This window comes from Bradyrhizobium sp. (genome assembly GCF_019244115.1).
Taxonomy (GTDB): Bacteria; Pseudomonadota; Alphaproteobacteria; order Rhizobiales; family Xanthobacteraceae; genus Bradyrhizobium.
In genome coordinates this window covers 1-57,671 of sequence record NZ_JAFATE010000399.1, presented here as the reverse complement: position 1 = coordinate 57,671, position 57,671 = coordinate 1, and the positions used below count along the sequence as shown (strand labels likewise).

Annotated in this window: 46 protein-coding genes, 1 tRNA gene and 2 pseudogenes (1 of these 49 running past the window's edge); 21 read left to right on the top strand and 28 right to left on the bottom strand. The window is 59.8% G+C overall.

Annotated features, from left to right (window positions below; genetic code table 11):
• The 7 genes and pseudogenes from JOZ76_RS17715 to tnpC all read left to right on the top strand — a co-directional run.
• On the top strand, window positions 1-1,207 hold the 3' portion of the coding sequence (locus JOZ76_RS17715; protein ID WP_291700219.1) for a recombinase family protein. It extends 185 nt beyond the left edge of the window; 1,207 of the gene's 1,392 nt are visible here — the last part of the coding sequence; its start codon lies beyond the left edge, outside the window; the stop codon is at window positions 1,205-1,207.
• The gene (locus JOZ76_RS17710) at window positions 1,200-1,886 is read left to right on the top strand and encodes a recombinase (RefSeq protein ID WP_291700217.1); all 687 of its coding nucleotides are present in this window, start codon (window positions 1,200-1,202) and stop codon (window positions 1,884-1,886) included. The genes JOZ76_RS17715 and JOZ76_RS17710 overlap by 8 nt, the downstream gene beginning before the upstream one ends.
• A 24-nt stretch (window positions 1,887-1,910) precedes the next feature.
• Window positions 1,911-2,816 (top strand): hypothetical protein, encoded by a 906-nt coding sequence (locus JOZ76_RS17705; protein ID WP_291700213.1) that lies wholly within the window; start codon window positions 1,911-1,913, stop codon window positions 2,814-2,816.
• Window positions 2,817-3,068: 252 nt separating this feature from the next.
• A complete protein-coding gene (locus JOZ76_RS17700) occupies window positions 3,069-3,812 on the top strand; it encodes a hypothetical protein (RefSeq protein ID WP_291700212.1) in 744 nt (247 codons plus the stop codon).
• A 585-nt stretch (window positions 3,813-4,397) separates the two neighbouring features.
• Window positions 4,398-4,790, top strand: coding sequence for an IS66-like element accessory protein TnpA (tnpA, locus tag JOZ76_RS38270; protein ID WP_366112880.1), 393 nt, complete (start codon window positions 4,398-4,400; stop codon window positions 4,788-4,790).
• Window positions 4,787-5,134 (top strand): IS66 family insertion sequence element accessory protein TnpB, encoded by a 348-nt coding sequence (tnpB, locus tag JOZ76_RS17695; RefSeq protein ID WP_291700210.1) that lies wholly within the window; start codon window positions 4,787-4,789, stop codon window positions 5,132-5,134. Before tnpA ends, tnpB begins: the two co-directional genes overlap by 4 nt.
• A gap of 69 nt (window positions 5,135-5,203) precedes the next feature.
• Window positions 5,204-6,634 (top strand): annotated as a pseudogene (tnpC, locus tag JOZ76_RS17690) (IS66 family transposase); the annotation flags it as partial.
• A 24-nt stretch (window positions 6,635-6,658) separates the two neighbouring features.
• On the opposite strand, the gene JOZ76_RS17685 reads toward tnpC, so the two are convergent.
• Together JOZ76_RS17685 and JOZ76_RS17680 are read right to left on the bottom strand one after the other, a co-directional pair.
• A complete protein-coding gene (locus JOZ76_RS17685) occupies window positions 6,659-8,731 on the bottom strand; it encodes a recombinase family protein (protein ID WP_291700208.1) in 2,073 nt (690 codons plus the stop codon).
• Complete coding sequence (locus tag JOZ76_RS17680) at window positions 8,718-8,897, bottom strand: hypothetical protein (RefSeq protein ID WP_291700206.1); 180 nt, start codon at window positions 8,895-8,897, stop codon at window positions 8,718-8,720. The genes JOZ76_RS17685 and JOZ76_RS17680 overlap by 14 nt, the downstream gene beginning before the upstream one ends.
• On the opposite strand from JOZ76_RS17680, the gene JOZ76_RS17675 reads away from it, so the two are divergent.
• The 4 genes and pseudogenes from JOZ76_RS17675 (at window position 8,896) to JOZ76_RS17660 (ending at window position 11,285) form a co-directional block, all read left to right on the top strand.
• Window positions 8,896-9,210, top strand: a complete 315-nt coding sequence (locus tag JOZ76_RS17675) for a hypothetical protein (RefSeq protein WP_291700204.1) — start codon at window positions 8,896-8,898, stop codon at window positions 9,208-9,210. The two genes, JOZ76_RS17680 and JOZ76_RS17675, sit on opposite strands and share 2 nt — an antisense overlap.
• Window positions 9,204-9,437 (top strand): annotated as a pseudogene (locus JOZ76_RS17670) (transposase domain-containing protein); the annotation flags it as partial. The gene JOZ76_RS17675 and the pseudogene JOZ76_RS17670, both read left to right, overlap by 7 nt.
• A gap of 2 nt (window positions 9,438-9,439) precedes the next feature.
• Window positions 9,440-9,685, top strand: a complete 246-nt coding sequence (locus JOZ76_RS17665) for a hypothetical protein (RefSeq protein WP_291700202.1) — start codon at window positions 9,440-9,442, stop codon at window positions 9,683-9,685.
• A 1,525-nt stretch (window positions 9,686-11,210) separates the two neighbouring features.
• Window positions 11,211-11,285, top strand: a tRNA-Arg gene (locus tag JOZ76_RS17660).
• Window positions 11,286-11,438: 153 nt separating this feature from the next.
• Here the strand turns inward: JOZ76_RS17660 and JOZ76_RS17655 are convergent.
• The 12 genes from JOZ76_RS17655 to JOZ76_RS17600 form a co-directional block, all read right to left on the bottom strand.
• Entirely contained in the window at window positions 11,439-12,053 is a 615-nt protein-coding gene (locus tag JOZ76_RS17655) for a hypothetical protein (protein WP_291700200.1), read from the bottom strand.
• 3 nt (window positions 12,054-12,056) lie between these two features.
• Window positions 12,057-13,109: a hypothetical protein gene (locus tag JOZ76_RS17650; RefSeq protein ID WP_291700197.1), complete on the bottom strand. Its 1,053-nt coding sequence runs from the start codon at window positions 13,107-13,109 to the stop codon at window positions 12,057-12,059.
• A gap of 720 nt (window positions 13,110-13,829) precedes the next feature.
• A complete protein-coding gene (locus JOZ76_RS17645; RefSeq protein WP_291700195.1) occupies window positions 13,830-14,144 on the bottom strand; it encodes a hypothetical protein in 315 nt (104 codons plus the stop codon).
• A 219-nt stretch (window positions 14,145-14,363) separates the two neighbouring features.
• Entirely contained in the window at window positions 14,364-15,968 is a 1,605-nt protein-coding gene (locus tag JOZ76_RS17640; protein WP_291700193.1) for a hypothetical protein, read from the bottom strand.
• Window positions 15,969-15,983: 15 nt separating this feature from the next.
• Window positions 15,984-16,991 (bottom strand): hypothetical protein, encoded by a 1,008-nt coding sequence (locus tag JOZ76_RS17635; RefSeq protein ID WP_291700191.1) that lies wholly within the window; start codon window positions 16,989-16,991, stop codon window positions 15,984-15,986.
• 217 nt (window positions 16,992-17,208) lie between these two features.
• Window positions 17,209-18,183 (bottom strand): alpha/beta hydrolase, encoded by a 975-nt coding sequence (locus JOZ76_RS17630; RefSeq protein WP_291700189.1) that lies wholly within the window; start codon window positions 18,181-18,183, stop codon window positions 17,209-17,211.
• Between the two features lie 234 nt (window positions 18,184-18,417).
• Window positions 18,418-19,374, bottom strand: a complete 957-nt coding sequence (locus JOZ76_RS17625; RefSeq protein WP_291700187.1) for a hypothetical protein — start codon at window positions 19,372-19,374, stop codon at window positions 18,418-18,420.
• A 24-nt stretch (window positions 19,375-19,398) separates the two neighbouring features.
• Window positions 19,399-20,397 carry a hypothetical protein gene (locus tag JOZ76_RS17620; RefSeq protein WP_291700185.1) on the bottom strand — a complete coding sequence of 333 codons (999 nt, stop codon included), beginning with the start codon at window positions 20,395-20,397 and terminating at the stop codon, window positions 19,399-19,401.
• A gap of 49 nt (window positions 20,398-20,446) precedes the next feature.
• The gene (locus tag JOZ76_RS17615) at window positions 20,447-22,354 is read right to left on the bottom strand and encodes a right-handed parallel beta-helix repeat-containing protein (protein ID WP_291700183.1); all 1,908 of its coding nucleotides are present in this window, start codon (window positions 22,352-22,354) and stop codon (window positions 20,447-20,449) included.
• A gap of 454 nt (window positions 22,355-22,808) precedes the next feature.
• Entirely contained in the window at window positions 22,809-24,596 is a 1,788-nt protein-coding gene (locus JOZ76_RS17610) for a winged helix-turn-helix domain-containing protein (RefSeq protein WP_291700181.1), read from the bottom strand.
• Between the two features lie 398 nt (window positions 24,597-24,994).
• Window positions 24,995-26,257, bottom strand: coding sequence for a recombinase family protein (locus tag JOZ76_RS17605; RefSeq protein WP_291700179.1), 1,263 nt, complete (start codon window positions 26,255-26,257; stop codon window positions 24,995-24,997).
• Window positions 26,257-26,670 carry a recombinase family protein gene (locus JOZ76_RS17600; RefSeq protein WP_291700177.1) on the bottom strand — a complete coding sequence of 138 codons (414 nt, stop codon included), beginning with the start codon at window positions 26,668-26,670 and terminating at the stop codon, window positions 26,257-26,259. Before JOZ76_RS17600 ends, JOZ76_RS17605 begins: the two co-directional genes overlap by 1 nt.
• Before the next feature lie 49 nt (window positions 26,671-26,719).
• Between JOZ76_RS17600 and JOZ76_RS17595 the strand changes: the two genes are divergently transcribed.
• Window positions 26,720-27,175, top strand: a complete 456-nt coding sequence (locus JOZ76_RS17595; protein ID WP_291700175.1) for a type II toxin-antitoxin system HigB family toxin — start codon at window positions 26,720-26,722, stop codon at window positions 27,173-27,175.
• A complete protein-coding gene (locus tag JOZ76_RS17590) occupies window positions 27,175-27,549 on the top strand; it encodes a helix-turn-helix domain-containing protein (protein ID WP_291700173.1) in 375 nt (124 codons plus the stop codon). The genes JOZ76_RS17595 and JOZ76_RS17590 overlap by 1 nt, the downstream gene beginning before the upstream one ends.
• A gap of 74 nt (window positions 27,550-27,623) precedes the next feature.
• Here the strand turns inward: JOZ76_RS17590 and JOZ76_RS17585 are convergent, their stop codons facing one another.
• Window positions 27,624-27,881, bottom strand: a complete 258-nt coding sequence (locus tag JOZ76_RS17585) for a hypothetical protein (protein ID WP_291700171.1) — start codon at window positions 27,879-27,881, stop codon at window positions 27,624-27,626.
• A complete protein-coding gene (gene mobF, locus JOZ76_RS17580; RefSeq protein ID WP_291700169.1) occupies window positions 27,871-30,618 on the bottom strand; it encodes a MobF family relaxase in 2,748 nt (915 codons plus the stop codon). Before mobF ends, JOZ76_RS17585 begins: the two co-directional genes overlap by 11 nt.
• Window positions 30,619-31,117: 499 nt before the next feature.
• On the opposite strand from mobF, the gene JOZ76_RS17575 reads away from it, so the two are divergent.
• Window positions 31,118-31,960, top strand: coding sequence for a DUF932 domain-containing protein (locus JOZ76_RS17575; protein ID WP_291700167.1), 843 nt, complete (start codon window positions 31,118-31,120; stop codon window positions 31,958-31,960).
• 244 nt (window positions 31,961-32,204) lie between these two features.
• On the opposite strand, the gene JOZ76_RS17570 is transcribed toward JOZ76_RS17575, so the two are convergent.
• On the bottom strand, window positions 32,205-32,438 hold the full coding sequence (locus tag JOZ76_RS17570) for a hypothetical protein (RefSeq protein ID WP_291700165.1): 234 nt from the start codon (window positions 32,436-32,438) through the stop codon (window positions 32,205-32,207).
• 216 nt (window positions 32,439-32,654) lie between these two features.
• Here JOZ76_RS17570 and JOZ76_RS17565 point away from each other — a divergent pair, with 216 nt between their 5' ends.
• Complete coding sequence (locus tag JOZ76_RS17565; protein WP_291700163.1) at window positions 32,655-32,954, top strand: DUF736 domain-containing protein; 300 nt, start codon at window positions 32,655-32,657, stop codon at window positions 32,952-32,954.
• A 36-nt stretch (window positions 32,955-32,990) separates the two neighbouring features.
• On the opposite strand, the gene JOZ76_RS17560 is transcribed toward JOZ76_RS17565, so the two are convergent.
• The 8 genes from JOZ76_RS17560 to JOZ76_RS17525 form a co-directional block, all read right to left on the bottom strand.
• Entirely contained in the window at window positions 32,991-35,471 is a 2,481-nt protein-coding gene (locus JOZ76_RS17560; RefSeq protein ID WP_291700161.1) for a TOTE conflict system archaeo-eukaryotic primase domain-containing protein, read from the bottom strand.
• 140 nt (window positions 35,472-35,611) lie between these two features.
• A complete protein-coding gene (locus tag JOZ76_RS17555; protein ID WP_291700159.1) occupies window positions 35,612-37,357 on the bottom strand; it encodes a type IV secretion system DNA-binding domain-containing protein in 1,746 nt (581 codons plus the stop codon).
• Window positions 37,358-37,364: 7 nt separating this feature from the next.
• Window positions 37,365-37,751, bottom strand: coding sequence for a hypothetical protein (locus JOZ76_RS17550; RefSeq protein ID WP_291700157.1), 387 nt, complete (start codon window positions 37,749-37,751; stop codon window positions 37,365-37,367).
• Window positions 37,741-38,556 (bottom strand): nucleotide-binding protein, encoded by an 816-nt coding sequence (locus tag JOZ76_RS17545; RefSeq protein ID WP_291700155.1) that lies wholly within the window; start codon window positions 38,554-38,556, stop codon window positions 37,741-37,743. The genes JOZ76_RS17550 and JOZ76_RS17545 overlap by 11 nt, the downstream gene beginning before the upstream one ends.
• Before the next feature lie 96 nt (window positions 38,557-38,652).
• The gene (locus JOZ76_RS17540) at window positions 38,653-40,275 is read right to left on the bottom strand and encodes a hypothetical protein (RefSeq protein WP_291700154.1); all 1,623 of its coding nucleotides are present in this window, start codon (window positions 40,273-40,275) and stop codon (window positions 38,653-38,655) included.
• A gap of 702 nt (window positions 40,276-40,977) precedes the next feature.
• A complete protein-coding gene (locus tag JOZ76_RS17535) occupies window positions 40,978-41,448 on the bottom strand; it encodes a hypothetical protein (RefSeq protein WP_291700152.1) in 471 nt (156 codons plus the stop codon).
• Between the two features lie 1,732 nt (window positions 41,449-43,180).
• Window positions 43,181-43,750 carry a YqaA family protein gene (locus JOZ76_RS17530; RefSeq protein ID WP_291700151.1) on the bottom strand — a complete coding sequence of 190 codons (570 nt, stop codon included), beginning with the start codon at window positions 43,748-43,750 and terminating at the stop codon, window positions 43,181-43,183.
• A 313-nt stretch (window positions 43,751-44,063) separates the two neighbouring features.
• Window positions 44,064-45,623 (bottom strand): efflux transporter outer membrane subunit, encoded by a 1,560-nt coding sequence (locus JOZ76_RS17525; RefSeq protein WP_291700149.1) that lies wholly within the window; start codon window positions 45,621-45,623, stop codon window positions 44,064-44,066.
• Between the two features lie 193 nt (window positions 45,624-45,816).
• On the opposite strand from JOZ76_RS17525, the gene JOZ76_RS17520 reads away from it, so the two are divergent.
• The 3 genes from JOZ76_RS17520 (at window position 45,817) to JOZ76_RS17510 (ending at window position 51,116) form a co-directional block, all read left to right on the top strand.
• Window positions 45,817-47,049 (top strand): efflux RND transporter periplasmic adaptor subunit, encoded by a 1,233-nt coding sequence (locus JOZ76_RS17520; protein ID WP_291700147.1) that lies wholly within the window; start codon window positions 45,817-45,819, stop codon window positions 47,047-47,049.
• A gap of 40 nt (window positions 47,050-47,089) precedes the next feature.
• Window positions 47,090-50,329 carry an efflux RND transporter permease subunit gene (locus JOZ76_RS17515; RefSeq protein ID WP_291700145.1) on the top strand — a complete coding sequence of 1,080 codons (3,240 nt, stop codon included), beginning with the start codon at window positions 47,090-47,092 and terminating at the stop codon, window positions 50,327-50,329.
• Between the two features lie 346 nt (window positions 50,330-50,675).
• Window positions 50,676-51,116, top strand: coding sequence for a hypothetical protein (locus JOZ76_RS17510; RefSeq protein WP_291700143.1), 441 nt, complete (start codon window positions 50,676-50,678; stop codon window positions 51,114-51,116).
• A gap of 25 nt (window positions 51,117-51,141) precedes the next feature.
• Here the strand turns inward: JOZ76_RS17510 and JOZ76_RS17505 are convergent, their stop codons facing one another.
• A complete protein-coding gene (locus tag JOZ76_RS17505) occupies window positions 51,142-51,747 on the bottom strand; it encodes a response regulator transcription factor (protein ID WP_291700141.1) in 606 nt (201 codons plus the stop codon).
• A 140-nt stretch (window positions 51,748-51,887) separates the two neighbouring features.
• Between JOZ76_RS17505 and JOZ76_RS17500 the strand changes: the two genes are divergently transcribed.
• Window positions 51,888-53,552: a sensor histidine kinase gene (locus tag JOZ76_RS17500; protein WP_291700139.1), complete on the top strand. Its 1,665-nt coding sequence runs from the start codon at window positions 51,888-51,890 to the stop codon at window positions 53,550-53,552.
• Between the two features lie 26 nt (window positions 53,553-53,578).
• Here JOZ76_RS17500 and JOZ76_RS17495 read toward each other — a convergent pair whose 3' ends face one another.
• Window positions 53,579-53,707 (bottom strand): hypothetical protein, encoded by a 129-nt coding sequence (locus JOZ76_RS17495; RefSeq protein WP_291700138.1) that lies wholly within the window; start codon window positions 53,705-53,707, stop codon window positions 53,579-53,581.
• A 1,098-nt stretch (window positions 53,708-54,805) separates the two neighbouring features.
• The gene (locus JOZ76_RS17490) at window positions 54,806-54,988 is read right to left on the bottom strand and encodes a hypothetical protein (RefSeq protein WP_291700136.1); all 183 of its coding nucleotides are present in this window, start codon (window positions 54,986-54,988) and stop codon (window positions 54,806-54,808) included.
• 413 nt (window positions 54,989-55,401) lie between these two features.
• On the opposite strand from JOZ76_RS17490, the gene JOZ76_RS17485 reads away from it, so the two are divergent.
• Both JOZ76_RS17485 and JOZ76_RS17480 read left to right on the top strand, forming a co-directional pair.
• A complete protein-coding gene (locus tag JOZ76_RS17485; protein WP_291700134.1) occupies window positions 55,402-56,652 on the top strand; it encodes an efflux RND transporter periplasmic adaptor subunit in 1,251 nt (416 codons plus the stop codon).
• Window positions 56,653-56,699: 47 nt separating this feature from the next.
• The coding region (locus JOZ76_RS17480; RefSeq protein WP_291700132.1) for an efflux RND transporter permease subunit at window positions 56,700-57,671 on the top strand (972 nt) is incomplete at its 3' end.

Sequence of the window (57,671 nt, the reverse complement as noted above, 5' to 3'; positions counted from 1 at the left end):
GGCCGCCGGCGGGGTCCAACGCGCCGGCTTCGAGCGGATGGTGGCGGAGGTTTGCCTTGGTAAGGTTGGTGCGGTTTGCGCCCGCGAGGTGTCGCGCTTCGCTCGCAACAGCCGGGATTGGCAACAACTCATCGAGATGTGCCGTGTGGTCGATACCGTTCTGGTTGATCAGGAGACCATCTATGCGCCGAGGCACGGTAACGATCGCCTGTTGCTCGGGCTTAAGGGCAGCCTCAACGAGTATGAACTGGATCTCTTGCGCCAGCGCTCGCTCTCGGCCCGCTACGAGAAAGCGCGCCGCGGCGAGTTAGTTGTTGCGGCGCCAGTCGGCTTCGTGAAGGCCGGCGACCGTTATGAGAAAGATCCGGATCGGCGTGTCCAGGCAGCGATCAAGCTGGTGTTCGACAAGGTTGAGGAGCTGGGTAGTGCGCGACAGGCGCTCTGCTGGCTCCACGAACACAATCTCGATCTGCCGGTGAAGCAGATCAACGGCGATACGGCCTGGCGGCGACCGAGCTACTCCGCCATCCACCGGATCATTGAGAACCCGGTCTACGGCGGCGCCTATGCCTATGGTAAGACGGCTGTTGCGGCGGGATACAGCGCCGATGGCATGAGCGTGAAGATCCGCCGCAAGGCACGGAAAGAATGGTTGGCGCTGAAGCCTGATACCCACGAAGGGTATGTTAGCTGGGAGAGGTTCGAGACGATCCGCACCATGGTCAGCAGCAACGTTCCCACCGGTCGGCATCACGGCGCGCCCAAGCATGGTGCCGCACTGCTGGCCGGTCTGATCCGGTGCAAGCGCTGCGGCCGCAAGCTCACACTCCGGTACTCCGGCGTGAAGCGCCATATCCCGCGCTACAGCTGCAGTCGCGCCTGGATGGACAATGGCGGTCCCCACTGCATCGCCTTCGGCGGACTGCGCGTCGATGATGCAATCGAGGAGGCATTGCTTGGTGTCGTCGGTCCGGGCGCTATCGCCGCGGCAAACGCTGCCGCTAAGGAAGCCGGGGAACGGCGGGATCAGGTGCGCGAGGCTCTCAGTCGCGACCTCGAGGCTGCGCGCTATGCCGCCGACCGGGCCTTCCGGCAGTACGATGCTGCTGACCCCGCGAATCGGCTAGTGGCGGGCGAGCTTGAAGCGCGCTGGAACAAGGGCGCTCGCTCACGCAGCGGAGGTCGAGAGCAAGATCGCCATGCATGATACGGCGAGGCCCGCCCCCATTGCTGAACCAGCTTCGCTCGGCGTTCTGGCCTCGAACCTCAGAACGGTCTGGGATGCGCCGACGACGGATGCGCGCCTCAAGAAGCGCATTGTGCGCACCGTCATCCATGAGGTCGTGGCCGATATCGACGATGCGGCCTCCGAGATCGTCCTCATCGTCCACTGGGTCGGCGGCGTTCACAGCGAGATACGCCTGCCCAAGCGCCGGCGCGGGCAGCGTAACAGCACCTCCGCCAACATCATCGAAGCTGTGCGCCAACTGGTGCTGATCGCCAGCGACGATCTGATCGCCGGCCTCCTGAACCGTAACGGCCTCAAGACAGGTAATGGTCATCGCTGGACGCGCGAGCGTGTCACCTCGATGCGCTCGAACTATCGCATCCCGGTGTTCAAGCCCGCTGCAGACGGGATCGAGCCCTGGCTAAACCTGAGCAACGCGGCAAAGCTCCTAAAAATTGCGCCCAAGACGCTCCGGCTCGCCGCTGAAGCCGGCGAGATCGCAGCCATCCATCCGCTATCGGACGGCCCGTGGATCTTCGCCCGCGACGAGCTGATAACAACAGCTGCTCAATCTATCGCCGAACGGGCGCGACAGAACCCGAGATACCCCACGGGATCGCATCCAAATCAGCAAAACCTCTTCTCTTCAACAACATAGACAGATGGGTGTTCTGATGCGCAGTTGTACTACGCCTATTGCCTGCGCAATGGCGGACAATCCTGGAATGGCGGCTACACGTTTCTTGCCCGCGCTCCGGCAGCGCAGCCGGGGCCGGGAAACTGGAAGAAATTTTACAACGGTGCCTTTGACCAACCGGGTGTCGGTGGCTTGTCGAGTCCGGTCGGCGAATTGGCCGTCGGCTATTGGCTAACGACCGACAAGACGGTCAGCATCAAATGGGTGCGGGGCGGATTGGGCATCGCGCTGTCGGAGGATCGCATCCATTTCACCGACGCCCTCGCCGAGCCGCTCATGCTGACCGAGCCGGGCAACTGGTCGCGCCACAACGGCTACGAGCTGACGGCGTATCACGATCTGATCGATGCCAAAACCGGATTGAACCTGCTCGGCGATCACTGGCTGATGGCCTACATGTACATCAAGCCGAAGGAGAGGTTCGACAAGCGCTATCTGGTGTTCCGGCCTGTCGATGTCTGGCCTTCGCGGAAAGCCGACGAGCCAGCCTCAGGTGTCATGCTGGCGCACGGGTATGATGCCGCCCATCACGATCCCCTCTCGACCATCGCGCCGCTGCCGGGAAACTGGAGCACCTATCGCCTGGTCGAGCAGTCCGGCTGTCTGATGACGGCGCCCGATGCGACGCGCAAGACAGTCGCGCTCGAAGAGTGCGTCAGCAAATCGCCTGGGCATCCCGATCACATTCTGACCGAGAAGGGCGTATGCGAGACCCAGGACTTCGAGCGCGTGCGCGCCGCCGGATTTGCGTTCGCCACTCAAGAGCCCGACACACAGCCGCTCTACCGCTGCTTCTCCGAAGCAGAAAAGTCGCACTTCGCCTCCAACAGGGAGGATTGTCAGCAGATGGGCCGGCGCGAAGCGTTGCTCGGCTTCATGCTGAAGGATTGACTTCTGGTCGGGCTGATCTAGATCGGGATATTCAGATGCCCTTCAGGAAGGGCAGACGATACTCGGTCCGAGCCCCCCGGATGCCTGACTGCTGGAATCATGCTGATGCCAGTTTCGGTTTTCATGAGTTCTTTCCGAAATGTCTCCGTACGGCCAATCCCGGATTCCGTGCCGATTCCCGTCGATTCGCTCCGAACTGAACCGTAACGCGATGTCGATCGCAACTAGACATGGCGCCAGAGAGTGATCCCCATGCAGCTGATCCACCTTCCGACGCTGGGCCCCCGGTACTGGACCGCGCTCTGCCTCGCCAGCATTTTTGGCGCGAACATGGGTGATTTTTTCGCCCACAACCTGGGGCTGGGCCATGTTGATGGACTGCCGTTCCTTGCTCTTGCATTCGTCATCGTGCTGGTGGGCGAGCGGTTCGATCGGGCCGTTCATCAGGCTTACTATTGGACGGCGATCATTATCGTCCGAACGGCGGCCACCAATTCTGCGGATTTTTTGTGCGGCGATATGAAACTGCCGAGGCTTTGGGTGATGGCCGGGCTCGCGGTGTCGCTCGCCATCGCCGTCGCATCGAGTTGGCAATGGCTGTGGAGCCGGAAGCCCGACCAAGGCGATGCCGCCGTGCTGCGTGCCGACTCCGGCTATTGGATCAGCATGTTCATTGCCGGCACTTTGGGCACGGTGATCGGCGACTATTGCTCGCACAATCTGCATCTCGGCGACGCCGCTGCCTCGATCTTGCTGAGTCCGATCTTGGGATTGCTGTTCGTGGTGGCTCGCGGCGGCCTGTTGCGGTCGCTTTGGTTCTATTGGCTGACGGTCGCCATGGTCAGGGCAGCGGGAACCGCGGTCGGAGATTTGATCGCAAGCCGGGGCATGTTGGGTCTTCCGCTGAGCACGCTGGTAACCGGCATGATCTTTGTCGGACTCCTGATCGCGTGGAAGGAGCCAGCGCGCCCGAATCTGGTCGAGGCAGGTACCTGATCAGCCTCTACAGCAGACAGTCATTATCCTCTGAGACTTTATCGGCCGATGATGTCGCCTCTCAAAGGCTGCGACGCTAGTCTATAGATTAGCTCTCCACAGGGGTTCCAGCCCGCTCGGGCTGGATGGTTATTCTTTCGGATCAAGAGTAGCCAATACGCTCGGTGGTGACATTGGGAGGCCATAAAAGCGCTCTGGCGGCGCATTGTCGACCGCATTGGCGACGGCCGCCATGACCGGCACAAGTGGCACATCGCGCCACCGTTACACCGTGCGGATGCTTCGGGTCGGCACTTCGACCATCATCGTGTCGATCATCGGTAGGTCCGAGCATAGCGGCATGCGCTAGTTAGTGGACGACGCTTGAGTTATCGACCTGGCTATCCCCAATTGTAGATATACTTCCTTTTTCAGAGCCCAGCTGATCCCGTGCGCGACGAGCAGCCGTTGCGTGCGCTTGGCGAACACGGCGATATCATCAAGCGGCTACACAAGAGTCGTATCGCTCCGGCGGCGGCCGCCTTGTGTGATTTGGCAAGCCGTCTGAGGTTGTGACCTTAAATCTAGGCTTAAGGTCATGAGCGCATGCAGGTGAAGGTGTTGGGCGCTGAACGTCGGCGCCGGTGGAGTTACGACGAGAAGGTTCGTCTGATCGAGGAGACTTTGCGAGCTGGCGAGACTGTCTGCGGTGTAGCCCGCCGGCATGGATTAGCTCAAAGTCTGCTGTTCACGTGGCGTCGGCAGGCGCGGCAGGGCCGCTTGGGCAGCGAGGCCGTTGCGGCTCTCGTTCCTGTCGAGATTACGTCTACGCCAACTCCGGTACCGGCGTGCGCACCGCAACCGCCGTCTTCGCCACCTACGCAGCGCACCAAGGCTGGAATCATCGAGATCGAGCTTGGCGGCTGCCGTGTGCGCGTTGACCGTGACGTGGACGCCGAGGCGCTGCAGCGGGTCCTTGAGCTTCTGAGACGGCGATGATCCCGATCCCGAGCGGCGTCAGGGTCTGGATCGCCACCGGCCACACGGACATGCGCCGAGGCATGCAAAGCCTGGCTCTCACGGTTCAGGAGAGCTTGAAGCGCAATCCTCATGCCGGCGATCTCTACATCTTCCGAGGCCGGCGTGGCGATCTGGTCAAGATCCTGTGGCATGACGGCATCGGCCTCTCGCTCTATGCCAAACGCTTGGACCGCGGAAAGTTCATCTGGCCTTCGGCGTCGGACGGCGCAGTATCGATCTCAGCGGCGCAGATGGCCTATATGCTTGAAGGGATCGACTGGAGAAATCCACAGCTGACCTGGCGACCGCAGAGCGCAGGCTGAACGAAGAATCTGCGGTTGCGGGCATTTTGGGGAGTCCCAACGCATCCAATCTGTGATTCACTACTTCGCATGGATGCTGAGCGCGAAGCGATTCCGGATGACATTGCGGCCCTGAAAGAGGCGTTAGCCATCGAGCGCGCGAGAGCGTTGGAGATCGCGGCAGAACTCGCGGTCGCGCGCGCAAAAGCCTCGAACGATAGCGCGCTGATCGCCCAGCAGAAACTACGGATCGCCAAACTCGAGCGTCAGATCTACGGACAGCGGTCGGAGCGTTCGTCTCGCCTGATCGAGCAGTTGGCGCTGACGTTCGAAGAGCTGGAGGCCGACGCTACTGAAGATGAGCTGGCAGCCGAAAGGGCTGTGGCCAGGACGACGACAGTGCGCGGATTTACGCGCAAGCGCGCCGAGCGCCAGACGTTCCCCGAGCATCTGCCACGCGAGCGAGTGGTGATCGATCCGCCGACGGCTTGTGAGTGCTGCGGCGGCAACCGCCTGCGCAAACTCGGCGAAGACGTGACCCGGACGCTGGAATCGGTGCCGCGTCAGTGGAAAGTAATTGAGACGGTGCGGGAGAAGTTCTCTTGCCGTGACTGTGAGAAGATCAGTCAGTCGCCGGCGCCATTCCATGCCATCGCACGGGGATGGGCCGGTCCGAGTCTCTTGGCCATGATCATGTTCGAGAAGTTCGGTCAGCATCAGCCCTTGAACCGCCAGGCCGAGCGCTACGCCCTCGAAGGTGTGCCGATCGCGCTGTCGACGATGGCAGACGCCGTGGGATCGGTCTGCACGGTGCTTGATCCTCTGCTTCGCCTGGTCGAAGCCTATGTCATGGCGGCCGAGCGGCTTCATGGCGACGATACGACCGTGCCGGTGCTGGCCAAGGGCAAGACCGACACGGGGCGATGCTGGATTTATGTCCGGGACGACTGGCCATTTGGTGGCGCTGGCCCGCCTGCTGCGATGTTCTATTACTCGCGCGACCGCAAGGGCGAACATCCGCAGGCGCATTTGGCGCGGTACGCCGGCATCCTGCAGGCCGATGCCTATGACGGGTATAACCAGCTCTATCTAACGGGGCGTACTCCCGGACCGATCCGGGAAGCAGCGTGCTGGGCGCATGCGCGGCGCCCGTTCTTTGCCATGGCCGACATTGAAGAAAATGCGCGGCGCAAGGCCGCTGGCAAAAAGGAAATCGCCCTGTCTCCAATCGCGATCGAGATGGTGCGTCGGATCGATGCGCTGTTTGAGATCGAGCGATCGATCAATGGCAAGAGTGCGCAGGAGCGTCTTGAGGTGCGGCAGACGCTAAGCCGCCCGCTGGTCGAGGAGCTTCAGGTCTATATGCGCGAACAACTCGCCAAGCTCTCCCGGGGACACGACCTGGCCAAGGCGTTCAATTACATCCTGAAGCGATGGGCGGGCTTCACGCTGTTCCTCGAGGACGGACGTGTGTGTTTATCCAACAATGCCGCCGAAAGAGGTCTGAGAGGCATAGCGATGCCTGAGGCATTGTGCATTCCTTCTTTAAGTGTCTGTAAACATTGGAATCGTGTCCGTGTCGTCGACGCGACACGGGCGACCCTTTCGGGCTATCGCAGATTTCACCGCTTCCGACGCCAAGTCTTCGGCGTGAATCTGGTGCGGCGCGCCGGGCACAACCTGCACCGCCGGCAGTACGCCGGATTTGATCAGACGGCGTACCGTGTGACTTGTGACGCGCAACGCTGCGGCCGCTTCGGTCAAGGTCAGCCATTCGCCATCTTTTTCCGCAGATCGGTAGGCATGGATACCGCGTACGCGGCGAACTGAAGAGACGCGATGCGCCGTCCAGGTCTTGCCCTGACCGGTTGGCAGCCCCATCCGATTAAGCGACGCGGCGATATGCTCGTCTGACCAGCGACCGGCCATGCTGCGCATGACCGCCAGCGCATCCTCGGTCGTCGCGCAACCATGTTCTCCGGTTCGCGGCTTACGCACGCGCAGCTCGGAGTGTTGGCCGCCGCGCCAGTGAATCGTAAGCACGACGTCACGTGCTTCTTCGTCGACATCGACGATGATGTCGACGATCAAAGCCCGCAGCAATTGTTGGCGTGCACGCATCGTGACGCCCGGCGCATTCCAAGCCTCAGAGAGGTTCTCTGCCAAATTGGCAAAAGCATTCGGATCGACTCCGATCTCCGCTTGCTTTGCGGCCGGCCGACGTTCCTCCAAATCGCGGACGCGGCGGAGCGCGTTCTCCCAATTCTTCTCCAGCTGTGCCGCGATGAGACGATTGTCAGGATCGCAAGCGGCATACCGACGCTCGGCCAAGTTTGCCTCGTAGCGCGCCTGCTGCAGTTCCAGATCCAGGATTCTCTGTTGGTCTTCCTCTTGTTCTCGATACATCCGTTTCGCCCTGAACGCGGCTTCGATCGCCATTGGTTCTACAGCCCGGAGCAGTTCGCTCGCGATCGCGGAATCGACCCGCGTACCTCCGAAAGTCATGCACCGAGGCAAGCCCATCATAAGGTTTGGCTTGTAACAGCGATAGACCGGTCGACTTTGCAGATTGCCAGTATAGGCGACGCTAAGCCGTCGTCCGCATCGTCCGCAGGTCATGATACCTGAGAGAAGCGCTCTTCCGCCTCGCCCTGTTTTGACGCCTCCGGCACGGCCGTAATTGTTGAGGGCGAGCTGCTTCTGGTTGCGCTCGAACTCGTCCCAGGTGATGTAGCCTTCGTGATGGTCCTTGATCATCACTTCCCACGTCCCAAAGGGTTTGCTGTGCCCGTAGCTTCGTCGTGCCCTCCCATCGACGATGGTGGTGCGCTTCTCGCTTTTTCCGTAAACATAGACTCCTGCGTAGAACGGATTCTTGAGAACCGCGATGACGTTGCGATAACGAATCGGCATCCATTCGAAGCTGGTCATGCAGCCTTCGTCGGAGGGCCTGGGGAAATGGATCTGACCGGCCTTCATCGAAAGCAATACCTGGCGCGCGCTGCCAAGCTGGCGGAAGCGCGTGAAGATGAGTCGGATCACTTCCTGGAGGCGCAGGTCAGGATCAAAACCAAGTCCCACTTCGCGATGCCACACATAGCCAAACGGAACTGACAGTCGCAGCTCACCCCGGCTCGCCTTCGAGCGGGCGGCGTCTAGCATTCGCGCGCGGAGCACGCCCAGTTCGAACTCGCTGATGCTGCCCTTCATGCCCAGGAGCAAGCGATCATTGGGCCGGCAGGGATTGTAAACGCCGTCGAGATCGATGACGCGGGCGTCGACAAGCCCGCACAATTCGAGGAGGTGATGCCAATCCCGACCATTGCGGGCGAGCCGCGACGCATCGAAGCACAAGACCGCACCGACCTTGCCGGCGCATAGCCATGCGACCAGGCGATCGAACCCAGGGCGCGCCACCGTCCCGCTTGCTGATCGGCCGAGATCGTCATCGATGATTTCCACGTCGACAAATCCGCGCTGGCGGGCAATGTCGACCAAATCATATTGGCGACGCTGGCTCTCGAGATTGGTCATGACCTGGGATTGCGTCGACTGGCGCACATATACGACCGCCTTGCGTTCAAGAACGGCCGCAGGAATCAGCTCAGAGCTTGTCATCTTCAAGCTCCTCGACGTTGAGGCCGGCCGCCTGCATCAGTATCTGCGCCAGTATCAATACGACTTTGTTCCGCTCCGCGGGACTTATCCCTTCCGATCTCCTGGCGTCGAACAGCAGGTTCATCTGCCGACTCGCTATTGTCGACGGCAGCTTGGGATACGTCATGGTGATTCTCCTGAACGATTCTGGCATCGCCGCAGGAGTGTGTCGTGTTGGCGGCGCCTATCAACAGCCGCTTCAGTTCAACAAGTGCCGCGAGGTCCACGCGCGGCGTGCCCATGCACATCCCGGCGCAAATGACCGGATCGAGCATCCAGTCCGCAATGGTAACGACCACGCCCGCCGGACCCATAACGCTCAGGAATCGACCGGTTGCTCGCTGCGCTATGCGCCGGATGCCGACCTTGCAGCCAAAATAAGGATGCCAGCGATATTGCACCTCCAACTCCTGCCCGACATGGGCAGAATGAACGGATGATGGCTCTTGGACGGAAGTCCTGGCTCTTCTGCGGCTCTGATCGTGGTGGGCGGCGCGCGGCGGCCATGTACAGCCTGGTCGTCACGGCAAAAATGAACGGTGTCGATCCGCAGGCCTGGCTAGCCGATGTACTTGCCCGCATCGCCTCCCATCCGGCTCATCGGCTGGACGAGCTGCTGCCCTGGAATTGGACGCCAGCGTCAGCGATCTCCGCCAGAGCGGCATAACCATGCACGTCAACAAGGTTCATCACGTCACCACCATTACTCAGGTCGCGAAGGACCTCGGCGAAGACGAGGACTGGCTGCGGGACGTCGCCAACGAAATGGAGATCGAGGACGGCGTCATCTGGGTCTATGGCGTCGGAGAAGATGGTATCCAGGCGTTCACCGACTTCGGAATCGAAAATCTGACCGAACTCGTCCGCATGTACAAAGAAAGTCCGGGGTTGCTCAAGCGCTGGCCGCCCGAATAAGCTCATCGGCTGGGCCTACGCCGCATGCTTACCAAGAGTCTCGCAAAGACTGATGTATCTTGTGCGCCATCCTCCTGGGCGATCGAGAGCGGACGCCCACGGTGAACCGATGATCGGCCGCGTCACGAAGTGCTGGAGGAGCTTCAAGCCACCGGATATTCAAATGTTAATTGGGGGCTAGCCCTCAGCTAGGTGAAGCGGGATATGGCAAATTCGGAAAGACTAAGGCCTATGAGCTGATCGCCCACGAGAGGATCAGGGCCTACAAAATGGGAGGCAAGATCATGATCAACCTCGACGGCGTGGATGAATATCACACTTCGCTGCCGAGGGTCGAAACGAGAGCAAGCTAAGCCGCCGATCTGCGGAGCGGGACGGCGGGTGCACCGTCGTGCAGGCTGTCGAGGCGATCGACCAGTGCTGCATTAAACGCACGCGTTCGGGCCAATAGGCCGCACGGTTAAAGATGCCGTGGATCTTGTTCTTGTCGCGCTTGCCAAGTTGGCGCCGCACCACCTCATCGCGCTGTCGACGCTTTTTTCTCCGTCTCGTGGGCGAGTTGGACTCCACTACGTCGCCGTCGAACCGTCGAACGCGCCCTCCTCGTTGAGCAAGGTCGACGCGATCGAGCGGAAGCCGCGCGCAGTGGTCGCCGCCTGTGCCAGAGCCCACGATCTGCAGCGCCTCTTTAAATTGTGTTGTCGGAGATTGGCATGCCATCGTCACTGGGCGTCCATCGGATCGCGAATTAGCTTCGCGCGATCAGCGCTTTTGGCGTCGGTCTCGCGCCAGCGCAACAGAGTTGCCCCCCGTCCCCGCCCGCCGGGATTTCGAATCAGAGTCGGCTTTCGATTCCGGTCGGAACGTTGTGGAGACCGAAACGGCATGGACCGCGCCCTGCCGCCAGGGAGCCTGCTGTATTATTTTTTTCAGCTAATACGGCAGGTCAGCTTGTTGGTACTTCTGTTGGTATCGGCAGCAATCGACGATGAAAGCTACTTCAAATTCAGATAGTTATGGGATTAGGCGGTTATCGGCCAAGGACACCACGCCTAAAATATTGATAATATCAATAGTTTATGCAATAACTTGGATTTCTGCTTTTCAGGACAATTCTCACGACGCATTGAAAACACAAGTAAAAATTCACCCCAGCCGTCCGTCTTGTTGGCATTTTTGTTGGTATCGCGAAGCCAAACGTTCGCGACGAATTTCGATATTCCGATATTCCGAACGAGGGAATTGGAGCAGATGGCCCGCAAGAACGATGGCGCGAGTGCTAACTCGAACACGTCGACTGCCACGCCGCCCAGCCTTTCCAGCAATGGACCAACGAGTGGCTCGCGAAGAAGGCGGAGAACCTCAAACGCGGCAGCCTGACCGCTGCCCTCCGAAGGCAGATGTCAAGCTGTTTTGCGGGGAAGAAAAATGAAAAAGACAACGTAGTTTGAAAGACTTAGAAGATCGACTCGGACTTGCTTCACGGTCGTCGAGAATCCGCGTAAGCACTGCGTAAGCAGCGCTGGCACCCGTAGCTCAGCTGGATAGAGCGCTACCCTCCGAAGGTAGAGGCCACGTTCGAATCGTGTCGGGTGCGCCATTGCTCCTAATGGCAATGTGCCTCCAAGATCTTCGTTTGAGCGGATCCCGTAGTTCGCGAGCCCGAACTGAGTCGTGAGTCTCATCCTACTACGCCGCGCGCGGATCGCGGCGGCACAGCAAGGGCGAATGTCGCTGCGAGTGCCCCCCGGATCTATTGAATCCGAGTCACTTGCCAGGAGCTGAAATCGCGGCTAACGCGGACCACCAGCGTTGGCACCTTGCTCTCAGTCAGGTCCAGGTTGGTAACGCCGTACACATATTCGCCATCCTCGACCCCTTGTAGGCCGACGACCCACACCGTCGCAAAGAGCAACGGATCGGGCAGCTGCTTGGCCACCTGGTTCGGATACCAAACGCCTGCGCCGGCTTCGAGAACCACGATCAGGGTCTTGCCTTCCGCGTAAGCCACTCCACCTTTCTTACGCTTCAGGTTGATCGCGTTCAGGATCAGAGTCTCGGCGTCGCCAGCTTCGCCGGGGCGAAGCCTCGGCACAATGACATGCTCCGTTGGCCAAGTCTCGCCGGTTTTGACATCGCGGATGATCCCGTCGCCGCCGATGGGATCGCTGCAAAACGTCAGTTCGCCTTCGGTCGCCGCGTTCGTCGCGACGCAGACGAGCCAGTTCGCCAGAATCTCGCGCGAGCGCATGCCACCGAACTTGTCGAACGGCTTGCCGGTCTGGAGGTGCTCACCATTGCGCACGAACGGTTCGAGCTCCTTCAGCGCCAGCGCGAGGCTCTTGAATTGCGTGACCTGATGCTTCATGCGTCAGGGTGTGCCCGATTTTGCGCGGCCGATCAACTCATCGTCGACGGCGTCGAGGTAATGGTTCCGCTCGTCGCTCAACTGATGCCAGAGCTTGTAGGCGGCGTCCGTGCCGCCGACGTCGATGATCGGCGTGTCGAGCCTTTCGAACGGATTAAATTGCGCGACCGGCATCAGGCTGTGCGAACGGCCGCCCGCAAACAGCAGCCAGGCCGATATCGCTTCGGTCACGCGCGCTAGCGCCTTGATCGCACCGGTGATCTTGTTCCCGGTGACGACGAGATCGGCGATGCGCTTCCGCGCCTCCGGCCCGCCCGCATGCGCGAGATAGCCGTGACTCCATAGTGCCAACTCGTCGGCGCCGCTGTCGTCGAGCCACCGCTCGATGGTCGTCAGAAGAGACAGAGGTAGTCGATCCTCGCGGCTTCGTTTCGCCGGATCGACGCCTGCCAGCCGGTCGAATTGCTCATGCGCCATGCGCGACGGTACATGGGCGCCCGGGCCGGACCGTTGCCCCCAGAATGCCCCCTTTCCAGCCTGCGCCAGCATTTCCCGATACTGCACTGCTTCGTAGTCATACGGCAAACCGTCGAAACAGACGCAATTCTCGCGTGTGAACAGATTGAAGTTGCGCCGCAAGTCCTTGACCAGACGTCGAAGCGAGATGATGTCGCTGTTGCCGTTATCCATCAACCGGCGGATAGCCAGAACCTGGGTCGCGATCTGGCCGTCGATCAGCGCCTGGCCGAGTAGCGTGTTGTTGAGAGCGTTATTTTCGTCGTCGATCGCAAACTGCGTCAGCATCTTGAAGGCGACGTCGGTCCAGACCATGGACGACAGCACGTCCCAGATCGCGTGATGTTCATCGCTGTCGATCCATGACAGCGAGAGGCGGCGCTTATCGCGGTACGCCTGAAGCGCGCCGCGCCTTTCGGCGGGCACGTCGCATTGCGTGACCGGATACGAGTAGTCGTTGGACGCGCGGTTCTGACTCGTCTGCATCAACCGGACATTAACCGATTGGCCCGGTAAAACCCAAGCTGGCCCTTCCGACAAGTGCTTGAGGCGTTCGGGGTTCGAGTCGGTGGCCCGCTACATCGCCACTACCGTAGAGGCGCTTTTTTCCTTACGGGAGGTCAGCTTAGCTCGCCCGTAACGACTTCATAGTCTGCCCAAAGCCGCCATTCATTCGCGATCCACGCACGCGAGTGCGTCGAAGCTAACTGCGAAGCTGTCTAGTCACCAATCCGGCGGCAAAATCAAAAACAACAAGGAGGCCATGGCGGGGAGGGAGACAATCATACTGACCTTCCCATCACATTGATATCATAAATGTAATTTTGAGACCATGGAGTAAATACCCGGCATTGTACCCTGCTGCGGTTCGACCCTCATCAAAATTGGCCAAGGAGGAAACCTACGAATGCCGGCTAGAGAACGACCGCAAAATCGCAAGCAACCCCCTCCCTAGTCTCCGGGTCCGAGCCGGGAATTTTCGGAAACCCACAGAGGGGCACATCCGTATTTTTTCGGTACCACCGGGCTGGGCAACCGTAAGGGGACCAACGCCAATGATCAGATCCGAGCGCTTGATCGGCAGCATTGCCATCGTCAGCATCATCGCAAGCTTCGGGTACATCGTCTTGACGATCATCGGCTGATTGCGGCGAGGACCTTCATTCTGTTCACAAATAGTCCCGCGGGCCCGCATTTGGCGCGTCATGCATACGCATTTCTCCGCCTGGTGGTGAGGGCCAGTGCGGAAGCCGAGGCCGCTCATGCGCCGCGCTGTCCGAAGAACAAGGGCTCGTCGATGACGACGTGGTTAAGTTCTCCGCCGAGCTTCTTCAGGCGGTTCACAAGTGTCCCGGGGGCAGTCGGGTCGAGATATCCCTCCATCTTTCCGCATTTAAGATCGCCATATAGCATTCCCATCTCGACGGCGAGGTCGATGTTACGTCGCTTCAGGTCTGCAATCATTCGCGATAGCATCGCCTCATCGCCATAGATGATGAAATCAGGATCGACCATGAACACTTTCACCTGACTGGCGGCCAGCTGCCATGGCGCATGCTCGTCGAACATATCCATGAAGTCGTTGGCCTGTGTGTGTGCTTTTGGCGGTGCCACACCACGGGGTCGACTCCCGAAAGCCAAATTTCCTGTGGCGTGGCGTTGCCGGAAGCAGCAGCCAAGGGAGCGGTCGCGAACAGGTTGGCTACTGCAGTGATAATGACTGTTATCAGAGGACCTTTGACATGGGGTCGCATGATGATCGCCTTGAATATGGAAAACGTCAGAGTTTGATTCTCACTGAACCACGGCCGCAGCGCCTCGATACCGATCGCTGCCCGAGAACTGCGCCTCAAACTCTTGCGGTCTTGCGGCTGCTATTGTTCGGTCAACATTGAAGCGAAACGCGCCATCAAGCCCCGTCACGGCCGTGCTCACCGGAAAACCTAACGACTCCAAGTACAGGAACCGTCGTCCGACCTCGTGTCCCTGATCGTCAACAAACAACACCGCAACGTAGGCCGCATGCTCGGTCCCAATGCGCGCCGAGTAGGGCACCTCGAGCGTGAATGTTGCGCCCGGCGTCACCGGAAATTCGCGTGAATTTTCGTACACCGAGCCGTGTGCATCGACGTCAATCCTGGCGCCCGGAATCTCCTGAACATTGCGGTTGTCTTCTTCGTAGTAGCGCGACTTGCCGATGATCGCCGTCGCGGCGCCCTGGCACCCGCCACATTGCAGCTCCTTGTTGGCGCGCACCACCATCATCGCTTCGGTCGCTTTAAGAAAGACCTTTCCGGTAAGCCGCTTGACTTCGGCCGGCTTATCGCTCACGGCGCCGACGGCAACGAGGGACACCGGGGCAGCGCCGATCGGTTTGCCATTCAGATCGGTCAACCTGCCCTGAAAGTTTGTGCCGTCGTGACGAAGTGTCAGGACGCTCCGCGGACGAAGATATTGAATGACAAGATTGGTGAGAGTGCCGAACTGAGATTCGGGGAGATTCCGCGTCGGAAAAGGCACCCAGGTATGAAAGATCGCCTGGTCGGGGATGAGTCCCAGGCCCGACTCGATGTAGTTGAAGTGCTCAATCGTTCCGCGCGCCCATGCCTCGTCGGTGTCGTCGTTGGCGTTCCCGTTGTAAATCACGCCAAACTTGACGCTTCGCGATCTCACGAATTCAGCCAGTGGCACCAGGTTCTTCATCGAAGCCAACGACCAGCCGACGTCCGTATGCAAGAATGCGAGATTGAACCCGACGGCTTCACGGTAAGCGTCGACCCACTCCTCGGTGGCGTGGAGAAAGTCCGTTGAAAGACCGGCGACTTCGACATCGCCTATCTCCACATTCGGAAAGAGGCTTTTCGCAAGCTTTACGTTGGGGGCTACATCCGCTGCGACCTGTCTAACGGTCAGACTGCATGCTCCGCCGCCTTTGAACTCGTGCCCGTAGTACAAAGGTTCATCCATGGCGATGTAGTTCAATTCGCCGCCCAGGCGCTTGACGCGGCCCAGCAGCCCCTCAACGAGGCCTGGCGCACCATACGCTTCCGTGCTCTGGTTACAGTGCTCCGATCGGGTTGCCATCCCGATTTCCAAAGCCAACTTGATGTTGCGCTTTTTGAGCTCGGAGAAGATCAGTCGCAAGTCCGCCTCGGTTCCTTGCTGCACGAAGCCGGGCCCGATCTTGAATACGTGAATGCTTCCTGCAACGGTCTTCCACCCGGAATCGGAGCGGAACAGGTCCATGTAATCGGCGCTCGCGTTCCACTTGCGAGCTGCTACCGTGACCGGATCGACCGGCCCAAGCCAGATTTCCGGCGTGGCGGCGCTGACGGAAACCGTTGCCATTGCTGCTGGGCCGGCCAGCAAAGTCCCCAGAAGCAAGCGGAGTTTTTTCACGCCACGTTTCTCGCTCTACTTGACCCCGTGCAACAGCAAATACTGCGTCACCAAATAATCCTCGCCAAGGCCGTTCGCATCGGTCATGGACCGTTTCGGAAAAAATGCCCAAGATTCAAAAAGCGCCTTGTCTGGGACAATTCCGAGCTTCGTCTCGATCTCCGTGAAATTCCGAGCCGCGCGGCCGATCCACTGCTGGTCCGATTTGGCTCCTTCGGGAAAGGCAGCGTTGTAAATGAAGCCGAACGGCAGATGCTGCGCCCGAGCAAAAGCTGCAGTCTGCTTCAGGCTTGGCTGCCAATTCCAGTTATCCTCCGGCCAATTGATGTCTATATTCAAGAATGCGATGGGCTTGCCGAGCTCTTCGTTGAAGGCCTGCATCCATTCCCGATATTCGTTCTGCCAGTTGGGCTGCTTGGTCAGCGCGGGAAATGGCTCTGTGTCTCCGATTTGGACATTCGGAAAGACCTTCTGATATTCCTTCATGACGGCCGCTGCCCGTTGGGCAACCATCTTGATCGAGTCATGGCAGGCGTTCGGGCCATTGTAGTAACGTCCGTTATAGAGCGGCTCGTCCATGGTCACATAAACCAGTTCGCCGCCCAGAGCTTTGATACGCCGCGCAATGTCGGCATTTCCCGGGGGATCGGTGAAGCTTTCAACCCCCTTGCCGCAAGGCTCATTGAATCCGACCCAGCTCAGGGCCAGCGACTCGATCGCAAAGCCGATGTGCTTTTCCTTGAGCTTCGCGAAAGCCTTGGCCAGAACGTCATCCGGCACCATCTTGAAGTTGCCGGCAAATGCGACGACGCGAACGTGATTCATAAGAGGGGGCCAGGGCGCGCCGCCCTGCAGGAAAAGCTTTTGCCATCCTTGCTGGCCGTCGACGTCGTGCGCCATCATCGCGTAAGGCCTCAAGAAGAACCAGATTTCCGGCGTGGTCGCGTTCGAGGAAGCGGCCGTCATTGCGGCTGGGCTGGCCAGCAGAAGGCTGGCGACTAAGATCGACAGAAGCTTTGTCACGGGGACACCCCTTTTGTGGCAAGCTCTATTTGCCCGCCCACGCTGAACCAGCGGCTGCGGTGCACCTGCCGCTGTTGCGGTCTCAAGCGTCATCAGAAAAAGCTAGGCTATAGCCCACGGAACAACACTTCTGTGCATTTTGATCTTTACCTTCTTCGGGGTTTTCAAATGCGCCCTTGGCGCAGTGCTCTTGGAAGCCTCAACCACGTCATAGGACCTAGCGCTGCGCGAACGGATAGCCTTGCCACACCCATTCCAGCGCCTCGGGTAGTGTCTGTCCGCGCACCTTGGGAGCACAATGACCTGTGTTCAGCGTGAAGACGTATTGATATTGATACCCCTTTTTCTCGAGCACCGCGGCCATACGGTGATTCGCGACGACCCAGTCGTGCATACCGTCGCGCATAACGTTTGGATTCAGGAGATCCCGATCGGCTACCTGCATCCAGACACGGATGGGCTTGGGTTTGGTGCTCGCAATCAGCCTCTCGTGATAGTTCCATGCGCCGTCCGGACTCGCCGGATTGTAAGGCCATTGTTGGTTCACGAAGGTTCCGGAATAACTGATGACGCGGTGATACCACTCGGGGTGAAACCATGCCATTGTGAAGGCGGCGGCCGCGCCGGAACTACATCCCATCGCAGCGCGTCCGTCCGGGTCGTGCGTGAGTTTGATGTGGTAGCGCGCTTCCACCTGGGGCAGCACTTCGTGCTCGACAAATTCCGCGAACTTACCCGACACCGTATCGTACTCGAGCCCGCGTTCGCTGCCCTGCATGTCGCCGCCACCATTCTGCAACATGATTGCGATCATGGCAGGCACGCGATGTTGGTTGATGAGGTTGTCCAGCACGTGCGCGAAATCCATGTCGGGGGACCCAAGCTTCGGACCATCGTGCACGACGAGTAATGGCGCCTCAGTACCGCTCTTGTATTGCGCTGGAATGTAGACTGTGACGGCGCGCTGCCAGGGCCGCGAGTGTGGCTTGAGAATCATCGTCTTGGGGTTTTTCGGGTCAACTCTGCCGGATGCGTCTGGGGCGATGCCGGGATAGTACTTGCTGTCGTTGGACTGCAGGGTGAATTGACTGACAGCCCCTTGGGGTGTGCCCGGTACGAATTTCCATTCCGGGGCCGGCAGGTACTCGGGACCGATGAGGAAGTCGCCGTTTTGGTTGACCGGTGCGTTCATTCCCGCTGCTCCACGCCGCTCGGCGGAGCCAGGGGGGGGCCCTACCACGGTCCAATTCGGCGCGCCGGGACCGTAGGGGGATCGGAATGGTGGCAAATCGTCATGCGCCTCGGCGACTTGAAGCACTGCGGCACACAGCACGAACAGAACAGCTGATCTCATGGGTGCATTTCATTCAAAATAGCGAGCATCAACATCCGGCAGCACATGGGCTTGTGCCAGCCGCGTTGCAGATCAATTCTTTTGGTATCGCTGGATGTATTGCAGGACGACGTTGGTGAAAGTGCCGGGCTGGCTTTCCGGCAGCATGCGGGTTGGATAGCGCACCCACGTCTCTATCACCGCATGATCCGGATGAACACCGAGTCCCGATTCGACCTCGGCGAAATGATTTGCGGTGTTGTGTGACCAGTTCTCGTCGCTGTTGTTGTTGAAACGGTCGGCGTCGTAAATGACGCCCAAGGGTACCCCACGCTGCTTCAAGACGGCGGCCAGCGGAACAAGATTGCGTACCGCCCCTTCGGACCAGTCGAGATCGGCATGGATGTAAGCGAGCGGCTCGCCGGTTACGGCCTTGTAGGTATCGGCCCATCCGGCCAATTCTTGAATCCAAGGCCCGGAAGCATCGATGACATCGTCGGAGCCAATTTTTGCGCCGGGAAAATACTTCCTGACGATTGCTCTGCTTTGAATGAGAGCTTGAGCGAGCATTTGAGCGGATTCGTGGCAAGCCGTGGGGCTTGAGTCCCTGTGGCCATAATAGAAAGGCTCATCCATGGTTACATATTTCACATCCGCACCGTTGCGGAGCAACTTGTCCAACATGTGCTCCAGCGCCGCCTGGCCCACGTAGGCCTCAGTCTTAGCCCGGCAACGATCCGAGCGGATCAACAGGCCGGTGCCGACTGCAAGCGCGATGTTGCGGCGCTTGAGATCCTTGATCGCCTGCTGCAAGTCGTCATCAGTCGCACGGTCAACATTGGTAGGGGCAAACTGTACGACGCTCACATGGCTGGCGACAGTTGCCCACGGCGCGTCCGGTTTCCACATATTCCCCGCGTCCGTCCGCAATCGTTCCCATCCGGGCGCTGGATGATCGACATGTGGACCGGCAAACATCCAGATTTCGGTGGCGTGGGCCTGACCGGCCAGCAGAAGGCCGACCGCCAATATCGAAAATAGCCTCTCCATCGGTCCACTCCTTTGCGACTAGCTCTATTTGACCCCGTGCAACTGCAAGTACTGCTTCACGAGGTAATCTTCCCCCACGCCATAGCTGTCTGTGAGCGCGTGGCCGGGATATTTTTCCCATGAGGAAAATGCCAGCCAATCGGGCGAAACGCGGAGGGTTCGCTCGATATGGGTAAAATTGCGCACAGCGTCGTCCAGCCAATCCTGATTGCTCATCGCCGCTCTCGGTGGAGCGTCGTTGTAGATAGTTCCGAGCGGAAGATGAACTTGATGAGCAAAATCTCGCATCGCCTGCAAAGATGCGGGCCAATGCGTAACGCCCCAGTTGATATCAACGAATGTATAGGCCAAGGGCTGGCCAGTTTTCACCTGGAAGAAACGCAGCCACTCCTTGTAGTCATCCTGCCAATGCGGCTGATCGGTTATGGACGGAAACGGTTCGCCATCGCCAATGATGACGTGAGGAAAGACTTTCTGATATTCACGGAGATTGGCGGCGACGCGCTCCGCAACATTCTCGATTGACGAATGGCACGCCAGCTTGCCGTTATAGTAATGGCCAAACCAGAGAGGCTCATCCATCGCGATGTAGTCAAGCGTTGCACCCGCCCTTTTGAGCTTGGCGGCAAGCGCCGCGGTCGCGAACGGTGCATAATGTCCTTCGACGCCTTCGCCACAGTGGGGAGGAGCATCTATTCCCGGCAGCGTATAGGCCTGCGCCAGCATCTCGATGCCGAGGGCGACGTGCTTTTGCTTCAGGCGCACGACGACCTTCGCCAGATCCTCGTCGGAAATCTTGAGCAGCGCCTGCGTCAGAATTCCCACGACATGAAGGTGATTCATGAATTCCGGCCAGGGCGCATCCGGATTATAGAACAGCGTATCCCAGCTTTGATGCCCTGCGGGCGACGTAAGTGCCCCCATGCTGAACCAGATTTGCGGTGTTGGCGCGCTGGGGCCGGCCGCCGTTGCCGGATTGGCCAGCAGAAGACCGGCCACCAATACCGAGAAGAGTATTTTCATCGGACGATACCAACCAAATCTGCGCCCTTCGTCGGATGCTTGCCTGTCATCAATCGCGCACCGCCTCCCTTCCTTCGTCATCTCCCAATGGATTCGGATTGGCGACATTGTCACGGACCTCAAGGTTCTGGCTGTTACGCACCACGAGGGCCTGAGTGAAATCCTGCAGCAGCTCGGTCCGCGTTTGCGGATCGACACCGTTGAGCGGCAGCTCCGGATGCTGGTTCCAGCCTCTGACGACATTGTTGCGGACGGCGCCGCCCGCGACCTCGTTTACCCAGATTCCGGTCCGTCCCGAATCGAGCACGGTGTTGCGCTCGATCGAAATGTTCGTGTTCGGCGACGATGCAGGGAAACGATTCGCGGCGTTCGTGGTCGCCACCATGATCGCGCCGACCGCAATCTGGCTGCCCGCGCCCGACGCCATGAGACCGAGGCTTCCGCGCACGATATTGTTGCGGATAATCAGATCATGCGCGGGTGGAGTGGGGGACACAACGAATGTGATGGCGTTGGCATTTTGCGAGATTCCGATCCCGGCGTCACTGGTGCGGCCGATCTCGTTGTCGGCGACGGTCAGCCCCATGTTGCCGGTCGCATACACGCCGCGCCCGAAAAGGATGTCGCGGACTACGTTCCGCTCGATGCTCGACCCGGCACCCCGGGACGCCGGGTTCGATAAAGCCATCCCGAATCCGGAAGTAAGCGTCGGCAAATCCGCATCAAAGCTGACGGTGACCGCACCGCCGAAGATCGGCGGCGCCGAGTCTGGCGGTTGTTGCGAGACAATGGTGGCGCCGCCAAGCTCGCCTCCCGTGGCGGAATCGACAAAGTTGACCTTGGTCCCATTGGGAAAACGCCCAAAGGCGATGCGATCGACCGTGAGCTGGCGCCGGCCGATTTGCTGTGCCACCGTGGCAATGTCTGTCTCGTACATGGCAAGCGCGTCATCGAGACTGCGCGCAACGTAGCTGTTGCGAAGGTGACTGTCTGCTCCGCAATTGACGAAGATGATGCCGCCCGCATTGGTCGCGATCAGGCCTCCTCGTCGCGGCATGACGCGCACGCGCTCGGCGACGGCATGGCCGGTGGTGTTGAACAGGATCGCCTGCACGCTGGACCCGTAGATCGTCGCGTCCGAAACCGCGATCTCTTCGCCGCCTTCGACCGAGATCGTGGCCTGCCCGCCGCGCACGAACGCCACGATGGTGTCGCCGGGCTGAAGCGTCGACAGCGTGGGCCCTTGCAGCCAGGGCGCGTTGTTCTGGATCAGGCTCAAAGCGCCGTCGAGGATCGGTTGCGCCACCTCCATGCGCGACGTTCCTGGCACGATGTCGCCGTCGCGGAATGCCATGGCCCAGATGGTGAGCGGACCGCTGGAAGCTCCGGACTGGGCAAGGCCGTTGAACTCAACCGGGTCAGGCCGCTGCGGGATCGTTGTGTAGGAGAGCCTGCGCGCCACGGGGTCGACAGCGGTCAGCTTCACAAGCGTGTAGGGCGGAGAGATGAAATCGGCGTGCAGCCGTGTCAACGTCACGCGCTGGCAGTTAATGATCGCAAAACCTTGCAGAAAGGCACCGGCGAAAAACACCGTGGAGTCGTCGAGATCGACGGTGAGATCGGTCAATGACGTCAAGCGCAGATAGGCCGTCGCATCCTGGGGCGTGAGAAAGTAATAGGCGCCACGATCGAGAGTAATCCGCCGGACGGGGCGGCCCCGCGCAAAGTCGAGCGCCGCCTGAAACAGCGGCCGTGCATCCGTGCTCGGGCTGTCGGGCGGGAGATTGCGCTCCGCAATGCCGAGCCGGACCAGATCATGCGACAGATTAATGACACCGGATTGTGCTGAGTCAGGTGGGACGGTAGCCCACTCGGCGCGCGCCGGCGACTGCGCAGCGGCGGTCCAGCAGCACAGCGCCACGAGCAGCGCAGCGCCAGCCCAGAAATTTCGTTTCATGATTACGTCTCCCTTGCTTAGCGAGCGTGCCCGGATGTTGTCGCGCCGAACGAGTCCGATAACAGGCCGTGTGCGGGGAAGAGGTCGGTTGCGTTCGTTTGAATCCCGTCTCTTGGTTGCGAATCGAACCTGGTCCGTTTCCGGCCGCCATAATGTTGGCAGGCCGATCCTTTGGCTTGAGGGAGCATCAGCGCAGGACTTTGTAAATGGATTCGAAGTGACCTGTTATGCCACTGATAATGCGGTCATTTTGCCTTCAAATGGACTCCGGCGAAGCAGCTTCGCTGCAGGGCTTGCAAATTTTTCAATCCGCTCGCCAGCGGCCTCAGCCTTGCGCGCGATCCCTTGCACTTTGCGGTCGGCCGGGCGGCTGCGTTGCTTAGGAGAATAACGCCTCTTGCCTAATCCAATAACGCGCGGGAAGCCGGCGCGTCAGACGTGTCCTGGGGTCATCTCAAGGAAGATAGGCGATTTGGATGATTCCCGTTCCCGGGCGGTAGAGGACCAGATGATCGAGGTTGCCGGAGTGATCGAAGTCGAAAGCAAGTGCCCGGTCGCTGGCATGCTTGAGATCGTACCCCCCCATTCCCATGCCGGCATACACCGGGCTGAAGTTTCCGCCGGTGTTTTTCAGGATGGTGGCGATGCCGACGCCGGGTCGATAGAGCAAAAGGTGGTCCGGCTTTCCGGTATGTTCATAGTCGAAGGCGAGTGCCCGATCATTGGCGGACTTCAAATCGAAACCACCAATTCCGTCCCCTTGATATACCGGAGTGAAGGTTCCTGCGGAGTTCTTGAGGATCGATATCCTGCCCGAACCCGGGCGATAGAGTACAACGTGGTCAAGCTTGCCGCTGTGATCATAGTCGAAGGCGAAAGCTTGCTCGGCACCCGCTCCTGAGTCGCGAGGGTTGCCCCCGTCATCCGGAACATGAACTGTCTGTATCCGGGAGAACCTTCCGTTCGAGCTTGTCCAAATCTCCATCGTCCCGGTGCTCGGTCGGTAGCGCACGAGATGATCCAGCTTGCCAGTGTGATCGAAGTCAAGGACGAACGTCTGGTCGGTGAGGGGGTTAGAATTCTCTGCGGACCCGGCTCGGTCCACCTCGGACTGCTGGTAGACGGGAGTAAAGATTCCTTCGCCGTCATTCCTGACGACCAAGATCACGTCGGTGCCGAACCGGTAGAGCACCAGATAATCCAGTTTGCCGCTGTGTTCGTAGTCAAATGCAAGTGCCCGATCGGCGCTGGATTTCACCTCGTAGCCCCCGATTCCATCGCCCGCATAGACCGGACTGAAGGCGCCTTCGGTGTTCTTCATGATCCAGAAGTTACCCGCGCCGGGTCGATAAAGCGCCAGATGGTCCAGTTTGCCGCTGTGATCGTAATCAAACGCAAACGCCTGATCGTTTCGCGATCTCAGATCATAACCGCCAATTCCGGTGGCTGATCGGTTCGGTCTGTGGTTACTTTGAAAAATCGAGACACCCTTGCCTGCGCCGCTCCGCCCAGTGAAGGTCTGCAGGCTCGTCCATGCCGTAAGACTCGAGAGGAGTCCTGTGCCTGCAATCATCAAGAGCAGTACGAAAAGAAAGCTCCACCCGAGGGACATCCGCAAGCGCGGACGTGCTGCCGATGCGATCCAACCATTCATAGTTGCACCGCGCGCTCTATCGGGTCTCTCGTCGATCGCCTGTTCCGATAAACCGAATTGCTGGTTATCCGACGCTCCGCCGTCAGCAATTGGCTCTTCAGTCGGCGCAAGTGGCCCGTTTGTGGCCGCCTGGCTATCAACCTCAGAGCCATTTTTGGCCGATGTCCGCTCCGCCGTTTTTTCGACTATGTCTGACTGGGGCGTTGCCACAAGCATCGGATCAACGCTTGTGTCTGCGACAATTGGTTGGACCGGTGCGATGAAGCGGTAGCCACGCCTGGGAAGCGTTTCGATAAATCGGGGATTATCGGCAGAATCGCCAAAGGCGGCGCGGAGCTTCTTGATCGCAGTGTTGAGACCGAGATCGGCATCAACCAAGGAATGCTCACCCCAAAGCTGCTCTTGCAGCTCCTCGCGCGTCACTAAACTTCCAGGATTCGCGAGCAGCCGAGCAAGGATCCTGAAGGGCTGTTCTTGCAACGGGACTTTGAAGCCATTCCTTCGCAGCTCTCCGGCCGCGAAATCGACCTCATAAATGCCACACCTGACGGCTCGCGCGCCTTTCGCACGAGCTTCTTGCTGTCCCATCGCGCCAGCCCCCTACATATATTATGTCTTACGTCAGGTCGCCGAGGAGCACCGCTAACTTTCCCTGGTATGATTCGCCTGATGAATGCCGCAGAAAGTCTTGCATTGCGATCCCGTTTGATTGCGCACACGAAGGTTTGACCGATGCGCCGATACGGCGGAACGCTACCACTTTTTACCGCACCAACCGAACCCGCGATATCGCGTGAGGTGGTGATGTACTTGCATTTTGGCAACCAAAGCGAAGCCCGGGTTGTGATACATGCCGCCCCCAATTTCGGCCGAAAACTAGTCGTCAATATTTGCCGCCGGGCGCGCATACGTCCGAACTATCCGTCGGGTCGAAGGACATATTCCGCAATCAGCGGCATAGCGCCCCTGCCCTCCGAAGGCAAAGGTCACACGTTCGAATCGTGTCGGGTGCGCCATTCCGGTCCCAAACCACGAACGTTTTGGAGTGGACTGGGTTTGCCGAGAATAGCCGCTCTGACGGCTTCCTTGCTGCCGACGATTTTCACCGATTTGTCACCGACAATGATGGCGCCGATCAGCGCGCGCAGATAAGCCTTGCGCGCGGGCGTTTCGCCATTATTGGGCAGGTCTCTCATCAGTTTGCTGAACGCAGCGATCCTTTCCGGGTCGATGCTGGCTGATGGCAGCACTTGGGACGCGGCGTGGTCATAGGCTGCCTGAGCCTTCTCGCGGTCGGCTTTGAGCTCAACGATTCGCTCGCGAAGAAGATCGTCGAGTTCGACGATGCCTTCCTCGATTCCGCGATAGAGCCGCTTGAGGCGATCTTCGGCGTCCATGACCTGAGATCTCAGCGAAGCGAGGCGGCGGTCAACGGCGGCGGTGCGCTCCTGCCGCCGGGCGGCAATCGCGGAAAGCAGTTCGGCCAGACGTTCGGGCGTAAACATGTTCTCCTTGAGTGCCGTCAGAACCAGATCGTCCAGGAACGCCATTCGGATCGTATTTCCCCGGCAGGCGGTTGGTCCCTTCTGCCCACGGCTTGCACAGGTGTAATAGGCGTAGACGCGCCCCGTGCTGGAGGTTCCGGTCCGCTGCGTCATCCCACCTCCACAATGGGCACATTTGGCAAGTCCGGTCAGGAGGATCGGGCCGGTGACCACGCGAGGCGGTGTGACCTTGGGATTGTTGGCGACAAGCCGGGCCTGGACGCGATCGAACAGGTCCTGCTCGACAAGGATGGGAGTTGCGATCTCAACGATTTCCGAGGTGGGTTTGCGTTCGCCGCTTTTGGCGGAGCGAACATTGTAACGCCAGCGGCCGACATAGACAGTGTTGGTCAGGATATGGTGCATGGGACCGACGCCAAAAGTCCCGCCCGCCTTGGTTCGGTAACCACGGCTGTTGAGCCATTTGACCAGTTGCTTGATACCGAGCGGTGGGGTGCCGGTCCTGGTGTCACCTTCCGCATAGAGGCGGAAGATCAGCCGGACTGTCTCGGCCTCGACGGGCTCGACAGCAAGGTGCTTCTTGATCTTTTGCCCCCGCCGTTCGGCTTCGACAATGGTGTAACCGAGCGGAGGCGAGGCACCATTCCAGAACCCTTGTTTGGCATTCTCCTTCATCGCCCGGGTAACGTTCTTGCCGTTTTCCTTCGAGGTGTACTCGTCGAAGATGCCGATGATCTGGCGCATCATCTCCTGCGACGGTCGGTGCCCGTCGGTTGCGTCATCGAGACGACCTCGACACCGTGACGGCGAAGCTTGCGGATCGTCAGTTCCATCGTGGCGCCGTCGCGGAAAAACCGCGAAAAGGAGTGCACGACGATAACGTCATAGGGATGATCTGCATCGCAGGCCCGTTCCAGCATCGCCTGAAACACAGGCCGCCGGTCGTCGGTCGCGCTGGCCCCGGATTCGACATACTCATCGACGACAGTCCAGCCGTTCGACAGGCAATGGCGCGTGGTCAGGTCGCGCTGCGAGGGAATCGACACCTCGCCCTCGGCCTGCCGTCCGGTCGAGACCCGCAGATAAACTGCGGCTCGGAGCGGCGCGGGGCAGTCGGTCGCGGCAAGACCTATTCTCGATTGCAGATTGCGGGTCATCAATACGTCCCCCTCGTTCTGTCCGTTAATTTGGCCGCATACCAAGCGTATGAAGATTGAATCCTGGGGCAAAGTCCGTCAATTTGTGGCCGCGCGCCGATATCGCTTTCCGGTTGCTTTATTCTTGCATATTTTTCCCAAAAATGGAACTACAATCTTCCATTTTTTGGAAATCTACGCTAGTATCCGCGCCATGGTGGTGATCGGCACGGACATTGTCGAGCGGTTCTTTGCCGAACGGGCTGGTCATCGGGGCATCGATGCGGCGCGTGCTCAATACAGGGCGTGGTTGGCGATCGCGGAAGCTTCGGAGTGGCGCACGCCGCAGGACGTGAAGCGATCGCATCCCAAGGCGAGCATCCTGAAGGGCGGACGCGTGGTGTTCAACATCAAGGCCAACGACTACCGCCTGATTGCCCTGGTACAATATCGTGATGGCGTGTTGATGATCCGCTTTTTCGGCGATCATGACGACTATGACAAAGTGGACGCGGAGACGGTGTGATGAAAGCGACTTTGATCATTATCCAGAATCAGGCCGATCATGAGGCGGCCAAGGCGCTCGTCAGCAAGCTGATGCAATCGAATGAGGCTGCCGACCGCGCGCGCATGGTAGCGCAGGCGCGCCTTATTGAGGCGTACGAGCGCGCGCGCTGGCCGCGCAAAGCGCCACCGTTGCCCGATTTGCTGACCTATCTGGTGGAGCAACACGGTTTAACGCGCGCTGATCTTGTGCCGCTTCTGGGCACTGCGAGTCGTGTCAGTGAAGTCATGTCCGGCAAGCGTGAATTGAGCATGACGATGGTGAAGCGTTTGCGCGAACGTTTCCGTATTCCCGCCGATTTGCTGATTTCGGCGAGCGAGGGCGCCGCGGCCTAGCTGGACAGGACTGGAGCGCGCCGACATAGGAGCGCGCGAGCCGGATTGTGGACTGGTACAACGCCCATCGCGCATCATCCCCGCTTCCGCATCAGGGGATTCATTGCCTCATCCGGCGCAGCGATATCGTCTTGGGATGAGCGAGGCCCCTCAAACAACGCATCGAGCTGTCTGCCGAGCCAGGTTTCCAGCACCTGGACCTCAGTGTCGGTCACGCGCAGGGCGCTGTCGATCTCGAACTCAACCGACCAACCGGCCTCCTTGTCTGAACTTCTTCGCCGTCCTGTCGCGGGCCGGCGCGGCGGGCGGGTTGCCTTCCGCTCAACGGCCATAGTCCAACTCGCGGTCACGTGGGCGCGCGGTGGATCGCGCAGCAGGGCGGGCGGCCTCTTGGGCGGCCGATGGCTTTGTGGGCTGCATCGCCCGATCCGCCGATTGCCGGCTGTGATGCCGATCGGCCTGTTTCACCGACAGAGTGGCCTGTTCGATGACGGCGATCGTCGATGTCTTGGCGTGTCCGTTGGACAATCGACCGGCGAGGAGTGCGCGCCGGTCTTCGGCGGAAGCCCGCTCGGCCTGCTGCGCACGATCCAGCGGCAGACCGGAGGACAGCAACGTATCGATCTGGGAGCGATCGACGACGAGCCGGGTCTCGTCGCGGGCGCGGCTCGCCGCGACATGCACGGCATGTCGATCGAACCGGGGATCGAGCAGCACGACGGCGCGATCGACTGTCATGCCCTGCGATCCGTGCACGGTACTGGCATAGGCCCAGCCGAGCCGAGCTCGTCCGCGTTCGTCGACAATATCGGCGGGAACAAAGCTGATGCGGCGCGTGTCGATAAACGCTTCAATGCGGATGTTGCCGGCCGCATTCTGGTCTTTCGCCGGATCAGCGTGAACGGCGGTCACCGTCGCAACCGTACCGTTGACGACGCCGAGCTGATCGTTGCGAAGCTGGAAGCGGATTTTGTCGCCGGCCGCGATGTCAAGACGGGTTGACTGGCCCGATGGTGTAACCGCCTCAACGCGGGCCTCTGCGCCGTGAATGACCCCCTCGCGTTTGAGTTCGGCGCGAACCGCCCGCGAGACATCCGCGACCTGTTTGTTGGTCCGGGCGATCAGGAGGATAGAGCTGTCGGGATGCTCGACCCTTGCATGGTTCCAGAGTTCGACGATCCGCTGCAGCGTAGCCCGGTGGGAGGGAGCTTCTTCGAAGCAGCCGTGCGCCTGGAATGCGTCCAGCGCTTCCTTGGCCCGACCCACGCCGAAATCCGTCACCGCCTGCCGCGCCCAGGCGTCACGCTGGCGAACAATGGTGTCAACACGCGTGGCCTCGACGCTGCGAACGACGAGATCGAGGCCCGGGCCCGCGCCGATCGCCTGCAATTGCCGGCGATCGCCGACCAGAATCACCCTGGCTTGTGCCCGCTCGACTTCCGACAGCAGGGCATGGGTTTCTCGTGAAGACAGGAGACCCGCCTCGTCGACGATCAAAACCGACTTCTCGTCAAGGAACCGCTCGCCTGCCTTAAGGCGTTCGACCCAGGACGCGGTTGCACGCGCTTCGATGTTCAGATCCTGCTGAAGCGCACGAGCGACACGCCATGCGGTGGCCGTGCCGATAACGCGATGTCCGGCCGCCTGCCAGGCTTCCACGATCGGCGCGAGCGTGGTGGTCTTGCCCGAGCCCGGAGCGCCTTCGATGACGACGATGGCGTCCGGACCCGTTGCGGCCTCAGTGGCGAATACCTGTTCAGCCCTCAACCCATGCGCGGCACTTCGCGCCTTGATGTCCGCCGGATCGATCCCGGCCCCGCGCCGTTCGGCCAGCCTTGAGGCCGTCGCAACAAGGTCTCGCTCGATCGCGATCATCTCCGGCGTCGAGTAGCGCGCCTGGCCTATGGCATCGCGGCCGATTTCGACGAATGTCCCGGAGGTGACAAGCTGATCGACCCCCCGGTCAAGGCGCGACAGTGGCAGGCCCAGCCCGACACTTGCCGCGTGGACGGAGCGAACCAACTCGCGGCGGTCGATGACGCTTTCATGCTCAGTCAATTCTGCCGGCAGCATCGCCAGCCGGTCAGCGAAGACGTGCCCGGCATCGGCGACGACAAACTCCCGGGCCGATCGCTGCTCGAGCGCCACGCGTATGTCACCGTCAACACCCGCCGATTGTGCCGCCTCCCGCCAGACAGCTTCGCGCTCGGCATCCGGCTCTTTCGCGTGGCGCGTCGATTTGGCGACAGCGGAGGCCAGCGCAGCCGATGAACCGCTGGTCGTGCCCGCCTCCGCCAGCTCCTTTTCAATTTCCTGGCGGCGCGCGGAGAAATAGGTGATGGCTTTGTCGCTGATACCGGCCAGCTCGAAGGTGCCGTTCGGCCCGAGGCGATCGATGTCGAAGCCGAGATCGGCCATCTCGTTTGCGAGGGCCGCATGATAGACAGCGCCAGCCGCCATCTTCCAGTCGCGCAGGACGGTGGAATGCAGCGCCCCCACCGTGCCGTCGGCGCGCGTCGCCATGTTCAGGACGACGGCATGGGTGTGAAGGTTCGGATCACCAAAGAGGCGACGATCGGCATGCTCCGCCGGACGGCTTTCGCCGTGTTGGAACAGCGCGGCCGTCAGCGCGACCTTTTCGACGCGCGCGCCATCTTTGCCGCGGCGTGCGTATATGGCTTCCCGTTCGATCGTGGCCAGGCTAGCGCGGACGGCGCGCTCCTGAGCGGCTTCGAGGTTGCGCCGCAGATCCTCATCGGCGAAGGCCCACGCCAGCGACACCGAGCGCGGCGCGGAAAACGTCAGGTCGAAGGCCGGAACACGCCGGTCCACCTTGCCGCCCGCGTTGGTGATAAGCGACTGCCCGTTATCGCCGAGCCCTTCATAGAGGCGGGGGAATTCTTGTCGCTGGACCGTTGCAGCATCGCGTCGGCCGAGATCGCCACGCGGCGCATACCAGACGCCCTCCGGCTCCCTGCTGCCAAGATAGTATTCGGCGCCGCGCACATAGTAGGCGCTGGACGCCGCCACATTCCACGTTGCAACCACCGCAATGATCTCCGCACGCAAGACCATCGAGATGCGGTGTTTTCAGGGGCAGGAGTTGGATTCTGGCCCCACGATTGGTGTTTCTACTCAGAATCCAGAAATGCGCGGAGGAATCTGCTCGTGGTGAAGCGCATAGAGATTAAGAAGACGTAGCCGGTTTGTTGCGTTCTCGACCCCGTCGGCAGGGCTCCCCCATGCTCAAGCGGCGGCCACGTCCTTGCTCATAGGGCGATCGGGATGCACAGCCGAAAAGATCCGAAGTCTTTCTATCCCGATCAAGTTGTTTTCCCGGCATCCGCCAGATGTTCCTGCCGGTGGCTTGCTAATGGCTCCGCCCTCGCGTGGGACAAGAACACTCTTCGGCCTTTCGCGGCATAAACGGCCTCCTCCCCGCGAGGTGGGGCCCCCCTCCATTTATTCCACGGTGCCGAACAGTCTTCTTGCCCTTGCTACCCCGCTGCTCGCCGCGAGGCAGGGCTGCAGCGCAACGCTGCAACCCAAGCCTCAAAGGAGCAAGATCATGCATCACGGTCTCGCCACCCGGTTCGGCCACAACGCCCACCAAATCAGCGGACGCGAAGCCCTCGACAACGAGACCCTCAACCGCCACGTCCCGGCTGTCTTCGCCCGCGAGGCGCATGACAGCCGGTCGGAACGTTACGTCTACGTACCCACGATCGAGATTGTGGAGGGATTGCGCCGCGAAGGATGGTTTCCGTTCTTCGCCGTGCAGGCCGTGCCACGCGACGGTGACCGGCTCGGCCATGCAAAGCACATGCTCCGCCTGCGTCGTGACGAGGGCATCGGCAAGCCCGAAGCGGCCGAAGTCATCATCGTCAATTCGCATGACGGAACCTCGGCGTACCAGATGTTTGCGGGCATGCTCAGATTTGTTTGCACAAACAGCCTCGTTGCGGGCGAGCGCTTCGAGGAAGTCCGCGCGCCGCACAAGGGCAATATTCAGCACGACATTATCGAGGGCGTTTATACGGTTGCGGAAGACTTTCCGCGCCTCATCGAATCCGTCGAGACGATGAAGGAAACAAAGCTCTCGCGGGACGAGCAGACTGTTTTCGCTGAAGCTGCACTTGTCGCCCGGTATGGCGAGGCCGAGAGCCCCGTGCGTCCGGACCAGCTCATTGCACCTCGGCGCCGCGAGGATGTCGGGCAGAGTCTCTGGCTGACACTGAACGCAGCCCAGGAAAACCTCATTCGTGGCGGGCTTCACGGCCGCCGCCAGACCAGCGATGGCCGTGTTCGCCGCGCGCAGACTCGTGCCATCAATGGCATCGACCAAAATGTCGGCCTCAACCGCGCGCTCTGGACACTGGCAGAAGGCATGCAGCGCCTGAAATCTGCCTGACCGGCAATGCCGGGGACCCGGACAAGGCTTCTCGGCTTTCGCCCCCCGTGCCGAAAAATTCTCGCCGGTCCGCACGCGGCCCGGCGAAGAAGGTGCTGGGTAAAAAAAGCCGCTCGCCGGGCTCCGCCGGCTCGAACAACACGGCTGCCAAAATAGCATCACCCTGACCGGACAGGACAAAGTCAGCGCCACATTGTGCGGCACTCGCTTGATCGTTCGTTCTTCCTTATGCGCTGGTCTTCGCTCAGGCGGCGTCCCAGTAGGCTTCGCGCCGTTTACGCCATTGCGTGAATGGCACTTCGACCATGACGGGAATACCGAGGCCGAAAACCAGTTCATCATCGCCCGGTCGCGCCACGCCATGGTGGCCGTGACAGCGGAGGGCTGACGTGCCGCCAGCGCCGAACGCGATGAAGAGGCGCCGACCGCCAGCGTCTCTGCTGACGGTGCCGGCGAAGCCTCCGATACGGCCTCTCATTTCGGCGGGTCTGGCGCCGGCCCGGCCTTGGCCCGCAACGGCTCCGCCGACCTTCTTCCCCTGCGGCCGCGCCGCATTCCTCGCGCAGCAACAAGCTCGGCTGCCGCCGTCCTCCACTGACGCTGCGGTCCTTCGGATGCAGACGCCCGGTCCGTCGCCTCTCGACGGCCATCGAGTCCGCATCGGGCGGCTTCGGACAACTCAGGAGAGACGACAATGGCTCAGATCGGCACCTTCACCCGCGACGAAAACGGCGCTTACGCCGGGACGATCAAGACCCTCACCCTCAACGTCAAGGCCACCATCAAGCCCTGCACCCGCGACAACGACAAGGCGCCCGACTATCGCGTCACCGCCAACGGTGTGGAATTCGGCGCCGGCTGGACCAGGACCGCTCGCGAGACGGGCGCCGAGTACCTCTCGCTCAAGATCGACGATCCGTCCTTCAACGCGCCGGTCTACGCATCCCTCGTCCAGGGCGACAAGGGCGAGCACAAGCTGATCTGGTCGCGATGACCGACCACGGGCGCTCCGCTCACGGCGGAGCGCCCACTACTCGATCACGTAGCCTAGCGCGCGATAGCCCACGCGTCGCTTCGCGGCCATCCGGGCCAGAACGGGAACTGCATTATCGACGTAGTCGACGACCAGCACGTCTCTCTTACCATCATGCTGTCGATGCAGACGACCGACATACTGCGCCAGGGTTCCCTTCCAGGCGATCGGCATCGTCAGGAACAACGTATCAAGCCGGGCATCATCGAAGCCTTCACCGATGTAGCGGCCTGTCGCGAGTATCAGGCGCTCGTCATCGTCAGCAACATTCAATGTCGCGTTGGCCTGCTTGCGATCCGTCGCGGACATGCCGCCACGCAGGACAACAAGATTTTTCACGAACGGCGAGAACCTCTGCTGAAGATAATCGAGGTGATCCTTTCGCTCCGTCAGGACGATGGGGGAACGCTTGGCTTCCAGCGATTTTAGCACATCATCGAAGATCAGGTCATTTCGGCTACTATCCTGTGCTAGTGCCGCATAGATCGCGGGTATTGATGGGCGCTCGACGGAAGCCAGGGACGACGGCAATTCAAAACTCGTCGAACGGTCGCGGGCACGATGACAAATGCCACGCTCGGTAGCTTGGACCCTCGCATCCACCCGATGGCGAACGGGGCCGCATTGCATGAAGATGATGGGATGATGCCCGTCCTTTCGGGCGACAGTCGCAGATAAACCAAGGACGTATCGCGCCTTTGACCGCCGAGCGACACGCTCGAAGCTTGTTGCTGACAGGTGATGGCATTCGTCGACAATAAGATGGCCGTAATCGGCGACGATATCGGCAACCTCTCCGTTGCGCACCAGGCTTTGGATCAGCGCCACATCGATGACGCCAGTCGCCCTCCTTTTCCCGCCCCCAACAATACCGATCTGTTTCGGGTCAATGTTCAAAAAGGAACCGAGTCGCTCCACCCATTGAGTGAGCAGTTCTCGGCGATGAACGAGAATCAGCGCATTGCGGGCGCGGTGCGCGATGAGGGCTGCTGCGACAACCGTCTTGCCAAAGGCCGTCGTGGCGGCGAGCACCCCGTTGTCGTGGGCGGCGAGAGCATCGAACGCCGCCAACTGCGGCCGTCGCAGTTCGCCCTGGAAGGACACGTTCGCGGGAAGCGCCGTGCCGATTTCGCGCAGATCTTCCAGATCGGCAACGGCGCCATGGCTTTTGAATAGATCGATTGCTTCCTCGAGGCAACCTCGAGGCAGGGCGACATGCTGCGCAAAAAGCTCGGCGCAGGAGACGACCCGCGGTTTGCTGAATGTCGGCAATCGCATGGCCTGGGCGCGATAGAACTCCGGGTTCTGGAACGCCGCCAGACGAATAAACTGCGCAATCAGGGCTGGCGGCAGCTTTGTCCGGTCGATGTAAACCTGATCGGCGACCACAATCCTGATGCTGTGCGGTATCGCGGCCTCAATACGCCGCGGCGCACCGCGGCGGGACGGCGACATCTTCCACGGTTCGTCGGCATGTTCGTCGTCCACCGGCATGCGGACGCCCAAAATCCGACCCGATAGCTCCGCCTCGTCCGCGATCCTGAAGACCATGTCAGCTGACAATTTGGGCAGGGACGACAGATACGCCCATTGGTCGTCGTAAGGCCGCAGATTGTTGTCGACAAAAATGCTGTTGCCGATCTCACGAGCTTTCCTTTGCAACGGTAGTGCAATCAGGTTGCCAAAGCCCCCAAGGGGCATCGTGTCCTGATTGGGAAAGAAGCGATCATAGGATGTGAAGCCGATCTCAGGACGTTTTTCCATCGTCTCCGTGATCAGGGCAGAGCCCATCTGCCTGGCGATTTTTGCCGGGACCGGCTCGGAGAAGAATATCCAGACATGCCCGCCATTCCCCGGTCTCGACCGCTCCAGGGCCGCGGCAATTCCCTTCGCATGACAGGTGCCGAGCAAGGCTCTGGCGTCATCCGCCCAGCTTTCCTTGTCGAAGTCAGCGGCAAGGAACCAGCATGTCTCGTCCTGCAGCAGTGGATAAACCCCGGCGACAAAGTCACCGGTGCGCGTATGGCCTCCGCGCAGGTGCTTTTCGATGATGTCCCCGGAGAGTGGGATGAATGCCTGATGCGGGCATTCTCCACATTTCACCTTCGGCTTGCCGCAAACCCCCTTCACCCACTCGTTGGAGCAGGCTGGCGAATAGCCTGAACGTCCGGCCTTTCTGTTTTCCCAGCGCACCGGAAAAACATCGGGACGCCCGGCGAACAAGCGTCGGAACAACTCGACTTTTTCGATTGATGGCGAGTTGTTGGTAACAGGGGCGTCGGAAAAAGAAGGTCTTTCGACCGCCTGGCTGCCGGATGTCAGCTTTTGCTCAAGCGACTCCAACTTGCGCTCAAGCGCCATCCGTTCGGCATCCAGGTCAGCCAACCGCTGCCGGATGCGCGCAATCTCCTCCAAAGCATCATTCTTATCGATCACCCGCTTGCAGCCCGCGCCTACGTTTATCTCGCGCGCCAGCATAGACCAAAGGCGCCCCCGGCTTAAGGCGGAGAATGCATCACTACGGCCAGAGACGTTCGGGATTATGCGGAGCGTAGACGCCGAGACCGGCGAAAAACCAGGCCATCACAGGACGGCACTCCGCATAATCCGCTCTCTGCCTAATCGACGTGTGGTGCACCGCGTAATGCGCCGGTCTTCGCCCAGGCGGCGTCCCTGTAGGCTTCGCGCCGTTTTCGCCATTGCGTGAACGGAGTTTCGACGACGGCAGGATTGCCGAGACCGAAAACCAGAGCGCGAACGACAACGAAACCGTCAACGATGCGCACGCCAAGCTCATCGTCCAGGTAGTTTGGCTCGATCACGTCGATTTCATTCTCGTGGCGGATTTTCTCAGGTTTGTCCCTGGAGGCGGCAACCCACGTTTCGATAGTGCGGCGACCTGCATATTTGCTGACCACGCGTTCGCGTGTTTCGGAAATGCCGAGTTTGCACACGACCTTGATCTTGAAACGCGCTTCGAGCGTTGCCGCGTCGTGCTGCTGATAGAGCTTGAGGATTTGTTCCCAGTTCTGGGTTGCCACGATTGCAGCAGCTCCTTTTTCCCGGCCGACATTGAGCAGTTTGGGAAACTGTTCAAGACGCCCCAGCACGGGAAGCTCATCCAAGATCAGGTGCAGCCACGGACGATCCCGTTTCGGCATGGAAGGGCTGAGCAGCTTGCCGCAAACGACATCCACAAGCAGCCCGCTGATCGCGGTCGAGAGCAGAGGATACTCCGCATTGTGCTGAAGAATGATCGTCCGGGGCAGGCCGGACTGTTCGGAAAGCCAGTCGCGGACGCTGAAGCGGCGCTCCTTGTTGGAGGCTTCCGCCTGCGCCAGCGGACGGATCGTCGTCAGGGCCGCGACCCACAACGTCAGTATCAGGCTCAGCGTGGTTCTGTTGGCTACGCCTTCGTCGTCGAGTTCGATGAGGTGGGCGCTTGGCGCACGTGCAGCCTCAAGAGCCGCACGCAGCTCTTTCGGGCTCTGGAATACGAACTTAAACAGATCGGCCCATCCCCAATCGGTTTTGCGCGCCCGTTGCAACGCTTCGATGGCTCCCGACAGGATGGCCTTGGCCCCATTGGACCACATCGAATCCAGTTCTGAGCCCGACGACACGAGCTTTTCCGCAACCTCGCGAGCCCCTTGCGCGTTGGTTACGTCGCGGCCAATATCCCAGGTCCATCCTCTTGCGTCATGAGGCGCCACCAGAAGAATCTGGTCAATCGGCGCGCAGGCAAGAACGTCGCCCTTGGCGTCGTGAATGATCGATCGCTCCCCGCGCACCAGAACCTGTTCGGCCCAGCCACGGATCACGGCGCTCTTGCCCGAACCTTGGTCGCCGACGACGAGAATGTTGGAGGCTTCTGCGACGGGCGTAAGCTGAACGTAGGGCGCAAGCCAGAGCGAATCCGGTTGCGGAGCTCCGGTCACGGCAATGGCCTTGCGCAGTGAGACCCGGCCCTGCGCTCCGAATATCGGCCACGGACCCCGGATCGTGCGGACAGTCTCCTTCGGCGACGTATGCTTCCAGCTCCAGATGGCCACAAGAATTGCCGCGATCATCGAGCAGCCAAGAAATAGGCAGAGCCGGAGATAGAACGGCGGCCAGGCCAACCAGGCCCGGAGATTAGCTGTACGGCAATCGAGATCGAAGACCTGCAACGGCCCCGGTCCGCAGTAGCGGAGGAAACCTTCATACCAGACCGTTCTCCAGAAATAAGCCGCGGTGATGTTCGAATTCTCAAACGGGGCGAGAAGGGCGATGATGAAGAAGCCAGAGATCATGACGCCGCATGCCACGACTAGCGCGGCTGCCAGTGCGGGACCTGGGGACTTCTTGACCTTGATGCTTGTCATTGTCCGGTTACTCTACGATTCTGAGAAGGATCGAGCCGATGACGACAAGGCAGAAACCGGCGGCCCATCCACGCACGACAGCTCGGACGAACCACCTGGGTTCGCGGCTTCGCAAAAGCGCCCAGCCGTAATCCCGTCCGGCTTCCGGAACGGCGGAAGATTGAACGTGCGCAGTAGGCTCGGGCTCTCGCCAGTTCGGAAGCGGGTTGCGACTGCCGAGGCCTGACAGGAACGCCGCGAGGCCCTCTCCTCCAAGGCGCTCCAGCGCGCTCGGATCGAATTCGGCCGCGCCCGTCTCGAATTGCGAGGCCAGCCGCTGTGCGGTTACCCGCCGCTCGCGGCTGCCTTCGTCGATGGCGCGTGACGCCGCTGCTCTGAAACTCTCACTCTTCATCGACCGTCTCCGTCGTCTTGAAGGCACGGTCAAGTTCTGCGAATAGCGCCACCAGCCATTGGGCAACATCACCACGTGCGATCTTGGCTTCCGCACGTCGCAGGCCGCTCAGTTGCATGGCGGCCGGCGTATCGAGGTCCACGACATCGATGAACCGGGAGCCGGCCGCCTCGAAATACCGCCATGAGCCGCCAGGAATGGCGCCCATAGTGATGAGTGCATTGCTCTGCGCCGTACTCTTGAGCTTGTCGCTCCATTCCTGCCAGGCGGCGGACGCCGGATGCAGATCGGCGATGCGGCCATCGCGCTGGTTTTCGGCAAGGATGATGTTCGCGCGAGGGATGGCCGTCGTCAGGCGTTCGACTGTCCAATGCGCCTGTCGCATCGCTTCTGCTTCGGCCGTGAATGGTACGAAGACGACCGGATAGAAACCAAATTCGCCAAATTCTTCGTCCAGATCGACCAGAGCAGCCCATTCGGAGAACCGGCCAACCTCGCCAGCACCAACGTCGATAAGGATCGGAGCGGTCGTGTGCGCTCGTGTGACGGCGTCCAGCACCGGGCTGAACCGCGCCAGCTCCTTGCCGGGATCGGCACGCGCCGCCTTGGGATCGGAGGCAATGGTAATGACTTCCTGGCCCAGCGCGGCCGACAACCGCTTTTGACGGTCGATTTGAATAACGACCGGCGAATATCCCGCGATCGCCAGTTTGTCGGTGATTGCCAGTGCCAGCGTTGATTTGCCGACCCCGCCTTTTTCGTTGGCGACAACGATGGCCCTCCGCCTCTTGTCGGTCTCTGTCATGGCTCTTTCCTTCCTCCCGCTTGATCACGGGGCCAAGGACGAAGCCATGGAATCGAACAGGCCGGATGGATTCTGAGTTTTTTGCGGAAAAAAGGTTCAGCGCGCGAGGTGCGCCGCGCACTGATCTTCACAAATCTTGTACGCGTAAAGCAGGAATTCCCGTCCGCTCATCAGTTCGGGATGCCGACTTTCGCTGAACATCTCGGGCTGCTCTTTAAGATGCTGCCGGCTGCGTTCGATCCGTTCGATGAACTGCGCAGGAGACAACGCTGCGGATTGCCTGCGAGCGATCCTCCCAATGTCCCGGATGAATTCGAAGCCCTTCAAACTCGCCAGCCGATGGAACATCAGCTTTGGGTCGAAATTCCCGGCATAGACAGCCGGAAAGACCACCCCGGCATCGATCGGGTGGTTGAAACCTGCGGCAACCTCCGCCTGCTCCAGATCGAGAACCTCCTCCGCATCCGGGCCCTGCCGCATGCTCTTGCTGATTTTGTTCTCGATGCGGCGAAATTCCCGCGCCCGCTCGCGGCACATGTTGAGCGCGACAAATTGCGTCTTCTGGAAGCGTATTTCCTCCCCGACCGCGTCCTTGCGTTGGTTGCGAAAGCCCTCCGCCCAGACCGCGATCTCCCGGCGGACCGTGCTGCTCGGGTACAGGCATCGCAGGAGTTTCTGGCGCTGACCATTGCGCCAGGCCGTATCAATGAGGCGACGGCGGCGCTTCCCGGTCGTGCGCTGGTCGCGCTCGGGCCAGGGAAGCGGCAGTAACTCCTTGTCGAAGATGAAGTTCTGCGCCGCCTCCTGATCCGCCCAGTTGCGGACATTTCTTCCATCGCGCAGCGGCACAAGATGCCGAAGGCGCTCGAAGATCACGAAGACGCTGACCGCGAAGGCGTCGTTGATCTGCTTCTCGATATCGTCGGTGACCTGCCCGCCGCTTGACCGCTCAGGCCGCATGCCGACCATATTTGCTCGAACGAGCAGCGGCTCGCCCCGGTCGAACCGCTCCCGTTCCTCCGGCGTCGCCTGAATCGCGAGCGGATCGTCGAGGCTATCGACAATCATCCCTTGCAGACTCTGAGCCGGCCAGCCGGCCGCCAGCTTTATCTGCAGCGGAACCTGCGGCGGATAAGCGGCCCTTCCCTTGCGTATGGCCTCCCCGCTGACCGCGACGATCGGTCGGCTGAAGTCGAGATACCCCTGAAAAGGCGTGTCCGAAAGCAACAGCTTGCGCAGCTTGTTCCTTTCGATATCCGAATTCGGCAGCTCCGCCGCCATGCCTGTTTCCCTTGTCATCGGCGCCGCAAGGCGTTCCTTGAGCCGCGAGGCTAACAAGCTCATCGGGAAGAAGATGGATTCTGAATATCCGGCTGGTAACGTTCCTGTGAGCCGCGACGGCGAGCCTAACCGCCGCGCAACTTCGCCACGCGCGAAAGCTTGGCCTGAATTGAGCGTGACACGGCCGTGGGCTGGTCTGGTTTCTGCACGCCGGCCGGTTTTGACGGCAGCCGTCTTCCGCGCCCTGGGCGCGGTTGTTTCACCGGCCCTTGCCAGTCGTGACCAGGAGTACCCTTCGCGCCGCAACTCCTCGAACAGATCGATATGTCCCCGCAAAGCCCGATCGAACGGAATGCGATCCAGTGGTCCCTCAAGATCGCCAGCCAGTGCCTTCGGCTGCCGTCGCACGTCAGACAACAGGCCACGCCAGTAGAGCAAGCTTCATTTTTCTCTCCTCAGCAACCATTCGACTATCCCAGTCGCGACGCCAATGGCAACGATCGGCGCCAGCACTTTCGTTTCGACGTCCAGAAAATACGCGATGACTGCCACGGCCCAGCACGAGCCAGTGACCCAGATGGCAATCGCAAGCGAACTAGGAAGCGTCCTCCATCTTGGACCCAGAGCTAGCACCATCGCCAGGAAGATGATGCCTGCGCAAAATGCTGCGGAAAGGATCCATTGAGAACTGCGCAGGACTACCGGTCCCCGCGAGCGTGGGTCCGCGCGTGCGGTCTGCAGCTATCTGGAAGTGTGGGGTCGACGGCTTTTCGTGTCCGACCCTTTCCGCCACAATTATTGCACGGGGCTGGATAAATTCGTTTGCCTGGTTGTGTCGGCTGCTCGACGGCAGGAAAACCTGTGCCGCCACACGCTTCGCACTTAGTCTCGATTTCGTTTGCCATCGCGGCCAATCAACACCTCGTCGACAACTGCCCATTCGGCGCGCTACCGGGCAGATTAAAAGGCCCGATGGCTCCTGTCGAACTAGTCGCCGACGACGATCGGCTCAAGCAGCATTCCGTTTTAACCTCACTTCTAAACCCTAATTGGGGGGCCACCGCGAGCTAAGCCGGAAGGTGGTGATGATGGGTTGAGAGAGCCGCCTGCTAAAGTTCCTGTGAGACGCGACCCCCGAGCCTAACCGCCGCGCAACTTCGCAACGCGCGAAAGCTTGTCCTGAATTGAGCGCGACACGGCCGTGGGCTGGTCTGGTTTCTGCACGCCGGCCGGTTTGACGGGAGCCGTTTTCCGGGCCCTGGGCGCGGCTGTTTCACCGACCCTGGATCCGGAAGACGCTTTCTCCTTTGGGGCGGCGATCCGCACTGTGCCGTCTTCCAGGGGCAGGCCTGTTGGTGCGGATGTATTCACCTTCATTTGCCGGGATACCGCCCCGCGCAGGTGATCGGAGGAAATCGTCCCCCCGTCGGCACGCCTAACTCCGACTGCCGCAAGAGCCCGGGCCAGTTGTGACCAGGAACACCCTTCGCGCCGCAGCTCCTCGAACAGATCGATATGTCCCCGCAAAGCCCGATCGAACGGAATCCGTCCCAGTGGTCCCTCAAGATCGTCAGCCAGTGCCTTCAGCCGCCGTCGCACGTCAGAATTCATCCAGCTCTCCCGAAACAAACCGAGTCAAAACGATACATCAAAACGTCTCGATTTGTCACGGTTTGAATCAGAATGTAACGTTCACACCTGTGCATCGCCGTTGATGCGTAAAGATCCCTAATACAGCACGTCGTCCGCTCTTTGCGAGAAACGCACGTCTACCGGACTGATCGGCTCGGCTTACCACCAGAGCGTCAGCTTGAGGCGCAAATCGGACATTCGGCCGGCCCCACCCGCCTCAGAGCCTCAGAAAGGGCTTCCGGACATTCTCGGAAACGTGTGGTCGCGAGGTGGCGCCGTGTCACTATGCAGACGTCAAAATCTTTCGATCCCGCCAACTCAGAATTGGCTGCTCGAAATAGCGGCAAGGGCCCCGCGGCCAGGACCAGGCAAATGCCGCCATAGAGTATGGCGGAGGCAGCTGTGGCCCGGGTGACGCGCGGCTCCAATCGCCAGCGGGAATGGATTACGAGGACGACAAGGAAGATTGACCAGATACGGCGAGTAGGACCACCTGGACAAGGCTGTTACGCCGCTCGCGATCAGGCTTTGGAGATCGGACCCGGCCAAAGCCCTAGACCACAATCATCGCAATCGATAGCTGCAGGACATTGAACAGCAATGTGCGGGCGTAGAAGCTGTGGTCCAGCTCCAGCTGCGGCGCGCGATCAAGACACTTCTTCGTGTCTGATCGCTGACGGTCTGGCACGACGCCTGCATCCTATATGGTGCCTCAGGCAAGGGACTAGATGAGATAGCGCGGGCTTCGGCTGGGCGGCGCCGCCATCCGCCCGGAGCCACTTGCTCGGTTCGATCCAAGCCGAGTTGCGGATTGCAACCGGGGAAGGCAAAGATCGGTGATCTGCTGCTGTAAAGTTCGATGCCCCACCTCGTGTCTCTGGTCTAGCCCCGGCCGATACCTTTCGACATACGATCCCATTCCGGTGCTCGGCTTGCAAATCGCCGTCTCGTGGGGCGCTGAAGCGCATTGCCGTACCCGGTCGTTTGGTCTTGGCGCATTGGCGCAGCAGCTATTGGAGGGTAAGAGGACGACGTCGCGATAGCACCTAGGCTCAGCGTAAATGCGCGGTCCAATCGCAGTTTCGCGGGTGATAGCGTGTGGGCGGCCGCGACATCATGGCCCCACGGCGAACGAGCGCGCCAATTTCATCGACCGTGGCGCACCACTTCGAAATTCGCTTAGAACCGACAACCATTCGCAAGAGCCGCTGGCGCACAAATTTGGACCGTATTGCTGTCGGTTGCCTCGCGTCAGAGCGACAACTCCGGAGGCGATATCGCTCGTGCCAGTATGCGAAAGTTGCTAAAATTCAGGGGCGAGACGATATGTGGACAAGAAATGAGTCAACGGAAGCTACGCACTCTTCTGATCATCGGCTTATCGATCCACCTCGTCTGCAATCAGCCGAGCTCATTTGCTCGTGCGAGCGCGGTTCTTCACGATGAGCCGTGGAATCGTGACCATGTCGACCAGCTTCCCTCTGACGTCCGTTACTTTGTTGTTCACATGTGCCGAGAGAGGCCGAGCGCGGGTCACTACTTGGCGACCTATTTGAACAACGCCAAAGCGGTACGATTGCATTTTGAGTATTTGCGGTGCCAGAGCGATCGCGACTTTCGCGTCGGCGATGCGTGTCTCCGCAAAGAGTTCGTCGCTTTCGGTCCTCCCTATCGTCTCGCAAGGACCTATTATGGCCGTTGCGGCAATTGATCACCGCGTAGCGTAGGCGATGCCAAGGCTGATCGCTCCGAGAATTCCGAGCCCAAGAAGCCAGCGCTCATATTTTGCAACCAGTTGCAGAAATTGCTGACCCCAGGACGCCACGAGCAACGCGAGGATGACGAAATGGAGGGTGCGTCCGATTACGGTTGCAACCGTGAAGGTCAAGAGATTCATCGAGGCAACGCCGGCCGCAATGGCGATGAATTTGAAGGGTATTGGCGTGAAGCTCTTGGCGATGATGATCCACAACCCCCAGTCTTCGACCAGCCTCTGGTAGCGCTGAAAATTGTCAGCCTGCCCGTACATCTTGACCAAGGTCTCACCCAGGCTGGCCCAGGCGACATGGCCAATGCCGTAGCCGACCAGAGCTCCGGTGGATGAGGCGACGACGCAGATTGCGGTGAGCGAGAAGGTCCGGTCTGGCTTGAGGAGCAACATTGGGATGAGGAGCAGGTCCGGCAGAACTGGAAGAACCGAGCTGTCTGCAAAAGCGGTTCCCGCAAGCACTACTACGCCAGATCTGCTGTCTGAGAACGCCTCGGCGCGGCGCAGCCACACCTCGCGATTGTTGGAAAAAAGCAGCATTGTTGGTCCGTGAGCGGCCCGCACAAGGGTAGCACGACAGTCGGTTCAGCCGGATCAGTATTTCGCGACTGTTGCAGCGCAGGTAGCTCAATATTGGACAATCACAGGAGCTGACCTTGAGTTCTCCGGCGGGAGCGGGCCTGCTGTGCCTTGCTGTAGTTTTAAAGAGCGGAGCGGGTTGGTCGACGCCGAACAAAGCACTGACACTACCGGCCACCAGGATCGCCGGTACACTGGTGATGTTCGCTTCGTCTTGCTTGCTCCCCTTGATGCTTTCTGCGATGCTTCAGGACTTGGTCGTGTCCTTGGATCCTTCTGCTTCGTCGAATACGCAAGCGCGCCAGTCGCTCGTCGGACAATTGGTCGGCCAGGCGCCGCCCAGCGCCATAAAGAGCGCCGCAACGTCTGAAAGACGCGTCGCTTCCGCCTGCACACGCGCAATCACCGTATTGAAATAAGCCTGCTGGGCCGTCAGGAGCACCGCTTGGTTGACCAGGCCACGGGCAAGCTGCTGTTTGATTAGATCGAGACTCTTCTTGGCCGCCAGTTCCGACTTGGTTGCCGCCTGGAGAGCCGGCGTGTCCTGCTGAAGGCTTCGCAGAGCGTCGGCGACATTCTGCAATGCAGTGATCACGGCCTGACGATAAAGCGTATCGGCCTGATCGAGCGCCGCCTCGGCAGCCTTCTGCTTGTGATAGAGCATGAAACCATCGAAGATCGGCTGGGTCGCGCTCGCAGCGACCGTGTAGAAATACGTCCCCGGAGTGAAAAGTTCGGCGACCGAGAATGCGGCAGAGCCGGGATTCGCCGTGATCGTCAGATTCGGGAGCCGCACCGCGATAGCGACACCGATTTGCGCGCTTGCTGAATGCATGAACGCCTCGGCGGCGCGGATGTCCGGACGATTCCGCACCAGCGTGCTCGGCAGGCTCACGGGCAGGTTTCGTGGCAGCGCGATTTGTTTCAAATCGAACGTCTGCCAGACCTCGTCGGCGGAGAATTGGCCGGCAAGGGCCGTCAATAGGTCGCGCTGCACTGCAAGCTGTTTCTTGAGAGGCGGCAGGGTCTGCTCGATCTGGGCGAGAGCCGTTTCCTGCGCCAGCACGTCGGTCTCCGCGACATAGCCGGCGCTGAGTTGCTTCCTCAGCAAGTCGAGTATCTCTCGCTCGGCCTTTATGACACGCTCCGTTCCGTCAATTTGCCCGCGAAGCGAGCCCTCTTGGATTGCGGCCGTGACGACGTTGGCCGTGAGGGCCAGATGAGCCGCCTCAAGCTGGAACTGCGCTTGCTCCGTCAGGGCGTCCAGGCTTTCGACGGCACGAATGTTGGCGCCCCAAACGTCCGGGACAAAGCTGATGTTGAGCTGTGCCGTGTGCAGGCTCATCTGGGTCTGGGTCGCCGGATCGGACGTCGTATTGTTCGATTGCAGCTGCTGTGACGGCGTGTAGTTGGCGCTCGCTTGAGGAAAGAAGAACCCTCGCTGCGCGAGTGCATTGTAGTTCGCCACCCGGATCGCAGCTTCGGCCGACTGAAGCGTCGGGTTGTGGTCAATCGACAGCCTGATCAGGTCGTTGAGCGGTTTGGAGCGAAACGCCATCCACCAGCGGGTCGGGATGTCGTCCCCTTCGATGAACCGTTGCCCAGCGACCTTCGGCGGTTCCGGGTTGGGATGCGGCGATGTGAGCGGCTTCGCGGTGTAGCGCGTCACACCCGGCGGTGATGGCGGCGCGAAATTCGGCCCGACAGCGCAGCCTGAGAGCAGCAGCGCCGCGCAGGATGCCGCGCTCGCCAGACGATAGATTGCCATCCGAACCCCATCACGTAGGAAACGGCGGAAGAAGCGCATGTTGTGGTCTCGGCGCCGCCGCGGTGACTAACGAAGTCTGAACGCTAGTTCAGCTTGCCTCGCCGGAAACTGTGATTTGTCACAGCAATCAATGGGGTTTGTCGCAGTGAAATGTCGCGCTCCTTGGAGGCATAATCAGTCGAATTCTCGGGCCTGCGTGCGCACGCCGCCGGACAGCCGCATAGGTGCATCGATGGCAAAATCCAAAGTGATCGCGGCGACCGTTGCGGCCGGCGCGCTTTGTTCTTTCGCGGGGGCTTATTCGGTTGATTACGTCACGAGCTCGCTGCGCTTGGGCCGCGAGGCCTTCAGCTCGGATGCCAATGCCAAAACTGATGCGGTCGATGTGAAGACGGGCATCGTGAGCGGAGTTCCGAGCGTCGAGCTCAACGAGGCGCAAATGCCGACCGTCAAGGTCGAGCCGGTCAGAGATCACGAGTTCCCGGTCGAGAGAGCCGCCGTCGGCAGCATCGACTTCAACGAAGACATGACACTCCAGGTGTTCGCCCCGTACCAGGGGCGCATTCTGGAGACGTTTGCCAAAGTCGGGGACGACGTCAGGAAAGGACAGATTCTCTTCACGATCGACAGTCCAGACATGCTGACAGCCGATTCAAACCTGATCGCCGCGGCAGGTGTACTCGAGATGACAACGCGCAACTTGAAGCGTCTCTCTTCGCTCTATGAGATCAAGGCCGTTGCTCAGAAGGATCTTGAGCAGGCGGTCTCGGATCAACAGACCGCCGAAGGCTCGCTTAAGGCGGCGCGCGACGCCGTTCGCATCTTTGGCAAGACCGAGGCCGAGGTCGACGTCATTATTAAAGAGCGCCGGGCCGATCCAAAGCTCGTGGTGAAGAGCCCGATTGATGGCCGTATCACAGCACGCAGCGCAGCTCCGGGCCTGTTCGTTCAGCCCGGCAACGCGCCGGCGCCGTTCTCGGTGGCGGATACGTCGACCATGTGGATGCTCGCCAACGTCGCAGAAAGTGACGTGTCCGCTATTCATGTCGGTCAAAAGGTGAGGGTCTCCGTGATGTCGTATCCCGGCAAGGTCTTTACGGGCCACATTTCGACCATCAGCTCGAATGTCGACCCGAATACCCACCGAATGCTGGTGCGATCGGAGATCGAGGACCCCAGTCACGAACTGCGCTCCGGCATGTTCGCCAGGTTCGCCATCGCGACTGGTGATCCCGTCAGGTCTGTGGCCGTACCACTGGACGGCGTGGTTCGTGAAGGTGACGGGACGATGACGGTCTGGGTGACGACGGGTGGAAAACGATTCACCCAGCGCGCGGTCAAGATCGGTGACAGAAGAGATGGGCTACGTCAGATCGTTGAAGGTCTGCAGCCGGGCGAACTGGTGGCTACCGAGGGCGCGATCTTCCTGAGCAATATGCTCGCGATCGGGCAGACGGGCGGCTGAGCGGCGCGCGCTGCGCGGCAACCAATTAAGAGGCGTTATAGTGCTAAAAGGAATCCTTGCTTTTGGCCTGACCCGACGTCCCATCGTCCTGCTGGGGCTGCTGGTTTTCGTCGGCGCCGGCGTGCTGGCGTTCAATAGGCTGAACATCGAGGCCTATCCCAATCCTGCACCCGTGATACTTGAGATCACGGCGCAGGCGCCGGGACTTTCGGCCGAAGAAATGGAGCGCTATTACACGATACCGATGGAAATCGGCCTTTACCCCACGCCTGGCGTCGAGAGCATTCGCTCCACGTCGTTCTACGGGCTCAGCTTCATTCGCGTGACCTTCAAGTACGGCGTCGACTACTACTTCGCCTACACGCAGGCCGCGCTCAGCCTGCAACAGAACGTCACCCTGCCGCAAAACCAGGTTCCACAAATCCAGCAATCTAGCCTGACCGGAGAGATTTTTCGTTATCAGGTCGTCGGGCCGCCGCACTTCGGTTTGACCAATCTGCGGACCGTGCAGGATTGGATCGTCCTGCGCCGCTTGTTCTCGGTGCCAGGCGTGGTGCAGGTCAATTCCTGGGGTGGAACGACCAAGCAGTACAATGTGAATGTCGATCTTCATAAGCTCGACGCCTACAGCATCACGATCCCGCAGATCGTCACAGCGCTCGGCAACTCCAACATAAATGTCGGTGGCCGTGAGATCACGGTTGGACAGCAATCCGTAAATATTCGCGGCCTCGGCTTGTTCGATTCGGGCGGCGCCGACAATCTAACGCAGGGTTATCACACCGACGACATCGAGAATGTCGTTCTGACTCAGCTGAACGGCGTACCAGTGACGATCAAGGATGTGGCCAAGGTCGAGCTTGGCTTTGTCCCGCGGCTCGGTATTGCCGGGCGTGACCATGATGACGACGTTGCTCTATCTATCGTCGTGATGAATCGCACCCTGCACACGAACGACGTGCTGCCGAAGGTCGAGGCCGTGATCGACCAGATGAACCATGACGGCACCTTGCCACCTGGGGTCAAGCTCGTTCCATACTATGACCGGGGCACACTGGTTTCAGTGACCACCCGGACGGTGCTGCACAACCTGATCTTCGGCTGCGCGCTGGTCTTCTTCATTCAATGGATCTTCCTCGGCAATCTCCGCAGCGCCATTATCGTCGGTGTCAATATCCCCTTTGCATTGTTCTTCAGCGTGATCATCCTCGTGCTGATGGGCGAGGATGCCAACCTTCTTTCCGTCGGCGCCGTCGATTTCGGCATCATCGTGGATTCCGCGGTGATCCTGGTCGAAAACATCTTCCGAAATTTTCAATCGCGGGAGGAGCAAAGGCAGGAAGCCGTCGGCTTTCTCGCCGATGGCCGCTGGGGCGAGGATCCAACCCGCGAGCGGGCGGGCATCTTTAGTCTCTGGACCGATCGGTTGCGGCTGATCCTGTCCAGCGCGCTCCAGGTTGACAGGGCGGTCCTGTTCTCGGCGATGATCACCGTTGCAGCCTTCGTTCCGCTGTTCACCATGCAGGGGGTCGAAGGCCAGATTTTTGGGCCGATGGCCCGCACGTATGCCTATGCGCTCGCGGGGGCCCTGATCGCGACTTTCACTGTGACGCCGGTTTTGGCATCCTATCTTCTGCCCGAACATGTGCGGGAGACCGAGACAATCGTTGTGCGGGGTCTGCGCCGGATCTACGAGCCGCTGTTGCATTGGTCGCTGGCGCATCGCAAGTCCATGGTTGTCGTCGGACTGACCTTCCTCGGTCTCATCTCTCTGATGGGAACGCGGCTCGGTAGCGAATTTCTGCCGCATCTGGAAGAGGGCAATCTGTGGATTCGCGTGGCATTGCCCCCGTCGCTGGGGCTCGATGCCGGTACACCAGCGACAGGCAAGCTTCGTGAGGTCCTCTTACGGCACCCCGAGGTAATCACGGCTGTCACGCAGCACGGTCGCCCGGATAATGGCAGCGACGCGTCGCCGTTCTCTAATATCGAGATCTTTGCGCCGCTGAAGCCGTTCGAGGATTGGCCTGCGAACTACACGAAAGACAAGCTGATCGAGGATTTGAACAGAGAATTCACCGACGCGGTGCCTGGCGCGACCTTCAACTTCTCGCAGTACATCCAGGACAATATCGAGGAGGCGATATCGGGGGTGAAGGGCGCCAACTCGGTCAAGATTCTTGGGCCCAATCTCGCGGTCCTTGAGCGTCTCGCCACCCAGATCCAGGTCGAAATGGAAAAGGTCCGCGGCGTCACCGATCTCGGGGTCTTCCACGTGCTCGGTCAGCCCAACCTGAACATCAAGGTGGACCGCGACAAGGCGATGCGCTACGGGCTCAATACCGGCGACGTCAATACCGTGATTCAGGCCGCACTCGGCGGCACTCAGGCGACAACGCTCCTCGAGGGCGACCGCCAGTTCGGCGTTTCCGTTCGCCTCAATGAAAGCGACCGCGGCGGCCTCGAATCGGTTGGCGACATCAAGGTCGGTTACCCGACGCCCGCGGGCGGCAATGCCTACATCCCGTTGCGCGAACTCGCCAACATCACTCTGGATACCGGCGCCACTTACATCTACCACGAGACGAGCACACGATACATTCCAATCAAGTTCAGCGTGCGCGGGCGCGATCTTGGCGGCACGGTCGAGGAGGCACAGGAACGGATTGCCAAGAACATCCAGCTACCGCCCGGATATCGGATCGTCTGGGCCGGCGAGTTCGAGGATCTGGAGCTTGCGAAGAAGCGGCTGGAATTCGTGATGCCGATCAGCGTGCTGCTGATCCTGGTCTTGCTCTACGGCCTGTTCAACTCCTTGCGCGACAGTCTGTTGGCGTTGGCCGGCATTCCCTTCGCGATCGCCGGCGGCATCGTGGCGCTGCACGTGTCCGGGCTTGATTTCAGTATCTCGGCCGCGATCGGCTTCGTCTCCCTGTTCGGCGTTTCTGTCATGGACGGCATTCTGATGATTACCTACTACAATCAGGTCAGGGCCGCCGGCATGCCGACAGGTGAGGCGATGTTTCATGCGGCCACCCAACGCATGCGGCCAATGCTGATGACCGCGATGTCGGCCTGTATCGGGCTGTTTCCCGCGGCCATCTCCACAGGCATTGGCAGTCAGGTGCAGCGCCCGCTCGCCACGGTCGTCGTGGGTGGCATGCTGATCGGGCCGGTCATGCTGCTCGTGGTCGTGCCAGCGCTTCGGATGATGTTCCTGGATGGAGAGGGCGAGCATGCCGGCGCTGACGGCGCGCGCAACCTTGCGCCGGCCGAGTGATGCGTGTTGGAGACCTTGGATCAAGGCAAGAGGCGACCATGAAAGTAGGTTCAAGTCTGATAATCAGTCTGACGCTTTGTACGGCGTTGACTAATGTCGCGTTCGCTCAAACCACCGGAGGCATCCCCTCCAGGAGCGCGATCGGATCTCTGACACCAAAGTCATTTGAAGGCGTCGCCGCAACGAAAAGTGGTCCAAACGTTAACGGCACAGGGATGATTCGGCCAACCGCGCGTACAGGGGTGGTGGGTGGTTCGACCAAAGGTGCCAGTGCCACGCTGAGTGGTACTAGTTTTGCGCTGAAGCACCCTTGAGCTGCGCAAAGAGCGCTGTCAGGAGGGAAGAGATGGTCAGATGGTTCTTTCGCGTGACGGGAGCCGGGTCGACACCTGCAACTGTGCCGCCACATCAATCGCCCAGCGTCGCTATCGATCGCCCCAAGGAATTGGCGAGAGCTGCTGTGCCCAAGACGGTTGATAGGGATCAGGCGAAGATACGCGAGCTTCTGCGTCTCGAATTCGAATGCGCCGCCGATTTCTCGCTGAGTAGAGGCAATGTAACAGCGGCAAAGATTCTCCGGCAACTTGCGAAAACGACGCGCGATGTCGAAGTTAGTGTGCTCCACGCCTATGCGCAGTTGCTGGACGATATCAGTGACCCGGCGCCGTCGTCGGACGAGCTTAGGCAGATCGGCGTCGACTGGTTTCCGAGGAATGCGGCGGAATATGTCGAGAGGCTGGCGTCTGCCCGTGAGGACGCGCGAGCCTCCACTCGCAATGGCGATTAGATGTTTTTCAGGTTGGATGTTTCCATCAGGGCTCGATCAACTTGCCGGTAACTGCCTTGATCGCGGCTTGAGTACGGGTCGCTACGCCAAGCTTGATCCGTGCGTTGTCGATGTGGAAGTCAACGGTTCGCTTGGTCAGTCCAAGGATTTTTGCGATCTCGGCCGAAGTCTTGCCGCGCGCTGCCCAGGTCAGGGTCTCGATCTCGCGATCGTTGAGGTGGACGTCTTTGACCCACACCTCGGTCCGCGCGATATGGGCGAGACGTGCCTTGATGATCGTGGCCAGAATATCGAAATCGATCGGCTTCGTGACATAGTCGTCCGCGCCAAGCTCTCGTCCCTTCAGTTCGTTCCTGCGGTCGGTCAGAGCCGTAAGAAACACAAACGGCACATTGTTGAAGCGAGGGGCGATCTTGATCAGATGCTCCAGAACCTCGAATCCGGACATTACGCGCATGTTGATGTCGCACAGCACAAGATCAGGCATAGTCCTGAAAACGGCGGCGAATCCCTCACCCCCGTCATAGGCGAGGGTCACCTCGTATCCCCGCTCTTCCAGCTCCTCGGCAATCAATGCCGCGGTCTCGCGATCGTCCTCGATGCAAAGAATTTTCTTCCTGATACCCGCCATCTATGCGCCCCGCGGGAAAACGACTGCCTTCTGCCCGCCCGGCCGAGGGCCGGAAGCAAGTCCCAGCGCAGCCATAGAAGCTGTCTTTGAACCATGCAAATGTGATAAATCACAGTAGCAGTCGGAGCTGAAAGCCTGCGGTGGAAGAATACCTGGATTCCAGCAATCGGCTCTGGGGTCGTGACCTAACCCCTTCGGTATGGACAATGCGGGCGCGCTCGCTGAACTCTGTTCTATCTTTGGTATTCCTGCTCTTCTTCCTGCTGATCACAGGCCTGGGGCTGTTTGGCATCGATCGGCTCCGGGAGTTCAACCGCGTGTCCGCCGATGTGCGGGACATGTGGCTTCCGAGCACGCGGTTGATTGGTGATCTGAACAATTTCACGTCCGATTACCGAGCCGCGGAGGGACGTTATTTGCTCTCCTCAAATCACGAGTCCGGCCTCAGCAAGAGAGAGATCGAGAGCCTCGGACAAGCCGTCGGACGGGCACAGAGAGACTATGAAAGCCTGCGCCAATCGCCAGCTTCTGCCGAGCTCTATGGCAAGTTCAAGGAAAATTGGACCTCTTACCAGAACGTACTGAACCGCGTTCTGCAACTATATGAAACTGGGCAAACGGCAGAGGCCATCAATCTCTATCGGACGGAATCGCAATCGGCATACGATGCGGCTAGTGATTCGCTGGAGCTTGTTACGCGCCTCAATATCGAGAGTGCAAACGCTGCAAGCTATGAGGCCGATGTCGCCTACCGGCATTCAAGCTCGCTGATCCTCCTCGCCATGGGAATTGCCGCGCTATTGATCATGGGGGTGCTATTTTACGTGAAGCGCTTCATTTCCATGCCACTGCTTGAACTCGCCGACGGGATGCGCAGGCTCGCGGGAAACGATACGGATATCGAGATACGTGGTAACGATCGCATCGACGAGATCGGCGAAATGGCACGCGCACTAGGCGTTTTCCGCGCGAACGCCATCGAGCTGATGCTGAGCCAGCGCTCATTGTCGCAGCAGGCGAGCATGCTGGAAGAAAGGCTTGCGGAGGAACAGCGCCTGAACCAGTTGCAGCTGGATTTTGTGTCCATGGCGTCGCACGAATTTCGTACGCCGTTGACAATCATTGATGGACAAGCACAGCGTCTGGCCAAGACGGCTCATGGGCCTGCAAGCGCCGATGTCGCGGAGCGTGCGGGTAAGATCCGCAAAGCCGTTCTCCGCATCACCACCGTGATCGATAAACTCATCAATTCCTCGCGTCTGGTCGATGGCGAAGCGCAGCTCTACTTCCACCCGCTTGAGATTGATCTGCGGGTGATCCTGGACGAGGTTTGCCATATCCATGGCGATATCGCCGCGCAGGCGAACATAAACCAGCGGCTCGGTCCGGTGCCACTACCGATCTTGGGCGACGGAAAATTGCTCTTCCAGATGTTCAGCAACATCATATCGAATGCCCTCAAATACTCACCAGACGGCAGCCCGATCGAGATCATTGCGGAGATAGAGGGAGACAAGATTGCGGTTGCCGTGCGGGACCGAGGAATGGGGATCCCGCAGAAGGATCTCGCGCATATCTTCGATCGTTACAACCGTGGTAGCAATGTTTCCGGAATTGTCGGCACCGGTGTCGGTCTCTACCTGGTCAAGATCGTCGCCGAACTGCATGGCGGCAGCGTCGACGTCGAAAGCGCCGAGGAGAAGGGTTCTTGCTTTGCAGTACGGCTGCCGCTCTCGCGCGCGATCGACAAGCGCGCGGATTCGTCGCGTTCGAAGCTCAGCGCCGCTGAGCCGGGCGAACTCTAAGCAAGGCAGGCGGCCGGATTGCCCAGTTATTGCTTGTGCTTGGAAGAGTCGCTGAAATAGCGAATGTAGGAGTCTCTGGTCACGAGCAGCCCCACTTTGCGGGCAGCCTTCGCAAATCGTTTGAACTCTTTCTTCTCGGCCTTTTTCAGCTTCATTTTTTGCCTCTTGGCCAACTTTCCCATTCGGTCCCCCAGCGGCCGACGTGACAATTTTCCACAGCGTGACCCATATTCGCCGGCGCGTGGACCGCTTGTGGGACATCACCATCACTCACTCAGTGCACGACGCGGGAAATGTCGCTCCCGTAAACTGTGACTGCACTTGAATATTTGGATCAACCCGGGCGTCCGGACATTTTGCGTGGGTAACGCAAGCCCGGTCAAGACTTCATCGATTCCCGTGCTCGTTGTCGCCTTGCAAAGTGACGCTGTGTCGGCATGAGCCGAGGCCACCGAAGAGGCACGCCGGGATTTGGCGGTCTTGGCGGGTTCCGGTCTGCTCCGCTACGAATAGTGGCGCTTGCCTCGGGTGGGTTGGTCAACTGGACGACTGGACGCGGTTCACCGAGGAATCCGAGATCGCAAAGGAAGACATTTCAAATACACGACGTAGTCTGGCTTGCCGGTTGTCAGTCCAAAAATCTCGGTCTTGAACTTGCTTTCACCGACGATCTGCATTTTCGAGCAGATCGGTCTGGCAACTCGTCTCGCGAGTAAAATACGATCCTGACGCACCTCGGGATTGTACCGATAGTCGTACGTATTCTGAACATGAACGACATAGTCGTACAGCTGGCCGGGAGCCGCCACTTCGATTGTGGAGGTATCGCGTGGTTGAGCGCTCGCCGAGCAGGGAAGCGCGACACACGCTACAGTAAATGGCTTCCTCACTTGATCAAGTGCCATTGCCTGCCTCAACAATTTTCCGGACTGGCATCGCGCCCAACCTTAGCTCAGCTCGACGACAATCGCATTTCGAGCTAAACAGAAACATCTTCTTTTCGCGCCTATAAAATGGCTGCCGAGGACGATTATATGATCAGGATAGCTTGCGCATTCCTTGCGGTCAGCAGTCTATCGCTGGCGCTCAGCGTCGCGCAAGCCGCAGTTGGCGGTCCGAAGAAGAACCAAAGCTATATTGGAGGGCCTGCCGCTCAAACGAACTCGGTCGTTCCACCCCAGCGTGGAGAAATAACAAAGATGGGCCAGTCGGGATCGAAGCCGTCGAAACGATAACTGGTCCGGATCACGCGATTACTTCGATGCCTTCTCGATGACCTGAGCAATTGCAGAGACCAGCGCAGCAAGCCCTGCCACAGCCGCCACCCGTGACAACGTGTCCAATTCGGCTACGAAACTCTGTCCGCCATATTGAGCGGCGATGCCAAGTCTAAAAGCGACCCGCAGCGCCAATCCGCTTGCAAGGAATACCGACACGAACGCTGTCCAGCCAGCAAGTCTTCTATTCATTCAATCCCCGCAAAGAGCGTAGGTGTCCCGCGACGCGCCAGCGCAAAAATAGGAGCCTACCGCAGCCCCCATCCAATAAGGCTCTTCGGCGTGTCCGTATGGACTTGGCCGGGAATTTACTCGCCCGCTGACAGCGCCTACAGAAGTTTTCTGGATCGTACTCCTTCTCAGCGCAAGCCGCAGGCTCCGGTTGGGTTTGTAAGCTCTGCGTAAGGTTTGAGCTTTGTAAGCCTAGCGTAAGGCTCGCTAACGTGTTGTCTAAACAATAAAAATGCGCTTGCCCGAAGTCGAAGAGCGAACTATGGAACCTTGCCTGCTGATGGTCTCGATTTGGTATCCGAGCGCACTCGCCTCGCATGTGTTCGTCTCGACTTTTCAGCTTGCAATCAACTCGCGGTGGGGCTCGCCGAGGCATTCGAATGAACCACGTACGAACGAGAGGTGTTCTTGCGATCGTCGCGGCGGCTGCTGTCGCAGCCCTATTCTGGACGAAGCTGATTCCCGCGCCGGGACTTTCAGAAATACCAAGCCACAATCAATCATCATCTACCAGATCGGCGCAGTTGACCGAGAGTGAGATCCAGTCTGTCGATTTGTCCGAGAAACAAGCCGCTTCGATCAAGGTCGGACCGGTAGACACACGCGACTTTGCAATCCTCAAGACTGCGATCGGCACTATCGACTTCAACGAGAACATGCTGGTCCAGGTTTTCTCCCAGTACCCGGGAAAAATCCTGAAGGCCTTTTACAATGTGGGTGACGACGTCCATAGGGGTGACGTCCTGTTCTCCATCGACAGCCCGGATCTCCTGCAGGCAGAATCGACCCTCCTTGCGGCCGCCGGTGTCCTCGAGCTCCAAAAGAGAGTCCTGGCGCGCGCAACTGGCCTGTTGAAGGCAGGCGGCAGCGCGCAGAAGGATGTCGATCAGGCAACCTCTGATGAGCAGACCGCGGAGGGTAACTTCAAATCAGCCAAGAACGCAGTGCGCATCTTCGGCAAGTCGGACGCCGAGGTCGAGCAGATCCTGACGGATCGGAGAATCGATTCAACCCTGGTCGTCCCCAGTCCCATCGACGGCAGGGTCGTCACCCGCAACGCCGCACCGGGTTTTTTGACCCAGCCGGGCGCGGCGCCCGCACCATTCTCGATCGCCGACATCTCGACGATGTGGATGATTGCGAATGTCATAGAGACCGATGCACCGGCCTACAAAGTCGGTCAGCCGGTCGAGGTGAGGGTGCCGGCGTATCCAGACCGCGTTTTCAAAGGGCACGTTACGACGGTCGGCTCGATCATCGATCCCAACACCCATCGGCAATTGGTTCGCTCGGAGGTCGACGACCCCGAACACCTGTTGCGCTCGGGAATGTACGCCAGCTTCGTCATTCATGTCGGAGACCCCGCGCGTTCGCTCGCGGTGCCAGCCGACAGTGTGGTGAGGGAGGGGGACGGCACGATGACGGTCTGGGTCAGCAACGACGGCCGGCATTTCAACAAGCGCACGGTGCAGACCGGGATTCGACAGGGCGGCTGGGTTCAGATCTTGAATGGCCTTCAGCCCGGAGAAACCGTCGTTAGCGAGGGCGCGGTGTACCTGAGCAACAAGCTGCTGCTCGGCGAAGCAGGCTGAATGAGATCGGCGCATAGGACGAGCCAACAGAGGCACCGCGGGGTCACTTGATAAAGTCAATTCTTGAGTTCGGACTAACGCGCAGCGCGATTATTGTTCTCGGGCTGATGGTGTTCTGCGCCGCCGGGCTGGTCGCATTTACCAGGCTGAACGTCGAGGCCTATCCCAATCCCGCTCCTGTCATTCTCGAAATCACCGCGCAGGCTCCAGGCCTCTCCGCGGAGGAGATGGAAAAGTATTACACCATCCCCATGGAGGTCGGGCTCTATCCGACGCCCGGCGTGGTCAATATCCGCTCGACCTCGTTCTATGGCTTGTCCTTTGTCCGCGTCACCTTCAAATACGGGATCGACTATTACTTTGCCCTGCAGCAGGCCTCGATCAGCTTGCAGCAGAACGTCACGTTGCCGGGCAACTTGGTACCGACCATTCAGGCGTCCAGCCTGGTCGGCGAAATCTATCGCTATCAGATTGTAGGCCCGCCGCATTTCGGATTGACCAACCTGCGCACGCTGCAGGACTATGTGGTAACTCGCCGTCTGCTCACCATTCCGGGGGTGGCGCAGATCAACAGCTGGGGTGGCACCACCAAACAGTTCAATGTCGATGCCGATCTCGGAAAGCTCGAAGCCTATAACGTCACGATTCCGCAGCTCATCTCCGCGATTGGCAATGCCAACATCAATGTCGGCGGACGCGAGATCTCCATTGGACAGCAGTCGGTCAATATCCGGGGCGTCGGCCTGATTGACAGCGGCGGCGCCGATGACGTCACCAACGGCTACCACGTTCAGGATATCGAGAACATCGTCCTGACCCAGTCCGGCGGCTCACCGATTCAGATCAGGCACGTTGCCAAGGTCTCGATCGGCTACGTGCCCAGGCTCGGCATCGCCGGCAGGGACCATGATGACGATGTCGTGGCCGCAATCGTCGTGATGAGGCGGACCGAGCACACCAACGACATTATCCCGAAGGTGCAGGATGAGATCAAGAAGCTCAACTCGGATGGCAGTCTG

Excerpts from the sequence above, each read along its gene's own strand:
- JOZ76_RS17505 (WP_291700141.1), bottom strand. The coding sequence starts at position 51,747 with ATGGCGGGTATCAGGAAGAAAATTCTTTGCATCGAGGACGATCGCGAG.
- JOZ76_RS17700 (WP_291700212.1), top strand. The coding sequence starts at position 3,069 with ATGCAGCTGATCCACCTTCCGACGCTGGGCCCCCGGTACTGGACCGCG.
- JOZ76_RS17605 (WP_291700179.1), bottom strand. The coding sequence starts at position 26,257 with ATGCGCCAGATCATCGGCATCTTCGACGAGTACACCTCGAAGGAAAAC.
- JOZ76_RS17675 (WP_291700204.1), top strand. The coding sequence starts at position 8,896 with ATGGTGATTCTCCTGAACGATTCTGGCATCGCCGCAGGAGTGTGTCGT.
- JOZ76_RS17520 (WP_291700147.1), top strand. The coding sequence starts at position 45,817 with ATGGCAAAATCCAAAGTGATCGCGGCGACCGTTGCGGCCGGCGCGCTT.
- tnpA (WP_366112880.1), top strand. The coding sequence starts at position 4,398 with ATGCAGGTGAAGGTGTTGGGCGCTGAACGTCGGCGCCGGTGGAGTTAC.
- JOZ76_RS17510 (WP_291700143.1), top strand. The coding sequence starts at position 50,676 with ATGGTCAGATGGTTCTTTCGCGTGACGGGAGCCGGGTCGACACCTGCA.
- JOZ76_RS17495 (WP_291700138.1), bottom strand. The coding sequence starts at position 53,707 with ATGAAGCTGAAAAAGGCCGAGAAGAAAGAGTTCAAACGATTTGCGAAG.
- JOZ76_RS17555 (WP_291700159.1), bottom strand. The coding sequence starts at position 37,357 with ATGACAAGCATCAAGGTCAAGAAGTCCCCAGGTCCCGCACTGGCAGCC.
- JOZ76_RS17710 (WP_291700217.1), top strand. The coding sequence starts at position 1,200 with ATGCATGATACGGCGAGGCCCGCCCCCATTGCTGAACCAGCTTCGCTC.
- JOZ76_RS17685 (WP_291700208.1), bottom strand. The coding sequence starts at position 8,731 with ATGACAAGCTCTGAGCTGATTCCTGCGGCCGTTCTTGAACGCAAGGCG.
- JOZ76_RS17625 (WP_291700187.1), bottom strand. The coding sequence starts at position 19,374 with ATGGAGAGGCTATTTTCGATATTGGCGGTCGGCCTTCTGCTGGCCGGT.
- JOZ76_RS17585 (WP_291700171.1), bottom strand. The coding sequence starts at position 27,881 with ATGGCCGTTGAGCGGAAGGCAACCCGCCCGCCGCGCCGGCCCGCGACA.
- JOZ76_RS17615 (WP_291700183.1), bottom strand. The coding sequence starts at position 22,354 with ATGAAACGAAATTTCTGGGCTGGCGCTGCGCTGCTCGTGGCGCTGTGC.
- JOZ76_RS17595 (WP_291700175.1), top strand. The coding sequence starts at position 26,720 with ATGAAGATTGAATCCTGGGGCAAAGTCCGTCAATTTGTGGCCGCGCGC.
- JOZ76_RS17570 (WP_291700165.1), bottom strand. The coding sequence starts at position 32,438 with ATGAGAGGCCGTATCGGAGGCTTCGCCGGCACCGTCAGCAGAGACGCT.
- JOZ76_RS17600 (WP_291700177.1), bottom strand. The coding sequence starts at position 26,670 with ATGACCCGCAATCTGCAATCGAGAATAGGTCTTGCCGCGACCGACTGC.
- JOZ76_RS17620 (WP_291700185.1), bottom strand. The coding sequence starts at position 20,397 with ATGAAAATACTCTTCTCGGTATTGGTGGCCGGTCTTCTGCTGGCCAAT.
- JOZ76_RS17680 (WP_291700206.1), bottom strand. The coding sequence starts at position 8,897 with ATGACGTATCCCAAGCTGCCGTCGACAATAGCGAGTCGGCAGATGAAC.
- JOZ76_RS17590 (WP_291700173.1), top strand. The coding sequence starts at position 27,175 with ATGAAAGCGACTTTGATCATTATCCAGAATCAGGCCGATCATGAGGCG.
- JOZ76_RS17630 (WP_291700189.1), bottom strand. The coding sequence starts at position 18,183 with ATGAACGCACCGGTCAACCAAAACGGCGACTTCCTCATCGGTCCCGAG.
- JOZ76_RS17550 (WP_291700157.1), bottom strand. The coding sequence starts at position 37,751 with ATGAAGAGTGAGAGTTTCAGAGCAGCGGCGTCACGCGCCATCGACGAA.
- JOZ76_RS17665 (WP_291700202.1), top strand. The coding sequence starts at position 9,440 with ATGCACGTCAACAAGGTTCATCACGTCACCACCATTACTCAGGTCGCG.
- tnpB (WP_291700210.1), top strand. The coding sequence starts at position 4,787 with ATGATCCCGATCCCGAGCGGCGTCAGGGTCTGGATCGCCACCGGCCAC.
- JOZ76_RS17525 (WP_291700149.1), bottom strand. The coding sequence starts at position 45,623 with ATGCGCTTCTTCCGCCGTTTCCTACGTGATGGGGTTCGGATGGCAATC.
- JOZ76_RS17535 (WP_291700152.1), bottom strand. The coding sequence starts at position 41,448 with ATGAATTCTGACGTGCGACGGCGGCTGAAGGCACTGGCTGACGATCTT.
- JOZ76_RS17560 (WP_291700161.1), bottom strand. The coding sequence starts at position 35,471 with ATGCTGGCGCGCGAGATAAACGTAGGCGCGGGCTGCAAGCGGGTGATC.
- JOZ76_RS17575 (WP_291700167.1), top strand. The coding sequence starts at position 31,118 with ATGCATCACGGTCTCGCCACCCGGTTCGGCCACAACGCCCACCAAATC.
- JOZ76_RS17565 (WP_291700163.1), top strand. The coding sequence starts at position 32,655 with ATGGCTCAGATCGGCACCTTCACCCGCGACGAAAACGGCGCTTACGCC.
- JOZ76_RS17610 (WP_291700181.1), bottom strand. The coding sequence starts at position 24,596 with ATGGGACAGCAAGAAGCTCGTGCGAAAGGCGCGCGAGCCGTCAGGTGT.
- JOZ76_RS17655 (WP_291700200.1), bottom strand. The coding sequence starts at position 12,053 with ATGAAGCATCAGGTCACGCAATTCAAGAGCCTCGCGCTGGCGCTGAAG.
- JOZ76_RS17545 (WP_291700155.1), bottom strand. The coding sequence starts at position 38,556 with ATGACAGAGACCGACAAGAGGCGGAGGGCCATCGTTGTCGCCAACGAA.
- JOZ76_RS17645 (WP_291700195.1), bottom strand. The coding sequence starts at position 14,144 with ATGGATATGTTCGACGAGCATGCGCCATGGCAGCTGGCCGCCAGTCAG.